Genomic DNA, 56,699 nt, shown 5'->3' with positions numbered 1-56,699 from the left:
CTCAGTCAACCTGCACCCGTTCCGCGTCGGGCAGGACGCCCGGCTGCTCGCCGCCGGCGACGGCGACGTCCGGGCCGGCCTGGCCCGGATGGTCGAGATGTCGGCCCTGCTGCCCGGGCGGGAGCTGCTGGTCATCGTCGGCCGGATCGAGGACCGCTACGACCGGCTGACCCCCTGGCCCGAGCAGCTCGACCTGACCGCGCGACTGCTGCGCCGGCTCGCACCGGTCCTGCGCGACCACGGGCTGCGCCTGGCCCTCAAGACCCACGAGGAGATCACCGGCGGCGAGGTCGCCCGGCTGGTCGACGCTGTCGGCGCGGACGTCGCCTGCGCGTCGCTGGACCCGGTGAACCTCCTGGTCAACCTGGAGGATCCGGTCGCCGCCGCCGGCCGCCTCGGCGCGGCGGTCGCCCAGCTGATCCTCGACGACGCCGTGCTCGTCCTCGACGGTGACACGGCCACCCGGCTGCTCTGCCCGGTGGGGGAGGGCCAGGTCGACTGGCCGGCCCTGATCGACACCCTCCGCCCGCACTCCCCGACCCGCTGGGTCGAACTGCACCGCGGCCAGTTCACCGCCGCCCCGTTCGACCCGGGCTGGCACGCCGACCACCCCGACCTGCCCCTGTCCGACTACGCCGAGGTCCTGCGGCAGGCGGTGCGGTGCACCGCCGCCCTCGACCCGGCCCGCCTCGCCGGCCTGCGCGCACACCAGGCCCGGCCCACCCACCGGCTGGCGGCCACCACCGCCGCCGCCCGCTCGCTGCTGACCCCCGGTTCAGGAAGGATCCACCACAGATGAGCACCTCCCCCCTCCACGCTCGTCGTTCGGGCGTCGATCGTCGCCACCTCCTGCGGGGCGTGGCCGGTGTCGCCGGCCTCACCGCCCTCGGTGCCTCGCTGACGGCCTGCGGCTCCGACACCGGCTCCGCCGCGACCGGGGCGAGCGCCGCCCCCGTCGCGACGGGCCCCGGCCCCGGCGGCTACAAGATCGACCTCGGCGGCTACCAGGGCCCCGAGCTGACCGCCAAGCCGGTGACCCTGCGCTTCATGCGGCAGAGCTACTCCCCCGAGGTCAACGACTTCTTCACCGGCCTGTACGCGAAGTTCACCGCGGCGTACCCGAACATCACGATCAAGGAGGAGCTGGTCCCCTACGGTGACCTGCCCACCAAGCTCAAGGTCTACGTGGCCTCGGGCGACGCGCCGGACGTCATGATGGGCCGCAACGACTTCACCCCCGCCTACGCCGCCGGCAAGATCGCGCTGCCCCTGACCGGCTACTTCACCGACACCTACCTCACCGACATCTACGCCCCGCTGCGCGAGGCTGCCTCCGCCGACGGCAACCTCTACTGCCTGCCCTGGGACAACAACGTCGAGGTCCTGCTGTTCAACCGGGACCTGTTCGCCAAGGCGAAGGTGGCCCCGCCGCCGGAGACCACCAGCATCGACGGTGGCTGGACGATCGAGCAGATGATCGACGCGATGCGGGCCCTCACCAAGAACCTGAAGGCCACGGACAGCTCGCTGTGGGCGATGGCGGCGTCGACGGCCGGCAACGGCGGCCCCGGCTCCAACTACACCCAGCACGAGAGCTTCTGGATCCGGATGATGGGCGACCCGGCGGCGGCCAGGGACTCCGACGAGTACAAGACCTGGGCCGGGGTGAGCGACGACGGGTTCAGCGTCACCGGGTACGTCGACAGCGCGGGCGCGATCCAGGGCATGAAGAACTACCAGACCTTCTTCAGCGAGGACCTGACCCCCAAGGGCGCGGTGCCCGACCAGCTGACCGCCGGCACCGCCGCGCTGTCGATGGACTCGTTCAGCATGGCGAACCTCTACGAGTCGGCCGGCGGCAAGCCGAAGTTCGACTGGGGCGTGTCGCCGATGCCGAAGGGCCGGACCCTGTTCGGCTGCAACGCCTCCGACTCCCCGATCGTCTGGGCCGGGTCGAAGAACCCGAACGAGGCCGTCGCCCTGGTCGCGTACCTGTGCAACGACGCCAACCGGATCGGCTTCGCCCGGATGTGGGGGTCGGTGCCGGCGCGCACCTCGCTGATCACCCAGATGCAGGAATACCAGGGCGAGAAGCAGCAGCTCGCGGTGGCCCTGGCCAAGGCCAGTTCGGGCGTGCCCCGCACGGTCGGCTACTTCGACTACTTCAACGCGATGAACCCGGCGGTGAAGAACATCGCGCTCGGCGCCGACCCCGCGGCGACGCTGCACACCACGGCCAAGCAGATCGACGACCTGCTCGCGAAGTACCGGTAGACCCATGACGATCGGGGTCCGGCACCGCGTGCGACCCGTGGCTCGCCGCCCGGCCTGGGAGGGTTCCTCCCGGGCCGGGTGGCTGCTGGTCACGCCACTGCTGGTCGGCCTGGGGCTGTTCCAGTTCTATCCGATCGTGGTGGCCGGCTGGCAGAGCCTCCAGTCGTTCAATCCCTTCACCGGGGCCAGCCGGGGCTACGTGGGCCTGGCCAACTACTCGGCGCTCCTCGACGACCCGCAGTTCGTCGCGGCGCTGCGCAACACGGTTCTCTACATCGTCCTGACGCTGGTGGTGGAGATCCCGCTGGCGCTCGGCCTGGCCCAGCTGATCAACTCGCGGCTGCCGGCCCGTGGGCTGCTGCGGATCATGGTGATCGCCGGTCTGGCGGCCTCGGAGACGGTCGCCGTGCTGGTGTGGAACCAGCTGTACGACCCGACGCACGGCCTGTTCAACTCCGCGCTGCGGATGGTGGGCCTAGACGCGCAGCCGTTCCTCACCTCGCCGTCGCAGGCGCTGCTGGCGATCGTGGTGATGTCGGCGTGGAAGAACGTCGGGCTGGCCGTGCTGATCTTCCTGGCCGGGCTGCAGAACGTGCCGCCGGAGCTGCACGAGGCGGCCAGCCTGGACGGGGCCGGCCCGGTGCGCCGGTTCCGCGCCATCACCCTGCCGCTGCTGCGCCGCTACGTGCTGGTCGCGCTCTTCGTCTCCACGATCTCGGGGACCCGGATCTTCACCCCGGTCAACCTGATGACCCAGGGCGGCCCGGACGACGCCACCACCAACCTCACCTACTACGCCTACCAACAGGCGTTCCAGTACTCGTCCCACGGCGTCGCGGCGGCCACCACGGTCTGCATGCTCGTGCTGGTCTGCGTCGTCGCCCTCATCCAGGGCGTCGCCCTGCGGGAGAAGACATGACCGTTCGCACCGCCGGGACGGCGGCCGCCCCGGCCGTCGCGCTGTCCCGCCCCGAGACGCCGCCGGCCACCGCGCGGCGTCGCTCCGCTTCCGCGCCGCTGTGGCGCGGGGTACGCCGGCTGCCCGCCGCGCTCGGCATGGTGCTGGTGGCGGTCCTGTTCGGCTTCCCGTTGCTGTGGATGGCGCTGTCGGCGTTCAAGACCACCGCGAGCGTCGTCGCGGACGCGTACCCGCTGACCTGGCGCAGTGTGCTGCCGAGCGATCCGACGCTGGGCAACCTCGGCCGGCTCTTCGGTGAGCTCGGTTTCGGCCGGACGATGTGGAACACGCTCGTCGCCTCGGCGGGGCAGGTCCTCGGGTCGCTGGTCGTCTGCACCCTGGCCGGCTACGCCTTCGCCCGCATCCGGTTCCGGTTCCGGGAGCCGCTGTTCGCGCTCTGCATGGTGGGGGCGTTCATCCCGATCGAGGCGACCGTCGTCCCGTTGTACGACGTGGTCAAGGGCCTGGGGCTGCTGTCGACGTACCCCGTGCTGTTCCTGCCGTTCGTCTGCAACCCGTTCGGGGTCTTCCTCATGCGGCAGGGGTTCCGGGACATCCCGGAGGAGCTGTTCGAGGCCGCCGCCGTCGACGGGGCCGGCGTCGGGACGCTGTTCTGGCGCATCGCGCTGCCCAACGTGCGGCCGACGCTGGCCTCGCTGGCCCTGATCCAGTTCATCTGGTCGTGGAGCAACTACTTCTGGCCGCTGGTGGCGATGCAGGACCCGAAACGCCAGGTCGCCCAGGTCGCGATGGCCGCGCTCCAGACCAACGCCAACAACCAGCCGATGTACGGCGAGATGTTCGCGGCGGCCACGGTGATCACGATCCCGCTGGTGCTGCTCTCGATCAGCCTGCAACGCCACTACGTGCGCGGGATGCTGACGGCCGGGCTGAAGTAGCGGCCCGGCCGTCCAGCGGCAGCACGTCGGCGAGCAGGACCAGCGACGGCTTGCGCCCGCTGGCGATGTGTTCGAAGGCCAGCTCGCCGGCCCGCTCGACCTCGCCGCGCAGGATCGCCCGCAGCAGCTTCTCGTGGGCGCGGCAGGCCGCCCTGGGGTCCCGGGCGGCTGTCAGCCGGAACAGCCACTGCACCCGGCCGCTGATCGGCCGCATCATGGTGCGCAGCAGGGCGTTGCCGGAGAGCTCGACGACGAGCCGGTGGAACTCGGCGCTGGTCGCGGCGATGGCGGGATCGTCGCCGTCCTGCACGGCACGCTTGGCGCGCTGGAGGTTGTCCTGCAACGCGGCGACGGTCTCCTTCGCCTCGGGCTGGCCGCTGCGCTGGGCGGCGAGCCGGGCGGCGAGGGTCTCCAGGCTCTCCCGCACGTCGAAGAGGTCGTCCACGTCCCGCAGGGTCAACTGGGTGACGAAGGTGCCGCGCCGGGGCGCGGTGTAGACCAGCCCCTCGGCCTCCAGCAGCGGGATGGCCTCCCGCAGTGGCACCCGGGAGACGCTGAGCTGGTCGGCGAGCCACTGCTCGCGCATCTTGGTGCCGGGTGCGATCTCGCCCTCGATGATCGCCGTGCGCAGGTGCTCGTAGATCTGGGCGGACAGCGAGCGGTCCGCCGTTCCGATCGGCTCGGCCACGCCTACGGGCTCCATCCTCGCGGTGTCGACAGCGGTCGGAGTCACGGCGCCGTCATCAGCAATAGCTGCACAAAGTATACATTATTGCAGCGCAGCGAGCGCTCGTGGTGCCCGGCGCAGGCCGGACACGATGCGGCGGGCCCGGCCTGCGCCGGACCCGCCGCTCGATCGAACTCACGCCGGCCGCTGACTCACGCCGTCAGCGTCGGCTCGCGCTGTCAGCGCTGCAGGGTCAGCAGACCCGGCCGGTACGGCAGGAGGCCGTAGTCGACGCCGTTGGAGCTGGGGGAACGACCCTGGTAGAGCAGCTGCAGGTTGCAGGGGTCGACGGTGAACGTCTGGTCGGCGCTGGTGCGGATCAGCTCACCGTGGCTGATGTCGTTGGTCCAGGTCGCACCGCTGTTGGCCTTGCCGGCGAACGGGTTGCTCTCCGTCGCCGCCTGCGGCGTCCAGTTGCCGTCCAGGCTGGTGGCCGTGAACGAGCGGAAGTAGCGGCCCTGCGCGCCCATCGCCTCGACGATCATCAGGTACCGGGTCTGGCCCTGGAGCTTGTAGACCTGCACCGCCTCGAACAGGTTCGCCTGGGTGTCGCTCATGATCGTCGTGTACGACGAGCCGAAGCTGCCCGGGAAGTTCCCGAGCGGCATGCTCGACCGGTAGATCTTGCCGTTGTCCCCGGCGAAGAACAGGTACATGTTCCGGTCGTCGGCGATCAGGGTCTGGTCGATCGGCCCGGTGCCGGAGCCGGTGATGCTGCCCGTGAACAGCGTCTGCGGCGCGGACCACCCGTTGGCGTTGGTCGGGTCGGTCGACGTGCGGTAGTTGAACGCCGCCCCGCCCCACTGGTAGGCCAGCACCCAGATGTTCTTCGGCGCGAAGTAGAACAGGGTCGGCGCGACCGTCCCCGAGGACATGGTGTTCTGGCTCGCGGTGGCCATCTCCGACCAGTTGGTGAACAGCCCGAAGTTCATCGAGCCCCACCTGGTGCCGAAGTCGTGGGTCGTCGCGTAGACGAGCTGCTTGCCGTTGTAGGGGGCGACGGTGAAGTCCTTCAGCGAGACCCAGCCGGACTTCGGCTGCGCCAGCGCGCCCGTCGACGACCACCGGTACGTCGACGGCAGGTTGCAGGTGCCGGTGGGCGGGGGCGTCGTCGGCGGGGGCGTCGTGGGGGGCGGCGTCGTCGGCGGGGTGGTCGGGGACCCCGTCGGCGGGGTCGTCGGCGTCGTGCCACCGTTGCACGCCACGCCGTTCAGGGCGAAGCTCGTCGGCACCGGGTTGCTGCCCGACCAGGACCCGTTGAAGCCGAACGACACCGAGGCGTTGGTCGCGATCGATCCGTTGTAGCTCACGTTCTTCGCGGTGACCGCGGCGCCACTCTGGGTGACCGTCGCGTTCCACGCCTGCGTGACCGTCTGCCCCGCGCCGTAGGACCACGTCAGCGTCCAACTGCTCACCGGGTCGCCCAGGTTCGTGATCGACACGTTGGCGCCGAAGCCCTCCCCCCACTGCGACGACACGGCATAGTTCACCGAGCAGCCGGCGGCTGCGGCGTTGGCCGGCAATGCCACGGCGACCGTCGCCGAAGCCAGCAACGCGACGCCAGCGGACACCACACCCACATTGGTCGCTTTGGATCTTGCCATAAGGCATCCTCCTGATGGGACGGCGGCCTGCAATTGGTGGTGGCCTCTACATGTGACCGTTAACAGCCGCGTCAGGTATGTTACGGGAGCGCTCCCATCGCCTCAAGACATTGATGACCGACCAACTCTTACGGCGCAATGAAGCTGAGCCTTGGCTCAGGACTGCGCGGGCCGCGTCCGCGCGGGGGCCCGGCCACGCAGCAGCGGGCACTGCTCCGGGCCGGAACGGCGTTCCGGCCCGGAGCAGTGCCAGTGCGGTCGGTCTTGCCGATCAGGAGAAGTTCACGTCGCTGCACCACATGTAGGCCTGGTCGAGGTGCGACGCCTGCCAGATGACGAAGACGATGTGGTGGCCGGTGTATCCGGAGGTCGAGACGTTGAACGTGATGTTCTGCGCCGGCGCGTAGCGCCCGGTCTGCGTGATGAAGTCGAGGTTCCCCCAGCCGAGACTCTGGGTGGCGGGATTGAACCCCTGCTTGCTGACGTAGACCTTGAAGTAGTCAGCGCCGTGGCTGGCCTGGTCGTAGAGCTGGATCGAGAAGTTGCTACCGATATTGGTCTTCTTCCACGCGCCGGGCCTGTTCAGGCTGTCGTTCCGGCTGAGGGCGTTGCTGCACAGCTGCCCGTCGGGGGTCTTGGCCTGGAACTGGCCGCCGAGGCCGTCCCGGAGCGCGCTCATCCAGTTCCACATGGTGTCCGGGTTGGCCTGGAATGCCTGGTAGCACATGGGGTCCTGCTGCTGCATGGCCGGATCCGTGTGATGGCTGCCCCATGCCTGCCAGCACTGGTAGGCGCGGGTTGCCGGACTGACGATGGTGCCGTGGGCCTGAGCCGCGCCGGCCCAGGTCAGCGTGCCGGCCAGCATGGCGAACACCACGACGAGCGCCTGCACGGACCGGCGGACGGCCGAGGGGGACCGACGACCGGATTGATCGGACTGGGGTGGAAGCACAGCACATCCTCCTTCTCCGGCGCTCAATATAGGGTTAAGAGCGCTTTCCACCAGCATCGCACCAATAGGTCACTATATCAATGATCATCTATAGATACCTGGCCGAGCAGGACATTCGGCGTGCTTCCCGCGCTTTCGATCCGGGCCCTCGCCCAAGGTAGGTAGCCGGGTCAGGGCCGGGTTGAGTAGTCGTTGCTCAGGATGCGGCCGGGCGTCGCCCCGAGACTGGTTCCAGCGAGCCGGGCTCCCGGTTCACCGGTCCAGGAGCGACGAAGCCATGCCGTACACCACCTTTGCCCGTGCCGAGAGACACCGCCGACGCCGCCGCCGACGCCTCGCCGCGGCTGCCCTCGCCGCCGTCACGGCCGCGACCGTCTCCCCCGTCGCCGCCGCCCCGCCCGCCGCCGGCCGAACCTGCCCGTGCCGGACGCCCTCGTGGTGATGCTCCGCCCGCAGGTCCGCTCCGCCCCGTTGACCTGGTGATCCGTACGGAACAACGGGCGGCCGGAACCACCGGCCGCCCGAGCCGTGCTGTGCCTTCGGACGATCACCGGCCGTCGCCACGGGTGCGAGGATTGGCCCCGCCGGGCCGGCTGGCGGGCCGTGCTGCCGGCAACCGGGGAGACCGGGCAGGACAGGGGGCGACGGTGGCGACTGCGACCGCGATCGGTTGGCCGTTCGTCGGCCGGCACGCCGAGGTGGAACAGGTGACCGACGCGCTCGTCGCCGGGCACCTCGACGCGGTGCTGCTGACCGGCGCGTCCGGGGTCGGCAAGAGCCGACTGGCGCGGGAGTGCCTGGCCGAGGCGGAGTCCCGGGGCCACCCGGTCGCGCACGTGGCCGCCACCGCCAGCGCCTCCGCCGTACCGCTGTCCGCGCTGGCCCCGCTGCTGCCGGCCCAGGTCCAACTGGCCGATCCGCACCAACTCTTCGAGGCGGTGCGCCACCGGCTGCGCGAGCAGACCGGCGGCCGGCGTTTCGTCCTCGCGGTGGACGACGTCGACCTGCTCGACACGGTCTCCCTGGCGTTGTTGCAGTTCCTGCTGGCCGACGGAAGCCTCTTCGTGATCGCCACCCAACGCACCGAGAGCCAGGTGCCGGACGCGCTGGACAGCCGGTGGCGGGACGGGCGGGCGCTGCGGCTGCGGCTCGACTCGCTGGAACGGCGCAGCGTCGAGACCCTGCTCCACTTCGCCCTCGGCGGCCCGGTCAGCGCCGCGGCCAGCGAGGCGCTCTGGCAGGCGAGCCAGGGCAACGTGCTCTACCTGCGGGAACTCGTGAGCTGCGGGCAGCGGGACGGCACCCTCGTCTGCACCGACGGGACGTGGCGGCTGACCGGCCCGTTGACCGGCAGCGCCGGCGTGGTGGAGATGGTCAGCCGACGGCTGCACGCCCTGACCCCCGGGCACCGCGCCGTGCTCGAACTGCTGGCCCTGTGCGAGCCGCTGGGCGTGGACGACCTGCTGGCGCACGCACCGATGGACGTCCTGGCCGATCTGGAGGAGCAGGGCCTGGTCCAGGTCCGGGAGGACGGCCGCCGACAGGACCTCACCCTGGTCCATCCGCTGCACGCCCAGGCGCTGCAACGGGCCATGCCCCGGCTGCGCGCCCGGTCGCTGTTGCTCACCCAGGCCGACCGGATCGAGGCGTACGGGGCCCGGCGCAGTGGGGACCCGCTGCGGCTGGCCTCGTGGCGGCTCGACGCGACCGGCACCGCCGACCCGGACCTGCTGGCCCGGGCCGCCCACCTGGCCCGGTTCGCACACGACCTGCCCCGCACCGCGCGCCTGGCGGAGGCCGCGCTGCGGCACGGCCCCGATCCGGCGGTCGGCCTGCTGCTCGGCGCGGCCCTGCACGAGCAGGCCCGCTACGTCGAGGCGGAGCGGGCGTTCGCCGCGGCGGCGGGGGTGGCCGGCGGTCCCCCGTTGCTGCGGCTCGCGGTGACCCGGGCACTCAACCTGCTGCACGGCCTGCGCGACGTGGCCGGGGCGGACGCCTGCCTGGCGGACGTACGCGCCCAGGTGCCGCCCGACCATCCGGCGCTCGCCGCGGTGGAGGCGCTGCTGCTCAACGAGACGGACACCGACTCGGCGCTGCGGCGGCTGGGCGACGAGCCCGCCGACGAGCACCACGACCTCAGCCGGGTGCTGTGGCTGCGGACGCAGGCCACCCTGCTGGTCGACGCCGGGCGGATGGTCGACGCGGTGGCCGGCGCGGAACGGGGCGTCGACCTGCACCAGCGGCTCGACCACCGGATGGTGGTGTCGCACCCGGCCACCCAGCTCACCGTGCTCGGCGAGGCGCTGCTGCGGCAGGGCCGCCTCGACGAGGCGACGCAGGCCGTCCGGCGGGGCCTGCGCCTGGCGGTCGGCGACGGCGTCGATTCGCTGATCGGGGTCTTCTCGGCCCAGCTCGGCGCGCTCGCGCTGCTGCGCGGCCGGGTCGCCACCGCCGAACGGCACTTCCGGGAGGCGCTCGCCCAGCTGCGCGGGACCGGCCGCCCGGCGGCCCTCGGCGGGGCGCTGTCCGGGCTGGTCGTCTCGCTGGCCTGGCAGGGCGCGCCGGCCCCGGACGACCCGCTCGACGATTCGGAGCGCGACCTCGTCACGCCGGCCGCCCGGGCCTGGGCGCTGGCCGGCGCGGGGCAGCAGCGGGAGGCCCGCCAGGAGCTGCTGGCCGGGGCCGCGACCGCGCTGGGCCGGGGCCGGCGGGGGCTGGCCGTGGAGCTGCTGCACGACGCGGTGCGGCTCGGCGACCAGGACGCCGCCCGGCAGTTGCTCACGGTGTCGGGCGTGCAGGGCCAGCTCGCCGCCGCGCGGGTCGGGCACGCTCGGGCGGTGCTCGACCGTGACCCGGAGGCGCTCGCGGCGGAAGCCCGCGCGTTCGAGGCGTGCGGTGCGGACCTGTTCGCGGCGGAGGCGCTGGTCACCGCCGCCGACCTGCACCGGTCGGCGGGCCGCCCCCGGCAGGCGGCGCTGTGCGCCAACCAGGCGGCGGCGCTCGCCGCGCGCTGCGAGGGGGCGCGCACTCCGGGCCTGCTCACCTCGTCGGCGCAGCAGCCGCTGACCGCCCGGGAACGCGAGATCGCGCTGCTGGTCGCCGGGGGCCAGAGCAGCCGCAGCATCGCCGAGACCCTGGTCATCTCGGTGCGCACCGTGGACAACCACCTGCAGAGCATCTACGCCAAGTGCGGGGTGAACAGCCGGAGCGGGCTGGCCGAGATGATCGGCCCGGTGGGTCGGGCCCGCGCCGGAGAGGACGGTGGGGCGTGAGCCCGGAGCAGGTGGAGCTGGTGCGGGACAGCCTGCGGGCGATGGGCCCCCGGTTGGACGCGGTGGCCGACGACTTCTACGGGCGGGTGTTCGCCCACCACCCGGAACTGCGGGCGATGTTCCCCGCGGAGCTGGCCGGCCAGCGGGAGAAGTTCGCCGAGGAGTTACAGACCATCGTGGCGGCGATCCCGGACCTCGACGGGTTCCTGGCCCGGGCCCGGCTGCTCGGGGCCCGGCACGGCGGGTACGGGGTCCGCGCCGCCCACTACCGGCTCTTCCGCGACCTGCTGCTGGAGTCGTTCGCGGCCGAGCTGGGCGAGGCGTGGACCGAGGCGCGCGCGAGCGCCTGGCGGGGCGCGTACGACATGGTGTCCGAGGCGATGATGATGGGCACCACCCGGGCCCGTCAGCCGTCGTTGTTCCGCCGCTGACGCCTCCCGTCCTGGGCCCCGGCGGCGGGGCGGCCGTCAGTTCCGGCCGAAGACGCCGCTCAGGGCCACCTGCGCCGAACAGCTCAGCTCGCCCGGCGCGAGCTGGGTGTGCGACGGCCGCCAGAGCCGGGCACCGTCGGCGGTGACCCGGGCCATGACGCAGTCGTACTGCGCCGCCCGCAGGGCCACGCCGACCTGGCCGCCCTGGCTGAGGACCTCCTGGCGTACGGCGGGATCGATCCCGAGCCCGGCGAGCGCGGCCCGGACGGACGCCTCCGTGGGCTCGGCCTTCTCCAGCGCCTTCGCCAGCCGGTCGTCGACGCCCCGCAGCGACGGGTCCCTGCTGACCGGCACGGGCTCGCCGTCCGGGCAGTCGATGTCGTCGTCGCGGCTGTCCTCGTCGGGACCCAGTTCGAGGCGGAAGCAGATCGGCACGTCCCGCTCGTCGATCACCGACCGGTCCGCGCCGAGTTCGACGCCGTGCCCGACGACCCGCAGCACCAGGGTCACGCCGGTCTGCCAGTGGGTCTCGCCCCGCACCGAGAGCACCGTGACGTCGGGGTGCTGGCCGGCGGAGTGCACGAAGTCGTCGGCCTTGTAGATGTGGTCGTAGTCGAAGCGCTGCTCCACGGCGTCCACCTTCGTGGCGGCGTCGGCGACCGCGCTGTCGTGCAGCGGATCCGAGGGGCGGAGGAAGAACCAGTACGCGCCGGCCGCCAGCAGGGCCACCACGGCGCACAGCGCCACCGAGCCGTACACCAACCACCGGGAGACCGCCCTCACCGGGCCTATTCTGCCGGCCGCGGGTCCCTCCCCGCTGCCCCGGGATCCGGACCGTCCTGCACCGACGGGCCCGTCGGTGCAGGACGGGTCACCGGTCCTGGAGCAGCCCGCGCGCGGTCATGAAGGTGCGCAGCGTCTCGGCGTCCTCGGCGGACATCAGGCCGCGTGGGATCACGGTCGCCGGCGTCCGGCCGACGTACACGATCCAGAACTCCGGGGTGACCCGCACCTGGTCGACCCCGTCCCACGCGATGCCGCCGGACTCCGAGCCGCTGCGCATCATGATGTTGTCGTCGGTGATGTCGTAGCCACCCTCGACGGCATAGCTGCCGGACCGCCGCCGGGCCCGCCACCGCACCCACGGCGCGTACAGCATCGACAGCAGGCCGCCCACGAGCAGCGACAGCCACAGCGACGAGAACTGCTCGCCCCGCGCGGACCCCCGCGAGACGACGAACCCGATCGCCCCGACCACGGTCAGCACCGCGCCGACCAGGCCGTACCTCCGCAGCCGGACGCTGCTGAGCGCCGCAGCCACGCGGCCCGGGTAGGCAGGGTCGGCGGGTACATCGAAGCGAATGTGCACGCCAGAACGATAGTGCTCCCGCCCGGCCTCAGCAGCCGAGCCGCTTGGTGGAGAGCGCGATGTCGTCGATCCAGAGGTCGAACTCGCCCGGCGTGGTGCCGCCCTGGTAGAGCTGCCAGCCGATCTTGACCGTGTCGACCGCCGGCAGGACGAAGGGAACGTCGTTGCCGCCGTGTTCGGTCGTGGAGGCGGTCAGCTCCGGGTTCGCCACGCCGTCGATCCACACCGCGACACGGTTGTCCGCCGGGTCGAGTTCCCACTCGAAGCACTGCCAGGTGTCCTCGGTGACCGGGGCGGACTCCCGCCAGTTGGTCCAGTCGCCGGTCGGGCCGCCGTCGGCGCCCACGCCCCAGAAGGTGCCGGGGACCGTCGGCGCGTACTGGCCGCCGACCGGGCGCACGACCTCCGAGCTGCCCGTGCCGGTCGCCTCCACCAGGGTGAAGTGCGCCCAGTCGGGGGCGGTGGGGAACGCGTCGACGCGCAGGCGCATCCGGCCGAAGAAGCGGTTACCCGGTGCGGCGAAGTCGTCGACGCGCAGGAAGGCGCGTCCGTTGTCGACGGTGTGGACGTGCAGCACCTGGTTGCCGTGGCGGGCCCGCTCGACGGCGAGCGTGCCGTTGCGCGTGTCGACGCCCCACTTCAACGTGCTGGGGCCACCGATCGGCAGCCGCTCGAAGTCTTCGCAGAAGAGCAGGTCACGGTCGCAGGACCGCGGGGAGCCGCCCGACGCGCCGGCCGGGACGCTGCCGGCCGCGCTGCCGATGATCAGGGCGGCGGTGAGCACCGCGAGGAAACTGCGCATGGTCATCCTCCATGACGTCCGGAGCCTCGGCCGTTTACGGCGGGTCGGAGGTCGCACGTCTCGGTTGTGGCGGGACGGGAAACGGACGACGGGGCACCTGCCCGTCGTCGCGGAACTGCCCGGCGATGCGGCACGCGCCCGCCGAAGCGGCGCGGTGCCGGCGCTGCGATGCTCCCGTGCTCACCGTTCCCAGCGCGGTTGCCCCCGTGCTGCGGCGATGTGATCCATTCCAGCACGCCGCACCCGTTCCGGCAATATCGACGACCGTGAGCGCCGTTTCGGCGGGCACGCGCACCGCGCACCCCCGGAGGCGGTGGGGCCGGCGAGGCTGTCGGCCGACCCCACCGGGCTCACCCGGCGGTCAGCCGTGCGCCGGCTGGGCGGAGGCGACCGCGATCCGGGCCCGGGAATCGGCCCGCCGGTACAGGTGCATCTGCAGCAGCACCCAGCCCAGCGAGACGAGACCGACGACCACGTACGCGATCTGGCTGGCGAAGGTGTCCCAGCAGGCGTGCAACGCCACGGCGGCGACGAACGTCGCCCCGAACACGATCACCCGGCGCGCGCTGGGCGCGGCGGCGAGCGCGAACAGCGCGCCTGCGGTCAGCCCGGTCCAGGACAGGTGGGCGGCGGGGGCGGTCAGCCCGCGCACGAGCAGCGTCTGCTCGACGTCGCCGAGGTTGCCCTGGGACTGGACGAGGGCGGTGAACGCGTACCCCATGGTCTCCAGGGCGGCGAACCCGGCGCCGCTGGCGACGCCGATGACCAGGCCGTTGCTGGCCGAGCGGTGTCGCCACCAGAACAGCAGGATCAGCACGGGGGCGACCAGCTTGGCGGTCTCCTCGATCAGCCCCACGAACAGCATCGGCAGGGCGCCGAGGCTGCGCAGGGTGTCGTACTCCAGCCAGCCGGCGGCGACCACGCCGATGATGCCGCCGAAGAACGCCGCCGCCGCGATCACGGACCCGGGCACCTGCCAGTGGCCCGAGCGACCCTGCGCGAACGTCAGGAACGTCGCGGGGGCGATGGAGGAGCCGAGCATGATGAGCGCCGGAACGAAGTTGATGTTCCGGGTGTCGACGAGCGTCGCCAGCACCAGCATGTACAGGGCTACGCCGAGCACGAGGACGGCTACCCACGCCCACCGGCGTCCGAACTTGGCCATGCCGGGAGTATTCCAAGGTCAGGTCGGGGCCGGAAGGTGCGCCGAGCCATCACTTCCGCGCCGCCGACGGACACGACCGGCCGGTCGTCAGACGGCCGTACGCGACCACTGCTGGTTGGTGCCGGTGTTGCACGCGTACTGCTTGAGGACCACGCCGTCCGCGGTCGACGCGGCGGGCACGTCCACGCACCTGCCGCTGTGCCGCGCCCGGAGCTGGAAGTAGCTGCCGTTGGCGACCATCTGGAACTGCTGGTTCGTGCCGCTGCCGCAGGTGTACTGGATCAGCTCGGCACCGTCGGCGGTGGATGCGCCCACCACGTCGAGGCACTTCCCGCTGTGCCGGCTGACGATGCGCCAGTAGCCGCCACCGGCGTCCTGGAACTGCCACTGCTGCCACGCGTTGCCGCCGTACGTGTACTGGCCGACGCGCGCGCCGTTGTCGGTGTTCGGCTGCTGGACGTCCATGGCCTTGCCGCTGTGGCGCACGGTGACCCGGTAGTACGTCCCCGTGGCCGGCGGAGGCGTCGTGGGTTCGCTGCCGATGGTGTCGCCCCACCCGTAGCGGATCCGGTCGGCGCCGGAGGGGTTGCGGACGGTGAGGTTGAGGTCGGTGCCGCTGCCGCCGAGCGAGTACATCGAGTACCAGTCGTAGCCGATGCTGCCGGGCTTGCCGCCGAGGGCGGGCCAGTAGGTGCCGCCCATCTGGTTGTCGCGCATGACCTGCGCCATGGCGCGGATGTAGCGGACGAAGTTGTCGGTGCTGTTGGCGTCGGCGTAGTTGCGGCCGTCGTTCATGGGCGCGCCGAACTCGGTGGCGACCGCCCGGGAGGCGCAGTTGCCGAGCCGCGCCTGGATGTGGCTCCGGAAGGCGTCGTAGGTCATCTCGCCGTAGAAGAAGGCGTAGTAGTGGAACGACAGCAGCGTCGCGTTGAAGCGGCTGTCGTTGCAGATGTCCCGCAGGTCCTGGCTGAAGCCGGTGCCGCCGATGAGCACGCGGCCGGGCACCGCCGAGTAGTGGTAGCTGAGCCAGTTGGCGGCGACGTTGCGCCACTCCGTCGAGCTGTAGCCGTGCGGCTCGTTCATCGGCTCGAAGTAGACGTTGGGGTTCGAGCCGTACGCGTTGGTCACGGTGGACCACATCGCGTTCCACGCGGTGAGGTTCGTGATCCTGCCGCCGGAGGCGGCGCCGTCCTCCCAGTAGGCAAGGATGACTTTGAAGCCGCGGGCGGTGGCGGCGTCGATGGCGCCTCGGTATGCCTCCCACCACGCCGTTCCCACCGTGTGGGTGTTGATGGGCAGCCGGATGGTGTTGACCCCCATGGTGGCGGCCATGTCGTCGTAGAGGGCGTTCGCCTTGGCCCGTACCGTCGCATTGCTGTCGGACGAACTCAGGCCCTGAACGACGAGGGGGCCGGTGCTGAAGTTGTCACCCAGCACGGCCCAGTTCATGCCCCGGAACTGACTGGTGGCGGCAACGGCCGGTGTCGACATGACGGCGACGCCGCCGACCATCGCTGCCAGCGCGGTCACCAGCGCGATCAGCAACCGACGTGCCGGCCGGCCGCTCCGCGATGGAGCCGATGCATATCCACCGGGTGGCGTGATCCTGGTCGAGAATGGGCCGGCCACGCGTGCCACTCGCCGTGGAACCACGGTCACGACGCCTCCCGGAACGCTGCAGGCAGCATGTTTTCTGGCTGTTAACTCCACGTTGCAGCCCAGTGTTAGCGATCTCATCCGGGGTGTCAAGGCATCGAGACTCCTCGCTCGATCCGGCTCCCGCCACCGCCACCGACGAGCACGAAGGCCCGCCTCGCGCGAGGCGGCCGGCCCGCGCCGCCGCAACGCAGGCCCCGCTGCCGCCGACCCAAAAAGTGATCGTTCTCAATTGCTTCACCCGCCGACCGCGACCGCGTCGGCGACCCTTGACATTGATCTTCAAAGATGCAATTCCGGGTTTCCGAAAATCGCTTGACCCCTAGGCGCGACTTTCCGAAATGTGTAAAGTGAGCGCACCGCCGGCCAGCCGACGTGTCGGGCCAGCGGCGCGTGTCCCGGAACAGGTCGGGGGAGGGCCACCGCGCACCGGGGCAACTTTTCCGATGACTGCGCGCCAGAGACCGGCTGCGACCACCCGACCGGGCAAGCACCCTCGGGTGCGGGTCGCCTGCGCCCAGAGAGGGCAGCACGCCTCTCGGCCGCCTCCGGCGTGCAGCGGCGAGGCAGAGGAGGCGACAGGCCATGGAGGACTACCCGTTACGCACCCGACGCGGCTTTCTGGGCATGGGGGTGGGACTGCTCGGCGCGGCCGGCCTGGCCGCGTGCGGGGACACCTCGTCGGCGCCCCGCGTGCAGGCCGAGGTCCCGAAGGAACTGATCGACGCTGCGGCAGCGCTGCGGGGCTCCTCGATGGGGATGCTGTCGCAGAAGCTGTACTCGGAGGCGGCGAACGCGGCGCTCGACAGCTCGATCAAGAACTTCGCCGACGCCACCGGCACGAAGATCGGCAACAGCCTGGTGCAGGCCGACGCCGGTGACGCGGTCGCCAAGATCCACGCCGAGGTCGAGGGCGGCGTGGCACGTGACCTCGCGTTCATGACCGACTCGCGGTTCGTCGCACAGTTCCAGGCGCTGGGCGACCTGGAGGACGTGACGGACGTCGTCCAGGCGCTGACGGCGAAGTACGGCGAACCCACCGCCGAGTCCAAGAACTACTGCGTCTTCGACGGCAGATGGTTCGCCATCCCCTACCACTTCATCGGGATCGGGTCGTTCCTGCGCAAGGACTGGATGCAGGACAAGGGCATCTCCCCCAAGGACGTCTACACCTGGGAGGAGCTGCGGGACGTGTGCCTGGCGATCTCCGATCCGGGCAAGCGCAGGTTCGGCTGGGGCATGACCGTGAACCGGTCCGGCGACGCCAACGGCATGATCGAGGCGTTGATCAACTCGTACGGCGGGGCGATCGCCTCCAACGACGGCAGGAAGGTCACGTTCGACTCGCCCGAGACGGTGCAGGCGGTGACCTTCCTCGCCGACATCTACACCAACCCCCGGTTCAAGCCGATGCTGCCGCCGGGCGTGGCCGCCTGGACCGACTCCAGCAACAACGAGAACTGGCTCGCCGGGATCCTCGGCTACACCCGCAACCAGTTCAGCGTCTACGCGGACTCCAAGACGAAGAAGAACCCCGTCTACGCCAACACCCACGTCTTCGCCGACTGCACCGGGCCGGCCACCGACACGTCCCTGCTGCTCGGCCAGTCCCAGAGCTTCGTCGTCTTCAAGGGCGCCAAGAACGCCGCACTCGCCAAGCTCCTGGCGCAGTACCTGATCACCGCGCCCGCGCTGCTCGGGGTGGCGAAGGAGGCACCCGGCCTGGCGCTGCCCGCCTGGGACAAGGTCTGGGACGCCGACCCTTTCTTCACCAGCGGCGACCCGGCGTTCCCCGTCATGCGCAAGATCACCCAGCAGACGCTGCCGCTGTCCACGAAGAACGGTCTGGACTTCCCGCAGAAGGCCAGCGCGGGCCAGCAGGCCGCCGTCGGGGCCTACGTCCTCACCGACATGATGCAGCAGGTCATCCAGGGCACGCCGCCGGCGCAGGCCGTGCAGGCCGCCCACGCCAAGATGGTGCAGATCTTCACCCAGCAGGGGCTGCCGCAGTGACGTCCACCCGGTCGGCATCGGCCCCGGCGGCGGCAGCGCCCCCGCCGCCGGGGTCCGGCTCCCTCACCGCCACCCAGCGACGGCTGGGCCGCGACTGGCGGCTCGCGGCGCTGTTCCTGGCGCCCACGGCCGTGCTGGTCGGCGGCCTCGTGCTCGTGCCGATCGCCTGGTCCATCGTCACCAGCGCCACGGAACGGCACGGGCAGCACAGCGTGTTCGTCGGCCTGGCCAATTACGCCGCCCTGGCCGACGACGAGCAGTTCCGCACGGGCGTGGTGAACTCGTTCGTCTTCACCGCCTACGCCGAGGTGTTCAAGGTGGTGCTGGGGCTGTCGGCCGCCCTGCTGCTGCACCAGCTGCGCCGTGGTCGGGCCGTGCTGGCCGGGCTGCTCCTGCTGCCGTGGGTGGTGCCGACGGTGGTCACCGCGTTCAGTTGGCGCGCGCTGCTCGACCCGATCTTCGGCAGCGTCAACATCCTGCTCACCGACTCGGGGATCGGGCCGCTGCTGGCCAGGGCGCACCTGGTCGAAGCCTGGCCGGCGGGCTGGCTGTCCGAGGCGTCGCTGGCCATGCCGTCGGTGATCGGAGTCAACGTGTGGAAGGGCGTGCCGTTCTTCACCGTCGCGTTCCTCGCGGGGTTGAAGGCCATCCCGGCGGACCTCTACGAGGCGGCGACCGTCGACGGTGCCTCGCCGTGGCAGCGGTTCGCCCACGTGACGCTGCCCGGGCTGCGCCACGTGATCACCGTGACGGTGACCCTGTCGTCGATCTGGACGTTCAACAACTTCGACCTCATCTGGTTGCTGACGCAGGGCGGCCCCGGAAACGCGACGGCACCGTACGTGCTGGTCGCGTACTCGAAGGCGATCCTGCAACTGCAGTACGGCGCGGGGGCGGCGGTCACGCTCGTGATGCTGCCGGTCATCGGCGGCCTGGTGTACGTGCTGGTCCGGCTGTTGCGCCGGGACGCCGGCACGGAGCCGCCCCGCCGGGCCCGCGCGGCGCGGAAGGCCCGTAGCGCGTCGACGGCCCGTACCGCGCGGAAGGCCCTGCCGTGGGCGGTCACCGCGGTGGTCGCCGGCCTGCTGGTCTGGGCGTCGCCACACATCGCCTGGAAGGCGGCGCTGCTCCTCGGCGTGCTCCTACTGGTCGCGGCGGCGGTCGGCCGGGTGGTCTCGGCGCTCGGTGCACGGGGAAGCCGCCGGTCGTCGTCGCTGGTGTCGGGGCTGGCGTCCGGTGCCGCCCTGGCCCTGTTGCTGCTCTTCGTCCTGGCCCCGCTGTACTGGATCGCCGTCACGGCCTTCAAGTCCGAGGGGCAGATCGTCATGCGCGTCCACGACCTGTGGCCGACCCCGTGGACCCTGCAGCAGTTCACCGACCTCTTCGCCACCAAGCCCTTCGGCCGCTGGTATCTCAACACGGTTCTGGTGTCCGTGGCGTCCACCGTGGTGGCGCTGGTCTGCGCCGCCCTCGCCGGCTACGCGCTGGCCCGGCTGCGGTTCCGCGGGGCGCAGGGCTTCACCGTCACGGTGCTGATCACCTACGTCATGCCGGGCGCGCTGCTGTTCATCCCGCTCTACCAGCTGCTCATCGGGGCGCGGCTCACCGACTCGTTGTGGTCCCTGGTGGTGACGTACCCGACGTTCACGCTTCCGTTCGCCACCTGGCTGCTGACCGGATACTTCGCGTCGATCCCCGTCGAGTTGGAGGAGGCCGCGCTGGTCGACGGCTGCACCCGCCTCCAGGCGTTCGGCCGGGTGGTGCTGCCCCTGGCTAAACCAGGGCTGCTGGCGGTCGCGCTGTTCACCCTGACCAACGCGTGGAACGAGTTCCTCTTCGCCTTCGTGTTCATCACGAAGGACGAGTACAAGACCCTCCCCGTCGGCATGCAGTCGATGATCACCGGGGACGTGGTGCCGCAGGGGCAGCTCGCGGCGGCGTCGCTGCTCGTCAGCATCCCCGTGGTGATCATGTACGCCTTCGGGCAGCGCTTCCTGACCGAGGGGCTCACGGCGGGCGCGGTGAAGGGCTGACCCGGCATGTCAGCACACCGCCACCGGCTATGGCGCGGGCTCCAGGACGACGACCGGGATCCGGCGGTCGGTCTTCCGCTCGTAGTCGGCGAAGCCCGGATACGCGGCCTTCTGCGCGCTCCAGATCCGCTCCCGCTCCTCCCCGGCGGCGACCCTGGCGACCAGCTCGACCGTCTCCGTGCCGATCTCGGCCCGCACCCGGGGATGGGCGAGCACGTTGTGGTACCAGTCGGGATTCGTGGGCGCGCCGGCCTTGGACGCGAACACGGCGTAGCCGCCGTCCACCTCCTGGTACATCATCGGATTCACGCGGGCCTGGCCGCTCCTGGCGCCGACGGTGTGCAACAGCAGCAGCGGCGCACCGGCGAACTGGCCGCCCACCCGTCCACCGTTGGCGCGGAACTCGGCGATGACCTTTTCGTTCCAGTCGCTCATGACCACTCCTCGCCCCGCCCGCCCCGGTCTCCTGCGCACCATCCTGCCAGCTCCGGCCGGGCACGACAGCCCAACCGGTGCGGGGCGGGGCGGGGTTCAGATCCTGCTCAGCCGACCACGGCCACCCCGGACTGGGACTCGCCGAACTCCCAGCCCGCCACCAGCTTGCGTCGACCGTCGAGGGCCGAGGTGCCGGTCGGCCACTCGTTCGCGCCCAGATAGCAGGCACCCGCGGCCCGCGACCAGAACGGCTCCAGGCAGTGCAGGCGCAGGTGGTCGCGCAGCTCCGGCGGCTCGACCCCGGCCAGCGCCTGCTCCCAGTCCTGCTCGACCCGCCGCTGGCCGTCCGGGCCGAGCTCGGCCAGCACCGGCAGGCGGTGCGTGAACGTCGCCATGCGCATGGCGTCGTGGAGGGTGCCGTCCGTGGCCAGGCGCAGCAGCGCCGAGATGCGGTAGCTCAGCCGCTGCGCCGACTCGTCCGCCAGGTCGATGCCGTGGCGGGCCAGCAGCACGCCCAGGTCGGCGCCGCGTACGAGCATGTCGGGGTCGGCCGCCCGCACGTCGGCGAGGAACGCCGCCGGCAGCACGTCGTCGGCCCACTCGACCGCGAACAGGGAGTTGGCCAGGTCGAACTCCCAGGCGAGTGCCTCATGGTCGTCGTCGAGATAGCAGGCGTCCACGTCCGGCAACGCGACCGGGGCGGACGACGCGAGGGCGGCCGGGGTGAGCCAGGGCGCCGGGAGCAGGAACTCGTCGAGGGTGTCGCCGCCGTAGTAGGCGTCGTAGGAGCCGGCGGGAAGATCGGACCGCCCGAGCAGGGCGGCGAACGCATGCGTCAGGTCCACGCCACGCAGTCTGGACCAGGGGTACGACTCCGGCGGGCCGGGCCGGCCGTCGGTGGAGTTGGCGACCGGCGCGTCGCCGTCCGGCCCGAACCGGCAATGCGCCGTCCCGCAATCACGGATTCACATTAATCCGGTAACTGCCGTCAGCCGCCCCGGTTCGACGAGCACCGCTGCGGAGGAAGCGGCAGCTCACCACCGTCCATCCTGGACGCCGGCCGATCGGGCGCGACTTAACAATCGTTAGACATCGACCCATGTGGCCTTTCCGTGAACAGGAAGAGAAGAGTATGAGCAGTGTTGACATCGACCATCGCTACTGTTTGAATTACCCCCGTCACAGGGAGAGACGCCCCTGGATTCTCGCGGACCCCGGTCAACCGATCCGCTTCAACGCATTCTCATCCGCGATGGAGGGGCGATGCCCATGCGCGCGTTCACCGAGCCGGTCGACGCATTCTTCAATGCCGGGCTCGGCGGGTCCGACCCCGGCGTGCAGGAGGCGATCAGCCGGGAGGAGGGCCGCCAGCAGCGCCAACTGGAGCTGCTCGCCCCCAAGAACTACGCCAGCATGGCCACTCGGGAAGCGTTTCGATCGATCGTTTCCTTCACCACCATCGAGGGCTACCCGGGCAAGCGGTTCCATGCCGGAATGGACAATCTCGACGTCATCGAGAACCTCGCCCGGGACCGGGCGAAAGAACTGTTCAAATGCCGGTACGCGAATGTCCAGCCACATTCCGGCACCCAGGCCAACCAGGCGGTTTTCTTCGCCCTGCTCCAGCCGGGCGACACCGTCCTCAGCATGTCGCTGGATGCGGGCGGCCACCTCAGCCACGGCCTGCGCTCGAACTTCTCCGGCCGGTATTTCCACGTGGTCAGCTATGGCATCGACCCGCAGAGCGGCCTGATCGACTACGACCAGCTCACCGCACTCGCCCGGGAGCACCGCCCGAAGCTGGTGGTCGTCGGCGGCTCGTCGTACCCGAGGGCCGTCGACTTCGCCCGGATCCGGGCCGTCTGCGACGAGATCGGGGCGTACCTGCTGGCGGACATCGCCCACTTCGCGGGCCTGGTGGCGGCGGGGGTGCACCCCTCACCCTTCCCCCACACGCACGTGGTGACCAGCACGACCAACAAGAACCTGCGCGGGCCCCGGGGCGGCCTGATCCTCACCGACGACCCCGACCTGGGCCGGCGACTGGACGCGGCGATCTTCCCGGGCGTGCAGGGCGGCCCGCTGCCCGAGTTCATCGCCGCGAAGGCGGTCGCCTTCGGCGAGGCCCTCCGACCGGACTTCCGGGAGTACGCCGAGGCGGTGCTCGCCAACGCCCGCCGGCTCGGCGCGGTCCTCGCCGACCGTGGCTACGACATCGTCACCGGCGGCACGGACACGCCGATCGTCATGGTGGACCTGCGCCGGCACGGCCTCACCGGCAACGTCGCCGAACGCAGCCTGGAGAACGCCGGCATCCCCTGCAACAAGAACCTCGTCCCCGGTGACCCGCACAAGCCGTCGGTCACCTCCGGGCTGCGCTTCGGCACCTCGGCGGTGACCACCCGGGGGCTGCGCGACGCGGAGCTGCGCGTCCTCGCCGGGCTCGTCGCCGACGTCCTCGACGGCCTGGTCAACCAGCCCGAGCACATCGCCAAGATCGAGACCGAGGTCCGGGCCCAGGTCGAGGAGCTGGCCGGCCGGTTCCCCATCCACCAGCACTGACCCACCGGAGAGTGGACCGATGGCACACATTCTCTTCGTCGACTCGAACGTGCCGGGCATCGACGCCATGCGGCGGGCCCTGTCCGCCGGGCACCGGGTCACGTTGATCACCTCGACCGACTACCGGATGTACCCGGACAACGCCGAGACCGCGGCGGTCCTGGCCGCCGTGCACCGCAGCCGCCGGATCGAGATGGCGAGCGACGTCGCGGCGCTCACCGCGACGGTCCGTGCCGTGCTGGCCGAGGAGCCGGTCGACGCGGTCATCACGCAGAACGAGTTCTGCGTGGAGGCCACCGCGCTGATGGCCCGGGAACTCGGCCTGCCGTTCACCGACACCGACGCCGTGGTCACCGCGCGGCACAAGGGACGCACCCGGGAGCGGCTCGCGGCCGCCGGGCTCGCCTCCGCCCGCTACGCGGTCTCGTCCACCGTCTCCGAAGCCGTCGAGGCGGCCGAGGCGATCGGCCTGCCGGTCATCGTGAAGCCGCCGAGCGGCGCCGACAGCATCCTCGCGTTCCGCGCCGACACGCCCGCCGAGGTGGCGGACGCGGCCCGCCGGGTGCTCGACGAGGTCGAGCGGCTCCCCCGGCTGATGCACGACCAGTTCACCCGGGGCGTGCTGGTCGAGCAGTACCTGATCGGGGACCTCGTCTCCGCCGAGCTGGGGGCCGGGAACGGGCGCTTCTACCGGTTCATGCTCTCCGGCCGCCCCCGGGCGATCACCAACGAGTGCGTGGAGATGGGCGCGTTCATGCCCGCGGACGTCACGCCCGCGACCGCCGACCGGTGTTTCGCGTACGCCGAGGAGGTCTGCCGGGCCCTCGGCCTTGACCTGGGGATCTTCCACATCGAGCTGATGGTCACCGCCGACGGGCCGGTCCTGGTCGAGGCGAACCCCCGGCTGATGGGCGGGGTGATGCCCAGCCTCTACCAGCACGTGACCGGGGTGAACATCCACGACAGCCTGCTCCGGATCCACCTGGGCCAGCCGGTCGAGGAGCCGCTGCCGGTGGCGACCTCGTGCGTGACGACCCGGAAGCTGATGCCGTTGCGGGCGGGCCGGCTCGCCGACGAGATCCCGCTGGAGTGGCTCGACCAGTACGACGACCGGGTCATCGCCTTCGACCCGTACCGGTTGACGCCCGGGGCGCAGGTCGCCGAGCTGGAGATCCTGGCGCGCTACCAGGTGCGGGGCGCGGACCTGGCCGAGGCGAGCCGGGAGGCGGACAACCTGCTGGGCCTCTTCGAGAAGAGCGTCGGCGTACCGCTGATCCGGTGACCGGCACGCCCGAGTGAGGGAAGGCGGCACGATGGAAACCCGCGACAGCCTCCGCACGCTGGCCCGGTCCCGGCCGTTCGTCGCGCTGTGGAGCAGCATGTTCGTCAGCACGATCGGGACCGGCCTGCTGCTCGTCGCGCTCTCGGTGGCGTACTACCAGCGCAGCGGGGAGGCCCTCGCCGCCGGGCTGGTCTTCGCCGCGCAGTTCCTGCCGCTGATCGTGCTGATGCCGATCGCCACCCGCCTCTGTGACCGGCTGCCGACCCGGACCCTCATGGTGCGGCTCGACCTGGTCTCGGTGGTGGTGTCGCTCGGCATCGGGGTCGTCTTCGGGGCCGCCTTCCTCCCGGTCTTCCTGCTCCTCGTCGCCCGGGGCTTCCTGGAGATGACGACGAAGTCCGCCCGGGGGGTGGCCATCAAGACATACCTCCCGGACGAACTGGTGGAGCGGGGCAACACCCTGCTGAACAGCGCGTACTTCCTGGGGTCGACGGCCGGGGGCCTGGTCGGCGGGATGGTGATCGGCCGGGTGCCGGTCGTCGTCGTGGCCGCGCTCGCCTCGGTGGGCTTCGCGGTCTCGGCGGCCTGCTGCCGGGCCCTGCCGCCCGCGCCCGCCCCGGGCAGCGGAGCCGGCGTGGCGGCCGGGGTGTGGCGTCGCTCGCTGGGGGTGCTGCGGCGGGACACGGAGCTGACCCGGGCGTTCAGCTACCTGGTCGCGACCGTGGTGCTCTTCCAGGGGGTCAACCAGATCGCCCGGGTCTGGCTCCCCCTGACCTGGCTCGGCACGCCGGCCAGTGGCGCGGCCTGGCTGGAGGCGGTGAGCGTCTCCGGGATCGTCGCCGGGATGGTCCTGGTGATGGTCGGCCTGCCGGCGCGCTGGCGGCTGCCGGTCCGACTGCTCTTCGCGCTGACCGCCGGACTGATGCTGGTGCCGTTCGCCACGCACCGGACGGCGCCGGCCTTCGCCAGCTACTTCGTCTACACGATGGTCTTCGAGATCGTGTACCTGGTCTCCTTCGGCGTCGTGCTGGCCCGCACCGACCAGGGCGACCTGCCCGCCGTGATGGTCCTCTTCTACGGGGTCGCGTTCTCGGGGATGACCGTCACCGTGATCGCCGTGGGGGCGCTCACCGACCGGTACGGGCTCCCCGCCGTGCTCCTGGCGGTGGCGGTGGCCGCGCTGGCCACCGTGGTCGGGACCGAACACCGGGCCCGTCGCGCCGCAGACCAGGCGGCGGTGGTCGCGCCGCCGGCCATCCCGCAGGGCGCCCGCCCCTCCTGAAGACGCCCGCCTCTCCCGGACAGGTAGAACGCGATGAACATCCGCTTCGTGAAGCTCCAGAGCGGCACCTCCGACCACCTCGTCGTCAACGCGGTAGACGTACCGGCCCGGCACTGGGCCGGCCTGGCCCGCAACCTGTGCCAGCCCACCCGGGGTGCCGGGGCGGACGTCCTGGTCGGCATGGTCCACACCGGTCAGGGCCGGTTCGACCTCAGCTGCCTGGGCGGCGACGGGGTCACCGTGCCGGCGACCGTCTGGACCGCTGCCGCGGCGGCGGTCGCGATCCGCCGCCGGTACGGCTACCAGGCGGTCCGGCTCCGCGCCGATCACCTGGCCTTCGAGGTCTCGGTGGCGGGGCAGGACGTCCGGGTGCACCCGGGTGGGCACCAGTCGGCCCCGGACCACCCGGACGGCTGGCAGATCAGCGTCCGGTACGTGTTCGACGGGGAGATCGCGCACCACGCCCCCGCCAGCGACCTCTTCGCGGACTGACGCCTCCCCGCCGCCCGGAGCGGCCGGCGCCGGCCTGCCCGGGGAGGGCGGGTCGGCGCCGGCGGCCGATCAGAAGTCGCTGTCGGTGTCGTTCCGGCCCCCGCTGGGGATGTCGTCGATGGTCTTCGACGAACCCCCGGCGTCCCGCCTCGGCAGGCCACCCAGCATCCGGGCGAGCTGCTCGTCGGCCAGTTCCACGCCGTCGGCCGGGATGGTGTCGATCCGCACGGTCTTGCGCCTCATGTCGTACCCCTCTTCACCCTGATGGAGCGTCCGGCTGCTCAGCCGGACGGTTAGCAGTGTGTGCCGCCGGCGCGGCGTACGGACCGGGGTTCTCCCTGGTCTGGGCCCCAGTCCTGGCTGGCGGCCAGCGCCCCGACGACGAATTCCTGCGGAGCACGCATATTTGCGTCTCACGCAACTAGTGCTAGTGTGGCGGCATGACGGGGCTGCGGGAGCGCAAGAAGGCCGAGACGCGGGCGGCGCTCAGCTGGGCGGCGATCCACCTCACCGCCGAACGCGGCTACGACAACGTCCGCGTCGAGGACATCGCCGAGGCTGCCGGCGTTTCCCCGCGCACCTTCAACAACTACTTCTCCAGCAAGGCGGAGGCGATCGCCTGCCGCCACCTCGACCGCAGCCTGCGCACCGCGGCGGCGCTGCGCGAACGCCCCGCCGACGAGCCGCTCTGGGTGGCGCTCACCGCGGCCGCACTGGAACAGTTCACGCCCGGCCCCGAGGTCGAGGCGATGCCGTCCCCCGCCCATGCCCAGTGGGTGGCCGGCGTGCGGACCATGCTCGCCGAGCCCGCGCTGCAGGGCGAGCGGCTGCGCGCCGCCGCGATCGCCGAGGCCGGGCTGGCCGCCGCGGTCGCCGAGCGCACCGGCACCGACCTCGCCACCGACATGTATCCGAGGCTCGTCGCGGCCGCCGCCAGCGCCGCCGTCGGCGTCGCCATGCAGCACTACCTCGACGGCGGCGACCCGCCCACCCCGATCGAGCGCCTCATCACCGACGCCTTCGCCCAGGTCGCCGCCGGCCTCCCGGCGCCGCCCCGCTGAAGCCCGGCCCCCGCCCGGGCCACCGTCCCACCCACGCCTCAGTCGCGTCACACCTGCGCGGCGGGCCGGCAGCGCGCCGCGCCCGTCGTGGCGATGACGCACACCCTGAAGGGACCACGATCATGATCGACGTCCTCATCGCCGGGGCCGGCCCCAACGGCCTCATGCTCGCCTGCGAACTGGCCCTCGCCGGCGTCCGTCCCGTCGTCCTCGAGCGCCGTCCCACGCCCGGGGGTGAGCCCCGCGCCAACGGCCTCGTCGGTCAGGTCGTCCGCCTGCTCGACCGGCGTGGCCTCTACGCGCGGCTCAGCGGCGAGAGCCGCCCGCCGTCCCCGCAGCCGGCCTTCACCTTCGGTGCGTTCCCGTTGGATCTCACGGTCCTCGCGGACAACCCGCACTACGTGCTCGGCGTGCCGCAGGCCCAGCTGGAGGCCGCCCTCGTCGCCCGGGCCGCCGAGCTCGATGTCGACCTGCGCCGCGGCCACGAGGTCGTCGACCTCCACCAACGGCCCGACGCGGTCGAGGTCTGCCTTGCCGACGGTACGCAGCTCACCGCCCGGTTCCTCGTGGGCGCCGACGGTGGTCGCAGCACGGTGCGCCGCCTCGTCGGCATCGACTTTCCCGGCGTCACCGACGACCGGTCGGTCTCCCGTACCGCCACCGTGACCGTCCCCGCGTCCTTCCTCGACCCCGCGACCGGCGGCCTGCAGGTCCCCGGGTACGGCGTCGTGCCGCCGTTCCAGCACACCCGTACCCCGCGCGGCCTGGTCGCCTGGGCCCCCTTCCCCGGCCGCCCGGCGCTCCTGACCACGACGGAGTGGCCCGACGCGCCGACGAGCGACGACGCTCCGATGGAGCTGGCGGAGCTACGCGCCAGCGTCGCCCGGGTGCTCGGCGCGGACCTCCCCGTCGGCGCTCCCGACGGCCCCGGTCTGCTCCGGCGGCTGACCGGCCGCAACACCCGGATCGCCGCCAGCTACCGCGCCGGTCGGGTGCTCCTGGTCGGCGACGCCGCGCACGTGCACCCCGCCATCGGCGGTCCCGGCCTCAACCTGGGCCTGCAGGATGCCGTCAACCTGGGTTGGAAGCTCGCCGCCACGGTGCGCGGCTGGGCACCGCCGGGCCTGCTCGACACCTACGAGACCGAGCGCCGACCCGTCGCCGAACGGGTCGTCATGTCCACCCAGGCGCAGTCGGCGCTCATCGGCCCCGGCGACGAGATCACCGGCCTGCGGCAGCTCTTCGCCGAACTGCTCCGCCTGCCGGAGGTGACCGGGCACATCGCGGGGTTGATGTCCGGCGCGGACGTCCGCTACCCCGCCGACCCCGCCGACCCGTTGGCCGGCCGCAGCGCCCCCGACGTGGTCGTGCACGGCGACCACGGGCCGACGCGGCTCGCCGAGCTGACCCGCACCGCCCGGCCGCTGCTGCTGGACTCCACGGGGACCTACGCGGAGACCGCCGCCGGGTGGCGCGACCGGGTCGACGTGGTCACCGGCCCGCTGGAGGGCACGACCGCCACCGCCCTGCTCGTACGCCCCGACTGCTTCGTCGCCTGGTCCGCCGGCGACGCCGACACGCTGCGCGCCTCGCTCACCCGGCACTTCGGCCCTCCCTCAGCATGACGGCGCAGGAGTCAGCCGGCGGCTCCGGACGACGACGTCACGACCGCTCCCGCTGCGTCAGTTCCCGCCTGCGACGCAGCAGCGCGGCACGTCGGCGGTGCGCCCGCACGGCCAGCACCAGCGCCACCGCGACGAACAGGCCCCCGGACGCCAGCGCAAACCCCAGGCCGGCACCGCTGCGGGCCGCCGCGACGGCCGCGATCGCGGTGGTGACGACGGAGGCGGCCAGGGCGATCCAGGCGGCGACCACCTGTTCGGTGGCGAACAGCGGCACCCTGCGGGTCAGCAGCCAGCCCCCGTAGCAGGCCCAGGCCAGGCAGAACACGGTGAACAGCGCGAACGACAGGTGGGTGCGGCCCGGTAGCGGACCCGGCTCGCTCCCCCACAGCGAGGTCACGAACACCGCGCCGGCCAGTCCGGCCAGCAACGCCGTCACCGCGCGGACGCGCGTTCTCCGTGCCAGCGTCGTGTCGAGATGGTCGAGCATCTCCCGCGCCGACAGGCGTGGCTCGTCGGTCATGACCGGTACCCCTTCCCGTCCAGGTGTTCCCGCAACAGGCGACGCGCCCGGTTCAGCCTCGACTTGACCGTGCCGACCGGAACCTGGCAGATCTGCGCGCAGTCCTGCACCGACAGGTCCTCCAGGTAGTGCAGGACGAGGATCTCCCGCTCCACCACCGGCAGGCTCGTGAGCGCGTCGACGAGTTCCGCGCGGGCCGCCACAGCCTCGCCCGGATCCTCGGCGACGCTGTCGTGGTGAAGCAGCGTCGCCTGCTCTCTGGCGTACTCCGTGCGCAGGCGGTCGACCACCGAGCGTCGGGCGATGGCGAACAGCCAGGGCGTGAACCGGGCGGGTTCCCGCAGTCGTGGCAAACCACGGACGACGGCCAGCCAGATCTCCTGGCTGACGTCGTCGGCCCGGTCGGCGCCCAGCATGCGCTGGACGTATCGCCACACCGGCAAGCGCCATCGGGCCACCACCTCGGCCAACGCCGCCCGCTCGCCAAGCTGGGCGCGCACCACCAGCAGCTCATCGGTCATCTCGTCCTCCTGTCACCAGGAACAGTCGGGCGAACGGCCGATCAGGTTCACGGCCCACCCACCCGCAGCGGCAGGGCCGTGGCGGGTGCCGGCCCCCGTCGGTCGACCGCGGTGCCGGGCGGTGGGCCTCGGAAAGGACGGAGTGCTAGACGTACGCCTGCTGGAACGCGCGGCAGAAGTCCTCCTCGGTCACCATTCCCTTGCCGCCTCCGCCGACGGAATAGCCCTGCCGCGACAGGGTCTGGATCGGATCGAGCACCTCTCTGATGAAGTGCCGGGTCCACTCGCTGACGTCCTGCCTGTCGTGCAGGGAGAGTGGGGCCAGGATGGCCAGGCTTCCGCCGGGCCACCTGAGGGCGCCCCAGAGGACGCGGTAGAGACCCACGCGGCTCATGATCAGGCCATCGGTTCTGACCTCGTGGTCCTCGGCGAGGCGCGGGGCCACCGTCACCACGTCGCCGACGATCCGGTCGAGATCGCCGGAGCCCTGCACGGTGATCACGAGGCCCACCGCCTCGACGATCCTGTACAGGGTCTCCACGGGCGTGCCTTTGGCCTGGTGCGCCAGCTCGAGTGGGAACATGGGGTGAGCCACCTCCGTGGTCTGGTCGGATTGCGTACCCGTGCTGTCTCGGTCGTGGGTCATTCCTGTTGCGGGTGGCGGTTCAGCAGCGCAACCAGCGACACCGCCCCCCTGCGCAGGGGCAGCGTCGCCGACCCGGCGACGGCGATGATCTCCTCGGCGCGCGCGACGGCGTCGGCCAGAGTGGGGGGCCAGCCGCAGTCGATCCACGGCGGCGCGTCGCAGGGAGCCTCGTCGGCGGCCGACGACGGCGCCCAGGGCATGATCGGTCCGGCGGAGAGGGTCATCGACGGCAGCGGCTCCACGAACGGGGCGTCCCGGTCGGCCTCTGCCGGAAGCGCCGGAGACAGTGGGGTCGGCCCGACGCGGCGCAGCGTGCCGGCTATGCGCAGCGACTCGAGCAACTCGGCGAACTGGCGGGCGCGGCCACTGAGGCGAGCGGACTCCAGGACCTCGTAGTTGGCGTGGTCGAGGGCGGCGCGCCAGGCCGCCCGCTCGCTGACGTGCGCGAGCCGCCACGACATCGACTGCATCGCCGCCCACGCGCCGGCCAGCAGATCGAACCTCTGGCCGCTGTCACCCGGATGGGTCAGCCCTTCGTTGAACACGGCCTGGGCGTAGGCCAGCCACTGCCCCGTCCTGCGGTAGTGCTCCTGTGCCTGCCGAAAGTTCGACCGGGCTCCGCTCACGTCGCCCCGGTGCCGGGCGACGGTCCCCAGGCCGAGCCTGGCGTCGGCCGCCTCGTGCTCGTTGCCCACCGTGTGGAAGTGCTCCAGCGCGAGGCCGTACCTGAGCTGCGCCTCCGGCAGGTCGCCCGCGCGGAACGCGACGAGACCCAGGTTGTGGTTGGCGCGGGCGGCCCGCTCCGCCGACGGTTCGCCGGTCTGCCAGTGCCGCAGTGCGGAGAGCAGGTGGGCGCGGGCACGTTCGAAGGACTTGACCCCGGCCAGCGCCAGCCCGGTGTTCTGGTCGAGTTCGGCGAGCTTGCCGCCCAGTTCGCTCTCGTCGCACGTCTCCCGGTACAGGGCACCTGCCTGGTCCAGGTGTTCGAGGGCGAGGTGCGGGCGGCCGAGTTCGATCAGAACGGCACCCAGGTTCACCAGCGTGTCCGCCGCGTGGCGGCGGAAGCCACCCCTGAGCAGGGCTTCGGCGGCCGCCCGGTACTGCTCCGCGGCTACGTCGAGCTCACCGCGCTGGAAGGACACGTTGCCCAGGTTCTGCCCGACGACGGCCGTCTGCCGATCGAGGCCGAGGTCCCGGTACAGAGGCAGTGCCGTCCGGTACCGGTCGGCGGCCTCCTCCAGGTCTCCCAGGAAGTAGGCGGTGTTCCCGACGTTGGTCGTGGCGTCGGCGACGCCCTTCGGGTCGCCGCAGGCGGTGAAGGCGGCGAGGGCGACAAGATAGTGCTCGCGCGCCTCCTGCCAGTCGGCGCGGCCGAACGCCGCCACGCCCGCCGCCAGGCTGCTCTTCGCCACCTCGGCGGGGTCGCCGGCCGGCGGCTCCGGGGGGACGTCGCGACGTGGTGCCTCGGGCACCGGCCGCCGCACGACGGGCTGGTCGAGTCCTGGGATCGTGCTGACCGCGGCGTCAGGAACGTCGTAGGCCACCAGGGCCGACCACACCAACGGTGCGTGCAGGCGGCGGGCGGCGTCGCTGCTCGCGGAGCGCCAGCAGTCGAGCCGGTCACGTTGCCACGCGCCGACGGCCCCGACGGGATCGGTCGCGCCCAGTGCCGCGTCGACGGCCAGCGCGAGCGCGGTCGTGGCCGAGCCGATCGGCGCCCCGCCGGCCACCAGGCGCTCCGAACCGTCGCTCGGCAGGCTCCACCGCGTGGCGATCACGGTACGCGCGCCCGCGTTCAACGCCGCGAGGGTGAGGCCGATCTGCTCGGCGTAACCGGCGTCGTCGGACTGGCAGGCGACGAAGCCCACCCGGCGAGGGGCGGGCCACCGAGTGGGTTCCCTGAGCCACCGCCCGGCGGTGAGCCGCGAGTCCCCAATCTCCACGTCGACGGCCAGCTCCAGGCCCGCCGAGGTCGGCATCGCCGGGTCCGTGGCGGAGGCGTGGCCGACGAACACCAGGCGGGCCCACTCCTCCGCTTGGAGGGTCGCGGCCAGTTCCGTGGGCGAGCAGCCCATGGTCGCACCCGCGCCGAGCAGCGCGTCGTCGTCGCCACTGCGGCTGCGCCACGCCTCGGGCACCCCGTCGGGGTAGATGCGTCCGCCCCCGGCTCGGCTCCCGGCCGCCGTGGGATCGACGACTCGCACGGCCCGGCCGCCGCCGGCCCAGGGCGGTGCCGGCCTGGCCAGGTTGACCAGCAGGGCCGGGCTCACTCCACCGAGGACGCTGGCGCGCTCGACGAGCCGGACGTCGTGGTCGTCGTCGATGACGAGAAGCTCCCACGGCACGCTCGACAGGCCGGGGCCAGGAGCTACGACGAGCGTCGTGTCGTCCGCGTGCGACGTCCTGAGCCGATCTCGCAGCTCCTGTGGCAGCAGGATGCCACCCAGCTCGCGGCACAACGCGAGGTTGCCGGCCGGATCGACCATCGCACCGGTCCAGGCGCGTCGGGCAGCGGCGTTGAAGAGGGCGACCTTTTCACGGGAGAGTTCGATACGGCTCGCGATGGCGGACGCCACCGATGCGTCGTCGTCGCCCCGGGGAACCGCGTCCCTGATGCGGCGGTCGAGGTCGGCGAGCATCGCCCGTTCCGTTGCGACGAGGTCCGGAAGCGAAGCCGCCAGGGCGGCCAGGGGCTCGGTCAGCCGGTCGAGGTCGATCGAGCCCACGGCCAGGGGATCGGCACTGCCGGACGGGCGCACGTCCGCGCTGAGCCACCAGTGGGCGTGCTTGGCGGTCTGCCAGAAACCGAGCCACCACACGCGTCCGGATCCGGGGTAACCCTCCACACGGTCCTCCTACGATCACGGTGCGCGGGTCTGCCAGCATGTCCGCATGACGCAACTGATCGTTCCGCTGGACGACGGTTCCTCCCTGGTGCTGAATGGAGTTGCCGGAGACGAACTGTCGGACGCGGCCCACACCCTCGGCGTCGCCGACTTTCTCCGCGACGCCGTTCTGGCTGGTGTGGCCGGGAACTTCACCTACGACGTGCTGAAGGCCGTGGCGCTTGAGCTGCGCGCACGCGGAATCCTGGTGAAGCAACCCCCGGTGAGCGCTGCCAGCATCGCCTCGGCGATAACGGCCCACCTCACCTCGGTCGGATATCGGACGATCGAGATCCTGCAGGTCGTACAACTGGTGGACAGGTCGTGGTCCGCGGAGGGAACTGCCGATCAGCGGCCGTTCGCGGTTCGCACCGACCCCGAGGGGCAGGTCATGCAGATGCAGGTGCGGTAACGGCCTGTCAGCCGTTGCCGCAATGCGGGCACTTGCGCACTCGATCCGACTTGGGCTGCCCGCAGTAGGCGCATTCCACCGTTTCCGAGATCATGGTGTTCCTCCCGACGCCGCATGAACCGAGGTCACCGCTTCGACACCGAACGCTACACGCCTGCGGCGCGGCGACCATCGATCGAAGGGACAGCCAGACGGTCCGCCTACTGTATGGCGCGCGGCAGATCTGGAAGGCGCCCTCCGGCCACCCTGCGCCAGCCCGGGCCGACGACGTCCGACCACACCCCTGGCGAGGCACCCGCGGCCTCCCACTGACAACAGCCGCAGTCGAGGCCCGGAAGAACCCTGATACATCAGACCAGCACTCTTCTCACCCCACGCTCAAAAAGACTGATCTCGATGGGATCGGCGAATTCGCCCGTGGAATCAGATCGAATATCCGTTGTACGCTCCCCCAAAATCTTCCGGGCCATTCGATCGGCACGTCGCGCGGCCGCCGGAATGGCCGGAACAAGGGAGGCTGGGAGATGGGAATCCACCGTCACGCGATCTTCGCCCGAGGGCGTCGCGCCGGAACCGCCGTCACGGCCACGCTCGCCACCGCGACCATGCTCCTCACCATGGCTGCCGGACCGGCCACCGCGGCACCCATCGCCGAAGCGCCGTCCGGGACGGCCGGCGAGATCCTCGGCGTCGGCGCCGCCGCCCGCGTGCCCGGCAGCTACGTGGTCTCCCTGAAGGAAGGTGGGGGCTCCGTCGACGATCGACACGCGGGCGTGGCCCGCCTCGCCGACCGGTACGGCTTCCGCCCGGACCAGGTCTGGCGCGACGCGCTGAACGGCTTCTCCGTGCGGACCTCGGAGCTGGTGGCCCGCCAGCTGGCCGCCGACCCGGCGGTGGCGGCCGTGGAGCAGGACCGGTTGACCAGCCTGGCCACCACCCAGACGAACGCGCCGTGGAACCTCGACCGGGTCGACGCATCGCTGGGGCTCAGCGGCACCTACAACTTCACCAGCGTCGGGACCGGCGTCCGGGCGTACATCGTGGACAGCGGGATCCAGATCAGCCATGCCGACTTCGGCGGCCAGGCGGTATACGGCTACGACGCCGTCGACGGCACGCTTCCGGCGAACGACTGCAGCGGGCACGGCACCCACGCCGCCGGCACCGTCGGCGGGACGACCTTCGGGGCGGCCAAGAACGTCGTGCTGGTCGCGGTCAAGGTGTTCGACTGCGCCCTGCCGAGCACGCTGTCGATGCTGATCAACGGGATCAACTGGATGATCGCCAACCACCCCGCCGGGCAGCCGGCCGTGGCGAACATCGGCGTGTTGACCAGCCCCACCGTCGCGCTCGACGCCGCCGTGACGAACGCGGTCGCCGACGGCATCACGGTGACGGTCCCCGCCGGCAACTCGAACGTGAGCGCCTGCACCGTCTCACCCGCGTCGGTGCCGACCGCGCTGACCGTGGGCGCGACGCTGATGAACGACAACCGGGCAAGCTGGTCGAACTTCGGCCCCTGCCTGGACATCTTCGCTCCCGGCGAGCGCATCACGTCGGCCTGGTGGAGCTCGACGACCGCGACCCAGACGATCAGCGGCACCTCGCACGCCGCGCCGCTCGTTGCCGGCGTTGCCGCCCGGGTGCTCAGCAACAACCCGACCTGGACGCCGGCCCAGGTGGCCAGCTACCTGTTCGGCGTCGCCAGCCCGGTCGTGATCAACCCGGGGGCCGGCTCGCCCAACCGCCTCCTGTACCTGTCCCCGGCGCTCTGACCCGCACGGCTGCCGCGCCGACCAGGTCGATGGCGGGTGGCAGGGGCACGCGAGCGACCGCTCCGGGCCTCAGCGCCGCGACCGCGCGGGCCGGGCGTCGACGACGCCCGGCCCGTCGGCTCACGGCCTGCTCAGCTCGCCGCGCAGGACAAGGACGGTACGCCGTTGGTGCCGCTCGACGACCCCAGGAAGCCGAAGGTCGTGCTGCCGCCGGCACTGAGCGAACCGTTGTAGCTGACGTTGCGGGCGGTGACCGTCGAGCCGCTGGTGGTCAGCGTCGCGCTCCACGCCTGCGACACCTGCTGCCCGTTCGCGAACGTCCAGGTCACCGTCCAACCGCTGATCGCTGAGCTACCCGCGGTCACCCGCACCTCGGCCTGGAAGCCACCCTGCCACTCACCGGTCAGGGTGTACGACGCCGAGCAGGACCGCCCGCCCGACGGCGGCGGGGTCGTCGGGGGCGGGGTGGTCGGCGGCGGGGTGGTCGGCGGGGCGGTGGTCGGCGGCGTGGTCGGGGTGGTGCTGCCGACGGCGCTCATGATGGCGTCGATGATGCCCTGCTGCGTGACCGTGGCGCTGCTGCGGTTGAACAGCCCGAACCCGTACGCCCCGTTGTAGCCGTTGTCCCAGTAGGCGGTGGCCGCACCGTACTTCTTGGCGCTGGACACCAGGGTGCGCGCGTAGTCCGCGCGGTACCTGTTGTTCGTCGAGTCGGCCGACGTCTTGTCGACCGAACCGTACTCACCGACGAACACGGGGTAGCCACGCGAGACGAAGGTGTCACGCACCTTCTTCAGTTGCCCGTCCATGAAGTCCTGCTGTCCCCAGGTCGACTTCCGTGCCGGGTTGGTGGCGGCCGGCCCCCACTGCGTGATGGTGCCGTTCTCCTCACCGGCGAAGTCCCAGGGGTCGTAGTAGTGCACGGAGATCATGAGCCGCTGCTCGTTGGCCGGGATGGACGACGAGCGGTTCTGGTCCGTCGGCAGCACGAAGCCGTAGTTGCCCACGGTGTAGTCGATGTTGGTGTTCCAGCCGGGGACGAGCAGCCAGCGCGAGGTGTTGTTCCCGCCGGTCCGCCGGACCGTGTCCACGAAGATCTGGTTGTAGGCGTTGATGTTCGAGTAGCACGGCTGGGTGGGATTGCCGTACTGTCCGTCGAACTCCTCGTTCATGGATTCGAGGATGAGGCGTTCGCTGTAGCTCTGGAACCTGGTCGCGACCTGCTGCCAGACCTTCTGGTACTTGTCCCTGATCGTCGTCTGGTTCGACGAGTCGCAGATCAACCAGGAGCCGGTGACGGTCTTGTAGCCGTCGCCGTGCATGTTGATCAGCACGTACAGACCGCGACCGTAGGCGTAGTCGACGATTTCCTGGATCCGATTCAGCCAGGCGGCGTTGATCGTGTAGTTCGGGGCGGACCCGATGTTTCCCAGATAGGAGACCGGGATGCGGATCGTCTTGAATCCCGCCGCCTTCACCCGGTCGATGAAGGCCTGCGTCACTACCGGGTTGCCCCATGCCGTCTCGCTGGGGATCCCGTTGACGTTGGCCTCCAGGGCGTTCCCCAGATTCCAGCCCGCCCCCATGTTCGCGACGAGCTGGGTGGCGTTCAGCTGGGCCATGCTGTCGGCCGACGCGGCACTCGGCAGCACGGCTGTGGTTCCGGCCAGCGCCAGTACGCCGGACAGTAAGGCGAACTGAACCTTCCTGAGTGTGGGTTTCACAAGCATCTCCCGTCTTCGAACCAACCGTCACGCTGGGTTGTCGAAGCGATTCGACGATATTTCGACTGCCTGCGTTGGCAGTCGATGGCCGCCAAAGAATAGATGCACATGCATGAATGGGGCAAGGTTGCGGCCGGCGCGTCCGGTCGAGGACCACCCGCGTGCCACCCCCGCCCAGCGTCGGGCCACGGGATGGACCGCCACCGAGCGCGACGCACGCAGCGCGTCGCCGCCAACGCGAACACGGTGCGGAGCCGCAGGATCGCCGTCCGGGCACGCCACTCGGGCCCCACTACCGGCGAGACGGAAACTTTCCCGGTTCTGCTCCGATAGTTTCCGGCCCGCAGCGACCCACTCATTGACGAACGTCGACGTCAGGGCGTAGCGTCTGCGTAGAAAGTTTCTGGATGACGCCGCTCCTCCGCTCCCGATCCCCCTGGCAAGGAAAACCGAGCGATGAACAGAGCGATACGGAAAGGTCACCTCCGGCCCGCCGCCGTCGCCGTCGCGGGCGGTGGTCGGGCGACTCCGCCGCAGCTGGCAGCGTGACGGTTCTCGGCGACCGGAGCTCTTCACCACCACGAGAAGCGGCGCCCCGGTGACGGGCATCCCGGGCTGGCCTGTTCCGCCGTCGTGACAAGCAATCGGCTGTGCGGCCGTACGGAAATCTCCGTCAATCCCGAGAAAGGTCCCCATGAAGAACAAACGCCTCGCGATCTGGGCAACGATCGCTCTCCTCGCCATCGGTGGCGTCGGGACCGGTGCCCTGGTGGCCCCGGTCTACGGTGCGACCACCGAAGCCGGGAACAGCTCACCCGGCTTGGCCGCCGGCGGCTGCGTCGCGGATCCCGCCCTGCGCGGCGCAACGAAGAGTCCGCTCTACACCGTCACGGCGGACACTGCGCCGCTGTTCGTCGAGAAGATGACCAAGTACGCGCCTGAGATGCAGGTGCACTACGCGCACTGCTCCATGGCGGGAGCGGGCACGGCCGAGTTCTCGGTCACTGTCGCCGAGGGCTTCAGCTCCTACACCGTCAGCCCCAAGAGCCGGAAACTCGCCGTCGCCCGCAGCGGCAACACCATCACCTTCAACAGCGGCCCGAACTACCTGATCGTCCAGTTCGACTCCAAGGAACTGCTGTTCATCCTGATCGACGCGCCCGAGACGAACGCGCCCCAGTTGGGGGACGCCAACGTCAAGAACCTCGCCGACTACGGCGTCGACAACACCGGGGCGACGCTCGTCACGACCAAGATCCAGAGCGCCATCGACGCCGCGTCCGGGGCGACCCGCAACATCCTGTACGTGCCGCCGGGCCGGTACCAGGTCGGTGAGCTGTGGATGAAGAGCAACATGACCCTCTACCTGGCGACCGGTGCGGTCCTCTACGGCTCGAACCAGAAGGCGGACTTCAACACCGGCAGCGGTGGGGTGAACATCGAGGGCATGCAGCACGCCTCCCTCCGGATATACCAGGTGAGAAACGCCAAGCTGCTGGGTCGCGGCGTCATCGACGGCAACGGGAAGTACCTGCGGGCCCAGGGCATCAATCTGGCCCTGCTGAAGATCGAGGAGAGTTCCGACATCCTGGTCGACGGTGTCACCGTCCGCGACTCCAGCTACTGGAACACGCTCGTCTACCGCAGCGACAGGGTCACCATCAAGAACTACAAACTGATCAACTGCCGGCCTACGACGGGATACAACAACACCGACGGCGTGGACTTCGACGAGTCGACCAACAGCCTGCTGTCGAACGCGTTTCTCTACACGGGCGACGACAACATGGCGACCAAGAACGAGTTCGCCAACAGCGGCACGATCAACACCAGGAACGTCATCCACGAGCACATCGTCTGCTACAGCAACTCCGCCTGCGCGAAGATCGGCACCAAGACCGAAGGCACCTCCATGGACGGGATCGTCTTCCGCGACATCGACGTGGTGAAGGCCGGGCGTTCGATGGTGATCGACGCAGTCGACACCGCCGTCGTCTCGAACACCCGGTGGGAGGACGTCAGGGTCGAACAGACCGACAGCCTGATCGACCTTCAGGAGGATCGCCCGCCGTCCTGGCGGACGGTGAAGAACACCTCGACCATCCGGAACGCCTACTTCACGAACGTTTCCTCCGACGTGAAGAAGGTCGTCAACCTGCACGGAAAGTCGTCGACCGTCAACATCAGCGGCGTGCACTTCAGCAACTTCACCGTCCAGGACAAGCCGGTCACCAGCCAGACCGACTCGGACGCGACCTGGAACATCAACGCCTACGTCTCGAACATCACCTTCTCCACCGCGCCGCCCACCACCCCGCCGCCGACCACCCCGCCGCCCACCACGCCTCCGCCGACCACCCCGCCGCCGGGCCAGTCCGGTGCCTGCGAGGTGGGCTACACGATGAACTCCTGGAACGACGGATTCACCGCCAGCATCCACATCACCAATCGCGGCACAACGACGATCGATGGTTGGACCCTGGCGTTCACCCTGCCCAGCGGGCAGACCGTGACCGGCGGCTGGAACGCCACCTTCACGGGCTCCAGCGGTCAGATCTCCGCACGCAACGTCTCGTACAACGGCACGTTGGCAGCAGGCGGATCCACCGACATCGGCTTCCAGGCCACCCACACCGGCAACACCGCCAAGCCCGGGTCCTTCACCCTCAACGGCGTCAGCTGCGCCGTCTCCTGACGGGAACGTCCGGTCGCCGGTGTGGGCCGCACCCCGCTTCGGGGCGCGGCCCACACCGGCCGCTACCGCGATCTGCGGCGAAGCTGGGGATCGATCTTCTCTGCGTCGACCACGGTGAAGGAGGCGTACGGGTCGACGCAGCCGCTGATGACCGCCTCGGCCTGCTGATCGCCGAGCAGCGCCGAACGGAAGAACGCGGTGACGTAACCGGCGCTGACCTGGCGTTGTTCGGTCTCGGTCAGTTTGCGGGTCACGTGCGACCACTCGATCGGCGGCTCCGGCATGCCGCTGTCCGGGTCCCAGTCCGGGAACGTCGGGGTGCCGCACCAGCCGGGCTCCGGGCTGAAGCCCTGGTCGTCGGTTGCTCCGACCTGCCCACTCTCGGGAGACCACTGGGTGTTGAGGAAGTTGTGGTTGGCGCCGCGCACGTGCCAGGTGTAGATCGGCTTTCGGGTGTGACCGGTTGCCAATCTCGCGTAGTCGAGGCCCTGCTCGCTGTCGCAGCCGCCCACCCAGACCGCGAGCGGCGCCGAGGTCACCCGGTAGAGCTTGGCGTCCGGGGAACCCGGGTTGGTGGCGGTGCCCGAGCCAGCGGCGGCGAGGGCGAGGACGCCGGCCAGTCGTACGCCTGCCGGAAGATCGGTGCGGTGGACGTCCGCGGCGTGCCAGGCCACCGCACGGCCGCCACGTGAGTGCCCGAGTGTTCCCGTACGGGAAAAATCGATCTTGCCCCTGAAGTCCGGCTCCGGGCCGCTGAAGTGGCCGGCCAGGGCGCCACGGCCGGTGCGGGCCAGTTCGGTCCAGAGCGCGAGGTGCTTGTTGATGAGTTTCGAGCGGGCGTTGTCGGCCTCGGTGCCGATCTGGCCGGCATTGATTCCGTTCGCGCTGATCGAGATGACGATCATGCCCTGGGCGGCGAGCTGTTGCGCGAGGTAGTCGTAGCCGCGATAGCTGGGCAGCGCCGCGACACCGGGCGCGCAGGGCCACTGCCAGAGCCGGTGTAAGGCCTCCAACCAGCGCGGATCGTCGTAGTAGTCGTCCGGCGACTCCTTCTCGATGCGAGCCGCCTCGGCGTCGGCGGCGCGGTCGGCGCACGTGCCCCAGTAGCCGTGCGAGAGCACCACCAGCGGAAACGGCCCGTTGCCGGTGGCCGGGTAATGCACGTTGCCGGTCAGCTCGATCGGTGCCAGGGTCGGCGAGTCCGGGCCGTCGGTATGGAAGCCGGCGACCGTGAAAGCGCTGTCGCCGAGGGTGTAGTCGAGCGACCGGACCGGATAGGCGCGGCCCTTCGCCTGGGCGGGCGACGTGGGCACCAGACCGGCTGCGACCAGGACCATTGCGGCCAGGCCTTTCAACAGTGACAACTTCTTCTCCTTCGCAGGGACAGGGTCTCCGTTGGAGCGAGTCGGACGGCCCGGACGGCGGGACGACCGTCTGTGATCACACCGAGGGCGAGGGCGCCACCCCTTCCGGCGGCAGGGAGATCCTGGTGGCCACTTGTCAGAGACCTGTTGTGATCCGGTAGTGGTCCCGTTTTCGACCTGTTTCGATGCCCTGACGCCTCATAGACTCGCCGCCGTGAACGCGCACGTGCTCGTCGCCGAGGACGACCCCAAGCAGGCCGAGCTGCTCCGGCGATACCTGGAGCACGAGGGCCACCGGGTGTCGGTGGTCCACGACGGCCGGGCCGCCCTGGACGAGATCCGCCACTGCCCGCCGGATCTGCTGGTGTTGGACGTCATGATGCCGCGCGTCGACGGACTCGACGTGTGCCGCATCCTGCGTCGGGACTCGGAGGTGCCGGTGCTGATGGTCACCGCCCGCAGCACCGAGGACGACCTGCTGCTGGGCCTGGACCTGGGCGCCGACGACTATCTGACGAAGCCCTACAGCCCGCGGGAACTGGCGGCGCGGGTCCGCACCCTGCTCCGCCGGACCCGGTCCACGGCTGCGCGGCCCGTCGCGCCGTCACTGCGGGTGGGCGACCTTCTGCTTGATCCGGTACGCCACGAGGTCACCGTCGCGGGCGCCCCGGTGGTGTGCACCCCGGGGGAGTTCGCCCTGTTGAGCGCGTTCGCGGCGGAGCCGGGGCGGGTGTTCAGCCGCGATCAGCTGCTCCGCCGGCTGCACGGGCTCGATTCGTACATCACCGGCCGCACGGTCGACGTGCACGTGATGAACCTGCGCCGCAAGATCGAGGCGGATCCCCGCCGCCCGGTACGGCTGCTCACCGTGTACGGCATCGGATACAAACTCGCCGATGACTAAGCGGCACAGGCGCGGCAGCCTCCTGGTCCGGCTGCTCGGCCTCAGCGTGGTGATCTCCGTACTCTCGATCTCGGCGACCGCCTGGCTCGCCGTACGCGACACGACCAGGGCGCTCCAGCAGGAGCGCGGTCGGGCGCTCGCCGACGACGCGAGAATCTACGACGCCCTGCTCGGGCACGCCGCGACCCACCGGGACTGGACGGGCGTGCTGCCACTGGTGCGGTCCCTCGCGGCGACCACCGAGCGACGAGTCGTCCTGACCGACCGCAACCGCGCCCCGATCGCCGCGTCCGGCGAGGGAGCCCTGCCGCAGCGGGCCTCCGCCACCGTCGACCCGCTCGACGTCGACACCAGCCTGGCCGCGACAGCGGGACGCGGCGGCATCGACGCGCGGGCGACCGGCCCGTACCAGCTACCGGACGCCGAACGCGCCGCGCTACGCAAGAAGGCGGAAAGAGCGCGGGACTGTCTGCGCAGCCCCGCGGATGTCGCCACCGCAGTCCCGATGATCGCGGCGGAAGGGCTACTTCCGGCGTACACCGACGCGGAGATCGTCGTCGCCCCCGGCGGGCGGCCCCGCATCGAGTCCCCAGGCACCGCCGTCACCGGCGACATCCGGTGTGCGAAGGAGTTCGACTCGTTGGCTGAGCCGACCCCCACCGAGCGGAGAGCGCTGGGTCAGCTCGACGACCTGGTCAACACATGCCTGGGCCGCCAGCGGATGCCAGCGGTGCGAGCCGACCTCGACGGACAGTGGACCCCGACCAGGGCCGGCCCGATCACCGCCGAACAGCGCGACGACGTCAACGGTTGCGTCTCCGAGGCACGGCGCACCCAGATGGCCGACTACGTCGCGCCGCCTGTACTGCTGTTCGTCACCGAACCGGGCACCCCGACGCCGGTCGGCGCCTTCGACCTCACCCCGGCCAACCGGCTACGGATCTTCGGGGTCGCCGGGCTGGTGCTGCTCGTCGCGGTCGGTGTCACGGTCCTGGTGGGGGTACGCCTGGTCCGGCCGCTACACGCGTTGACCGCTGCGGCCGGGCGGATGCGCAACGGCGACACCGCGGCGCGGGTCCGGGTCTCCGGGCGCGATGAGATCGCCCGACTCGGCAACGCGTTCAACGAGATGGCCGAGCAGCGGTGCCGAGTCGAGCAGTTACGCCGCGACATGGTCGGCGACATCGCGCACGAGATGCGTACGCCGGTGACGAACATCCGTGGCTGGTTGGAGGCGGCCGAGGACGGCGTGGTCGAACTGGACGTGGACCTGGTCAGCTCGCTGCTGGACGAGGCGCTGCTGCTCCAGCACGTCATCGAGGACCTCCAGGACCTCGCCGCAGCCGACGCGGGCGAGCTGAAGCTGCACCGGCGGCAGGTCGAGGTGCCCGAACTGCTGCAGGAGGTGGCGGACGCCTTCGCCCCCGCCGCCGAGTCCGCCGGCGTCGCGCTGGTCGTCGATGCCGCACCCGGCACTCTCAGCGCCGATCCGATCCGGCTCCGGCAGGCCATCGGCAACCTGATCACCAACGCGATCCGGCACACGCCCGCCAACGGCCGGGTCACCATCTCCTCGCAGACCGGGGGTGTGCACGCCGAGATCGTCGTGGCCGATACCGGGCCGGGAATTCCGGAGGAACAGCGTGGCCTGGTCTTCGAACGGTTCTGGCGGGCCGAGAAATCCCGCAACCGGCAAATGGGCGGCAGCGGTCTGGGGCTCGCCATCGTCCGTAAGATCGCCGAATCACACGGCGGTACCGCGGAGGTCTCCGGCACCGCCGGGGCGGGAGCCGTGTTCACGCTCCGCCTTCCGAACCCGCCCGGTCAGACAGATCGACGTCGCGGCTCTGTCCATACTCTTCACACGGTGGCTGCCGTGGTCACCGGCGATGCGACGCGGCGGGGCCAGGTCCAGGCGGAGCGCAGGATGAAGGCCAGGAGCAGCACCTCGATTCCGATGGAGAGGCCGTAGAAGGAGGCCCAGTCCCAGGACTCCCCCACCGCGTTGAACACCGTGACGGGGACGTACAGCGATGCCACGACGAGGTTCGTGGTGCGGTTCGCCCGGGCGGTCAGCGTCATGGAGAGCATCACCATCAGGGCCGGGATCGCGATGAGCGCGAGGAACACGGTCATCAACGCCGGGCTGATGTCGAACTCGAAGACGACGCCGACCAGGATGCCGTCAATGGTCCCGGGCTTGTAGAGGTGGAAGTAGTCGACGTAGACGTAGAGGAACATGAAGCTGGTCCATGCGGCGGCGAGCTTGGCCTGCACGGGGATCGGCGGGCTGTCGAGCAGGTCCGGGGTTGTCGTTCGGATGGTCATCGGTTCTTCTTTCGAGAGGAGCGGTCCGTCCGCCCGAGTGGCGGCAGGTCTGGGTCGTACGCGCGGGGTGAGTCGTGCTCGTCGTCTGGTCGTCAGATGGTGACGACGACCTTCCCTCGGGTGTGGCCGGCCGCGACATGCCGGAGGGCATCGGCTGCTTCGTCGAGGGGGTAGGTGCGGTCGATGACGGGTGTGACCTGCCCGGTCGTGAGCAGGTCGGCCAGGGTGAGCAGGTCCTTGCGCTTCCCGACGGACGTGAAGGGCTTCAACCGCTGACGGGTGAACCCGGACAGCAGGCGCGCCTTGGCGATCCGACCGAGGGGGCCGAGCCAGCGGCCGCCGTGTCCGCTGTTGGGGATGAGGGTGCCGGTGGGCGTCAGCGCGCGGCGGACAGCCGCCAGGGGCTGCGCCTCCACGTTGTCGAGGATGACGTCGTAGCGCTTCTCGGTGCGGGTGAAGTCGGTCCTCGTGTAGTCGACGACGTGGTCGGCGCCGAGCGACCGGACCAGGTCGACGTTGCGGGGGCTGCACACACCCGTCACCTCGGCGCCGAACGCCTTGGCGATCTGCACGGCGAAGGAGCCCACGCCGCCCGACGCGCCCGTGACAAGCACCGTCTGGCCCGGTCGAACGTTCGCGATGTCGCGCAACGCCTGCAACGCCGTCATGGCCGACGTGGGCACCGCCGCCGCATCCACGGCCGACAGGTTGGCGGGCACGGGCACGAGGTGGTCCGTCGGGACGCAGGCGTACTCCGCGAGCGCTCCGGCCGTGCTCCAGCCGAACACCTCGTCGCCGGGGCGGAGAGCGGTGACGTCCTTTCCGACCGCTGCCACGACGCCGGCGAGGTCCCTGCCGGGGATCCCGTGACGCGGCCGGCGGAAGCCGAACACCAGGCGCACCACGTACGGCTTTCCGGTCATGACGAAGTAGTCGCCAGGATGTACCGAGGCCGCGCCCACCTGGACGAGCACCTCGTTTCGACCGGGCAGCGGACGCCCGACCTCGGACGACGTGAGCACCGAGGGCGGGCCGTAGCGGTGCTGGACGGCGGCCCGCATCGTCACCGCCTCGGCCGGACCGGCCCCTGGCACCAGGCGTGCTGATGCGTTCGATCGCTGTTCGTTCCCCACAGGGCCTCCTCGCGTCCAAGCTGCGACCCGCACTGACTCGTACACCGTACGTCGTACACCGTACTATTCTCGTACGGTGTACGATTGTCAAGCCGTTCGAGGGAGCGAGGAGACCCGTGTCTGCCAGGAAGCAACGCCAGGTCGCGTCAGACGCGGGGCTCAGCAAGCAGCGGGTGGTGGTCGAGGCGATCCGGCTCGCCGACCGCGAGGGGGTCAACGGGCTGAGCATGCGCCGGCTGGCTGGCGTGCTCGGCGCGGGAGCGATGTCGCTCTACCACTACGTGGCGAACAAGGAGGAGCTGCTGGACGCGATGATCGACGTCGTGTTCGAGGAGATCGAGCTCCCGCCCGAGGGGACCGACTGGCAGTCGGCGATGCGACGGCGGACGCTATCGGCCCGACAGGTCCTCGCACGCCATCCGTGGGCGATCGGCCTGATGGAGTCCCGGACATCGCCGGGGCCCGCGCACCTCCGCCACCGCGAAGCGGTCACCGCCTGCCTGCGGAGGGCCGGCTTCTCGGTTCTGATGGCGACGCACGCCAACTGGTTGCTCGACGTCTACGTCTACGGGTTCGCCCTGCAGGAAGCCAGCCTGCCGTTCGACACCGCCGATGAATTCACGGACATGGCCAAGGACGTCTTCCTGCCCCAGCTTCCTCCCGACGAGTTCCCCTACCTCAACGAGTCCGCTGCGGCGCTCGTCGCTGCCGGCTACGACCCGGCAGAGGAGTTCATGTTCGGGCTCGACCTCGTCCTGGCCGCCCTCGAGCCCCTGAGAGCCGCCGCATAGCGACGCTCACGGGCCGTCGCGCGTCAACGTGACGACCGTGCCCGGCACCATCCGGAAAGTCCCTCGCCATGCCACGCGGGCTACGGCCACAATGCCCGCACAGACCGGCGGACCGACGGCAGGTCGAGAGGATACGGCTGGAGTGACGCAACGGTTGGGCGGGCGCAGGTGGCCGGTGACGATCAGCACGGTGCAGCTCGGACACCACCAGTACCGGGTCCTGCAGCCGGCGAGGTCACCGAGGTTCGCCGGTCTCTACGAGGGCCGTCTCGGCGCGCAGTTCTGCCTCGACAAGGAAACCGCGGTGATGTTCGCCCAGGCGTGGGGCCTGGCCGCCCGGTCGCCACGAACGATCATCTACCTCCCGCTGCGTCGCGCGGAACTGCCGACCGACCATGCCTGGGGCCGCCCGCTCGACCTGGTGCTGCTGCACCACCGTCTCGCGTTCCCGCCGTCACGCTGGAAACAGGTCCGCTCCCGGCTCGGGGCCGGCAGACCGCACACCGTCGTACTGCCCGGCCGAGCATGGCCGGCACGGCCTGCCGCCGACCACCTGAAAGCCTGGCACCAGGAGTTCCGCGACCATCTGCGGTGGGACATCGCCGCCGAGACGCTGGTGCTCACCGGCAGCCGCGAGGCGTTCGAGCTGCAAGCCGACCAGGTCCGCGCCCTGGCCGAGGAGTGCCCGGCACACCGCGCCCACAACCCCACGACGCACTGCTGCGCCGAGATCGGCATGGGCAGAATCCGACGCCACCCCGACCGCCGCCGCCCCTACGCCGAACTACACGCCGAGTACACACGGTAGGACCACGGCGACGTCGACGGTCCGCAGCAGATCCTGGAGGCTCAGCGCCGCCAGGTCATGGTCAAGCAGACCTTGTCGCAGATGACACGGCGGTGTGGACGGACGCCAACTGCCGACGTCAATGCGACATAGGAGAATCTCTATGCATTGATAGACTCGTCCGGCGTGGAGGGCTCGGACGGGTGAGCGAAGTGGGCGGAAATGCGCAACAGGCGTCGGCCTGGTTCGCCGGCGAACTCCGACGCCTCCGGCAGCTCTCCGGGTCCCCGTCATTGAACACCCTGGTCGCCATCTCGACAGCGCAGGGGCAGCCCTTGGCCCGCTCGACGATCAGCGACAAGCTGAACGCCAAGTCGTTGCCTGACTGGCCTTTCGTCGTCGCCTTCGTCAAGGCATGTGTGGCGCATGCCGGCCGGACCGGTGTCCGCCTCCCCGCCGAGCTGACCGAGATGAGGCACTGGGATGCGAGACACTGGCGGCTGCTGCGGATCGCCGACGCCGCCCACACCGAGAATCGGCTGCGGGCCGCCGCCCACGCCCAGATCGGCCGCCGGTCCGGCGGTGCCGCGCCGGCCAGCCGACCCGAGCCGCCGGTTCCCGGACCGTCACCGACCGGACAAGGGGCGGGCGCCCTCGACAGTGTGACGCCCCGGCAACTGCCGGCGGCCGTACCCCATTTCGTGGGTCGCAGGGCGGCGCTCGCCGCACTGGACGCCCTGCTGGAACACCGGCGGCACCGCGCCCCGGGCACCACGATGGTCTGCCTGATCAGCGGTACGGCCGGGGTCGGCAAGACGAGCCTGGCGGTCGGCTGGGCGCACCAGGTTGCCGACCGTTTCCCCGACGGACAGCTCTACGTCAACCTCCGTGGGTTCGACGCGACCGGGCCGGCGGCGAGCCCCGCGGAGGTGCTCCGCGAGTTCCTCGAAGCTCTCGGAGTGCCGGCGCAGCGCGTCCCGGCGGGACAGGATGCCCGCTCCGGGCTGTACCGCAGCGTGCTGACCGGCAGACGGGTGCTCGTGCTGCTCGACAACGCCGGTGACGTTGACCAGGTCCGCCCCCTGCTGCCCGGCTCGCCGGAATGTCTGGTGGTGGTCACCAGCCGTGGGCACCTGGCGGGGCTGGTGACCATCGAGGGGGCGATTCCGCTCCTCCTCGACCCGCTGCCGCGCCGGGAGGCGCACGAGTTGTTGTCCCGGCGACTCGGCACGGATCGGCTGGAGAACGAGCCGGAGGCGACGAACCGGATCGTCGACGCGGCGGCGGGGCTGCCGCTCGCGTTGGCCATCGTGGCAGGGCGTGCCGCCGTCCAGCCGGCTCTCGGCCTCGGTCGGCTCGCGGACGAGCTGACCGGGTCGGACGGCCTCGACCGGTTCAGCCACGAAGATGCGGCCACCGACGTCCGGACGGTCTTCTCCTGGTCGTACCGCAATCTGGACGCGACCTCGGCGCGGGCGTTCCGGCTGCTAGGACTGCACCCCGGGCCGGATGTCTCGGTGCCGGCGCTCGCGAGCCTGGTCGGCGCACCGGTGGCGGAGGCGGGTCGGACCCTGGCGGCGCTCGTCCGCGCGAACCTGCTCTCCGAGCATCTCCCACAGCGGTACGTCCTGCACGATCTGCTGCGCGCCTACGCGGCCGAGCTGGTCGCCGAACACGAGCCCGAGCAGGCCCGACGGCAGGCGCTCGGCCGGCTCGTCGACTCCTACCTGCACACCGGGTACGCCGCAGACCTGCTCCTCTACGACCAGCGGGACCCGATCAGCCCCGCCCCGGCCCGGCCCGGCACGGCGGTCACCGCGCTCATCGACCGGGCGGCGGCCTGGCGCTGGTTCACCGGCGAGCACCGAGTCCTCCTGACCGTCATCGGCCTCGCCACGGACGCCAGGTTCGACACACCCGCCTGGCAGCTCGCCTGGGTCGTCAACACGTACCTCGATCGGCTCGGGGCCTGGCAGGAGCAGCTCATGGTCCAGGAGTGGGCGTTGCTCGCCGCGTCGAGGGTGGCCGACCGGGACGGGCAGGCCCGCGCCCACCGGAACCGGGCCGTAGCCTGCCTGCGGCTGGGGGACCACCATCAGGCCCGGGTGCACCTGCGCCGGTCACTGCGGCTCTACGCCGGCCTCGGCGATGCGATCGGCAGCGCTCGGGCTCATCTCAACCTCGGCATCCTGGCCGAGCGGCTGGGCCGGTACGAGCAGGCGCTCCAGCACGCGGAGCAGGCCCTCGACCTGTTCACCGCGGCGGAGAACCCCAACGGGAGGGCGAACGCGCTGAACAACATCGGCTGGTACCACAGCCAGCTCGGCAACCACCGTCAGGCGATCGACTACTGCACGCGGGCGCTGGTGCTGCAACGGCAGGTCGGCAACCGGTACTGGCAGGCGCACACCTGGGACAGCCTCGGTTACGCGCACCACCGGTTGGAGCAGCAGGCGGAGGCGATCCGCTGCTACCGCAACGCGCTCGCGCTGTGGCGGGAAGCGGCCGAGCGCTACTACGAGGCGACGACGCTGACCCATCTCGGCGACAGCCACCGTGCCGCCGGTGCGCCGGGCCCCGCTCGGCGGGCCTGGCGGCGAGCGCTGAAGATCCTGGAGCCGCTCGGCCACCCGGATGCCGAGCAACTCCGGGACCGGCTGCGCGGCGGAGCCCGCCCGGTTTAGTGACCAGCGGGCCGAAGCGCTGTCGGGGCGGGCGACGGAATCTCGCCGCGCGCCCCGACAGCGCCGGTCGGAGGGGTCAACGCCACTGCATGAAGTTGTTGATGATCGGTAGCGTCATCCGGACGGCGACGTTGTTGGTGGCGCTGGGCCCGCTGCCGAAGGGTCCCCGGGAGAGGATCCCCAGCACCGTCGGGCTCGGGCACACGCAGGGCGGCGGCGGGCACGGACACGGGACCACCAGCGGCGGCCGCACCGGGCACCAGTCATCCGGGTCGGGCGTGAAGAAGACAGGGCTTCCGTCCAGCCCGCTGACCAAGGGATGCCGGACGTAGAGAGCGGCAGCGTCCTCGGCCCGGACGGCGTCGTCGCTCGCCCACTGTCCGGGCCGGTCGGCCGGATATCCCTGGGTCCTGGTGCAGGATCCGGTCACCGGTTGGGTCGGATAGCCGAGGTTGAGCCAGCCGGTCCTGGTGCCGATCGCGCAGTTGAGCTGCGCCGCTCCGTAGTCGAAGGCCGGGTCGCCACCGCCAGGGGCATTGTTCGCGCCCGTCCAGTTCGAAGGGACGAAGAGCCGGAGTGCCGCGCACCCGCCGAAGGGTGCCGTCGTGCCGTCGTGCCCGGGGTACGCGACAACGTTGGTACGCCAGGTGCCGTTGGAGCCGCCGGAGTGCAGGCAGTGGGCGGCAGTCGCCACGGTACGTTCGCTGATCATGAAGCCGGTGCACTGGCCGCCGGTGAAGACCAGCCGAACGACGGCGCTGGCGGGAAACGTGGTGGTCGGGCCGACCGGCACCCGGGTGTCGGGGCCGAGGATCGCCTCGATCCCGACGGCGGGAGTCACGCCGACGGCCGTGCCGTCCACCGGTGCCGCCGTGCTCACGGGCCGGTGACCGGAGGACTGGGCCGCATCGGCGCTGGCGGGTCGGTCGGTAGTCGTGGCGGCAGCCGCTGGCCCGGCCGGAGGGGCTACGGCGGCAACGGCGGCTAGGGCTACTACCGCCCATCTCTTTCCAAGCATGGCTCTCCTCTGGTCGAACGGGGATCCCCCCGCAGTCACGCCTGTCTCGACCAGGCTGCACAGAGGCCGGGCTGTCCGGCTGGTTCCCGGACACCGGAGCACCGCCGGTCGGCGAGACCTGACCAGCCGGATCGCGACAGAGCCGGAATCTCGACACACTCCCGAGCCGGAGGAACCGGGTGGCATGCGGTCGCGTGCCACCCGGCGGTGGCCTTACCGAGGCACCCAGGCACTTTCGGGCGTGAAGCCTCCGAAGTCCGGCAGGGAGCTGTTGCCAGGGACCTCGAAGGCCCCTCCGGCGCAGTCGTCGTTCATGAACATCGCAGCACTCCGACTGTTGGTGTTGATCGCGGAACGCGCACGGTCTCCCCACCCGGCGTCCACCAGACTCACGCACGTACCGGGCGACACCAGGGAGCTCAGGGTGAGCCGCTCCCCGGTGAAGTTGGCGCCCTCGAACAGGCAGAGCGTGTTGATGAACGGGCAGTCACCAACGGCCGCCGTGCCACGTGCGACGGGGCCCGGACTCGCCGCGGCAGGGGCCGAGACGGCACCCAGAAGCGCTGCCAGGAGGCCGGCCGCCACCAAGGCGCGTGGCAGCCGCCGAACGGTCGGTGGAACGGGTTGCATCATCATCCCAACACCTTTCTCTGCTCCGATTGGTCTCGATGCCGCGCCTTCGGTTGCGATGGCGCGGACGGGTGCCGAGTCGTCCACTGACGATTGCTGAGGGTGGGAATGCGCGCCGGGTCACGCGGTTGCGGTGTCGAAAAACATGACTTGCGCCAATTGCTCCACAAAAATCGACAGTAGTCGATGTGCGCCGGTCTGCGAAAGACCTAAATGGTTTGCCGGTGGTCGGCGGGCGCTGGGATGCTGCGGCCGACCGGGATCGGGGAGGGGCCACCATGCAGTCGGAGTCCGAGCCGGAAGTGCGAACCGTGGTCGGTGTTCTGCGTGGCTGCCGGGAGGCGGGCCTGGCGGTGTTTCGCGGCATCCCGTACGCCGAGCCTCCGGTTGGCGGCCTCCGGTTCGCCGCGCCGCAGCCGGGGCGCCGATGGGAGGGCGTGCGTCCGGCGGTCGCCTACGGTCCGCCGCCCCCGCAGCCCGGCGCGTTCGGGATGTCCCCGCAGAGCGTCGGCGACGACTGGCTGACGCTCAACGTCTGGACGCCGGCCCCGGACCCGGCGGCGCGGTTGCCGGTCATGGTGTGGATCCCCGGTGGTGGTTACCTCGTCGGCTGTTCCGGCCTTCCGGAGTACGACGGCGGGCATCTCGCCCGCAGCGGAACCGTGGTGGTGACGCTCAACTACCGCCTCGGTTTCGAGGGCTTCGGGGAGATCGACGGGGCCCCGGCCAACCGGGGGCTACTCGACCAGGTCGCGGCCCTGGAGTGGGTACGGGACAACATCCGCGCCTTCGGTGGCGACCCGGACCGGGTGACGGTCTTCGGGCAGTCGGCCGGCGGCGGCTCGGTCGCCGCGCTGCTGGCCATGCCGCGCGCCGCCGGGCTGTTCCGGCGCGTGGTCGCGCAGAGCATTCCGGGTACGTTCTTCTCGCCCGACCTGGCCGCCGACATCGCCGCCGCCTGCGCCGCCGAGTTGGGGGTGCGACCGACCCTGGCCGACCTGTCGACGGTGGCTCCGGCCCGGCTGCCGGCCGTGGGCCAGGCGATCTCGGCCAGGATCGTCCAGTGGCGGGAGCGTTGGGGGCGGATCACCCACCGGCCGATCCCGTTCGCGCCGGTCGTCGATGGTGACGTGCTGCCGGCGACCCCCTGGCGGGCGCTTGCCGATGGCGTCGCGCGGGACGTCGAACTGCTCGTCGGACACACCCGGGACGAGCACCGGCTGTTCAGCCTGCTCGACGGCGTGCTCGGCCAGGTCACGCCGGAGCAGGCCGAGACCGCGCTGCGGATGCTGGCCCCGGGCACGGACGGCTCCAGCCGATATCGGGAGGCGTTCCCTGATGCGACCGATGAGCAACTGTACGAGCTGGTCAACGCGGACTGGCTGTTCCGGATGCCGAGCCTGCACCTGGCCGACGCGCAACTCGCCGGTGGCGGCCGGGCCTACCTCTACGAGCTGACCTGGCCGGCGCCGGGCCTGGGCGGCAGCCTGGGTGCCTGTCACGGCCTGGACGTGCCGCTGGTCTTCGGCAACCTGACCAGCGGGCAACCCGCGATGCTGATCGGTGATCCGCCCACCCCGGCGGCGCAGGAGCTGTCCGGGCAGATTCGCGGGGCGTGGACGGCGTTCGCCGCGAACGGCGACCCTGGGTGGCCGTCGTACGACGCCGGTCGCAGCACGCGGGTCTTCGACGAGCGGCCGGCGGTCGTCGCGTACCCGGAGGAAACCTCACGGCGGCTGTGGCGGGACCACACCTTCGCCGCGCTCCCGCTGCTGGTCGGGTAGCGCAGTCGGCGCGTTTCGGCAGACGTCCAGCCCGCCGAACAAGATCCACAAGACCGACCACAGTGGCCAGCAGCCGCACCCCTACGCACTGGCACGCCAACCATGATCCAGACCAGCCGACACGCAAACGCACTGGTCGGCACCAACCGGCACGGACCACCGCCGGAACGGCACATCGACAACGGAGCACCAGATTCCAAACCCTGGGAAGATCCGTCCCAACCCGCGAAAGCGATCAAGGCCATGACCGGCGTTTCCGCTGGTCACGGCCTTGATCGTGAAGTGCGCCCGAAGGGACTCGAACCCCTAACCTTCTGATCCGTAGTCAGATGCTCTATCCGTTGAGCTACGGGCGCTTGCTGCTGGGCCAGTCTACACACCGGCTTTCGCGCGGAGACTCCGGGATTCGAACCCGGGAGGGGCTTTAAGACCCCAACCGCATTAGCAGTGCGGCGCCATAGACCAGACTAGGCGAAGTCTCCCAGGTGGCCCGTAGACCACCGCGCCCGAGGATACAGGCCCGCACCCTTCCGGGGCAAAGCGACTATCGCAGCGCTGCCGGCCGGGCGGAAAAGATCGTCCGGTGCCGGGCGGACGGGTGCCTCCCACGCAGGCGTTTCCCCGCTGTGCGGCTCCCGGATCGGGGCTAGGCTCCATCGACATGGAGGAGCAGTCGCCGCGCGACCCGTCCCGCCGCGAGCCTGGTGAGGGTGCGCGACGACGCCGTTCACCGAAGGCGGCCTTCATACCGCCGGTCGTCCCCGATCCCGCGCCACCGCCGACGGAGGATCAGACACCCGAGGGCCCCGAGGCCCCCGAAGCTCCGATTGCCCCGCGCCCCCGGTCGCGCCGGCCGCGAGCGGCCCCCGGGGTGATCTTCCAGCCGCCCGCACCCGGCCAGCCGGCATCGTCGCCGCCGGGCCCGGGGCGGGCTGCGGCCCGGCCGGCCCCGGCTTCTTCTGCGGCCTCGGAGCCGTCGTCCGCGCCGGCCGAGGGGACGGCTGGGCGACGTGATCAGCCACACACTGACGCCGGGGAGGTGCCGACCGGGCCCGCCGAGGTGGAGCCGGCCGGGCAGGCTGAGCAGGCTGCGACGGAGGACACCGCCACCCGCCCGGCCCCTCGGCCACGGGCTGCCCGGAAGGCACCTGCCCGGAAGGCACCTGCCCGAAAGGCGACGCCGGGCAGGGCGGCCACGCCGGGCGGAACAGCCGCGAAGGCGAGCGGGCCGCGACGGGCCACGCCGGCAGGAAAGCGATCGGAGGGGGCCACCACCACCCCGGCCGGGCCGGTGCCCCCGGTCGTGCCCGGGTCCGTGTCCGAGCAGCCGACCCGCCCGGGCCCTGCCCCGGAGGCCGACGCCGGGGCGGGTGGACGGGCACCGGGGACGGCGTCGGCGCGTATCTCCGAGGATGGCCCGTGGGCGACGGCCGGGTGGGCGCTCGACCACCCGGACCTCGCTCCGGAGCTGCTCGCCCTCGCCGCCGTGCGGTCGCTCGGACCGCGCGCGGCCGACTGGGCCGCGTGGCATCGCGCCGCCTACCCGGCGGCTACGCCGGACGGGTTGGCCCGGCTCGCGACCCGGCGATTCGTCAGGCTGGCCGGGGCGGGTGGGGCCGTGGCGACGCTGGCCGGCCTGTTCGCCCCGGTCGTGGAGCTGACGGCGGTGTTGTGGGCGCAGGCCAACCTGGTGCTGCACCTGGCGGCGGCGTACGGACGGGATCCGGCCGATTCCGAGCGGGCGGTGGAGCTGCTGGTGTTGACCCGGGTGCGTCCGGATGCGCAGAAGGCCCGGGCGGCACTGGACGCGGCAGAGCGGACGAGGGCGGGGCGGACGGCGACGGGACGGGGGTCGGCGGGGCAGGCGGGGGCGCCGCAGGCGGCGAGAGCGGTCTGGCAGCTGGCCGCGCCGCTGACCGGGCGGCCCGGCGGGTGGCTGGGGGTGCGGGTGGCGTCCCGGCTGCTGCCGGGGGCGGCGGTGCTGACCGCCGCGGCGGGCGACTCGGCCGCCGCCGAGCGGCTGGCGGCGCGGGCGGTCGCCGCCTACCGCCCGCGCCCGGCCTCGACCCAGGCTCCGGAGGTGCCGCCCCCGGGGCCGGTCAGAGCCAGCTGAACCAGGCCTTCGGCAGGAGCGCGTAGCCGACGAAGGCGACCACGTCGAGCAGGGTGTGCGCGACGATCAGCGGCATCACCCGCTTGGTGCGCAGGTAGAACAGGCCGAACACGACGCCCATCACGGCGTTGCCGACGAACGCGCCGAAGCCCTGGTAGAGGTGGTAGGAGCCGCGCAGCACGGCGCTGGCCGCGAGCACCGCGCCGAGCCGCCACTGGAGCTGGCGCAGCCGGGTGACCAGGTAGCCGACGACGATCACCTCCTCCAGCACGGCGTTCTGCGCGGCGGCGAGGATCAGCACCGGGACGGCCCACCAGACGTCCGGCAGGCCGGCGGGCACGAGGGTGGCGTTGACGCCGAGCTGGGCGGCGGCCCAGAACAGGGCGAGGCCGGGCAGGCCGATGAGCGCCGCGAGGCCGGCGCCGCGGGCCAGGTCGGAGCCGGGCCGACGCAGGTCCACCCCGAGGGTACGGCCGGGGTCGCCGGGGTCGCGGGCCAGCAGGTGTACGGCGAGCAGCACCGGCAGCAGCGCGAAGACGATGCCGAGCAGCTGGTAGGTCAGGTCGAGCCAGGGGCGGGCCGAGTGCGAGGTGTTCAGCGCGGCGGTCTGCTTGGACAGCGGGCCGTCGGCGGTCAGCTTCGCGATGATCGACACGAGCGCGTAGACGGCCGACTGCCCGAGCGACAGCCCGAGCACCAGCAGCGTCTCCGTGCCGAGGACCCGGCGGGACACCGGGCGGGTGAGCTCCTCAACGGTCACCGCACCACTGTGCCCGACCACCCGGCCCGGCGGACACGGGTCAACCGGGCGGTGTGAGGCGATCGCACATTCTGTGCGACCGACGGGCACGCTCCGTGGACATTCTATGGGTGCCCGATCGCCGTCAGCCCGATCCGCCGTCAGGAGGAGCGCCCCCGTGGACCATGTCGCGCGGTTGCTGAAGGAGAGCTGGACCCTGGTCGAGGAGGACCGGGACCGGCTGAGCGGTCACTTCTACGCCCGGCTCTTCCTCCTCGACCCCGCGCTGCGTCCGCTCTTCCCGGTCGAGATGACCGGCCAGGGTGACCGCATCCTCGACGCGATCGTCACC

The 56,699-nt window shown here is 71.3% G+C and carries 49 protein-coding genes and 2 tRNA genes (2 of these 51 only partly in view); 26 read left to right on the top strand and 25 right to left on the bottom strand.

Annotation, left to right across the window (positions count from 1 at the left end):
* The 4 genes in view from ACVMYR_RS05605 to ACVMYR_RS05590 are tightly spaced (at most 4 nt apart) and all read left to right on the top strand, a layout consistent with a single transcriptional unit that may run on beyond the window.
* A protein-coding gene (locus ACVMYR_RS05605) for a sugar phosphate isomerase/epimerase family protein (RefSeq protein ID WP_457121237.1) crosses the window boundary here: on the top strand, positions 1-799 show its 3' portion. The gene continues 209 nt to the left of window position 1, outside the view; 799 of the gene's 1,008 nt are visible here — the last part of the coding sequence; the start codon falls outside the window, past its left edge; it ends in the stop codon at positions 797-799.
* Positions 796-2,274: an ABC transporter substrate-binding protein gene (locus tag ACVMYR_RS05600; protein WP_396791986.1), complete on the top strand. Its 1,479-nt coding sequence runs from the start codon at positions 796-798 to the stop codon at positions 2,272-2,274. Before ACVMYR_RS05605 ends, ACVMYR_RS05600 begins: the two co-directional genes overlap by 4 nt.
* Positions 2,275-2,278: 4 nt before the next feature.
* Entirely contained in the window at positions 2,279-3,193 is a 915-nt protein-coding gene (locus tag ACVMYR_RS05595; protein WP_353900244.1) for a carbohydrate ABC transporter permease, read from the top strand.
* Positions 3,190-4,131, top strand: a complete 942-nt coding sequence (locus ACVMYR_RS05590; protein ID WP_077935140.1) for a carbohydrate ABC transporter permease — start codon at positions 3,190-3,192, stop codon at positions 4,129-4,131. The genes ACVMYR_RS05595 and ACVMYR_RS05590 overlap by 4 nt, the downstream gene beginning before the upstream one ends.
* Here ACVMYR_RS05590 and ACVMYR_RS05585 read toward each other — a convergent pair.
* The 3 genes from ACVMYR_RS05585 to ACVMYR_RS05575 all read right to left on the bottom strand — a co-directional run bounded on the left by ACVMYR_RS05585 (position 4,079) and on the right by ACVMYR_RS05575 (position 7,414).
* Positions 4,079-4,819, bottom strand: coding sequence for a GntR family transcriptional regulator (locus ACVMYR_RS05585; RefSeq protein WP_198956376.1), 741 nt, complete (start codon positions 4,817-4,819; stop codon positions 4,079-4,081). The two genes, ACVMYR_RS05590 and ACVMYR_RS05585, sit on opposite strands and share 53 nt — an antisense overlap.
* Before the next feature lie 218 nt (positions 4,820-5,037).
* The gene (locus tag ACVMYR_RS05580) at positions 5,038-6,462 is read right to left on the bottom strand and encodes a non-reducing end alpha-L-arabinofuranosidase family hydrolase (protein ID WP_457121236.1); all 1,425 of its coding nucleotides are present in this window, start codon (positions 6,460-6,462) and stop codon (positions 5,038-5,040) included.
* 271 nt (positions 6,463-6,733) lie between these two features.
* Positions 6,734-7,414, bottom strand: coding sequence for a lytic polysaccharide monooxygenase auxiliary activity family 9 protein (locus ACVMYR_RS05575; protein ID WP_198956379.1), 681 nt, complete (start codon positions 7,412-7,414; stop codon positions 6,734-6,736).
* 647 nt (positions 7,415-8,061) lie between these two features.
* On the opposite strand from ACVMYR_RS05575, the gene ACVMYR_RS05570 reads away from it, so the two are divergent.
* Together ACVMYR_RS05570 and ACVMYR_RS05565 are read left to right on the top strand one after the other, a co-directional pair.
* Complete coding sequence (locus tag ACVMYR_RS05570; protein WP_457121235.1) at positions 8,062-10,686, top strand: AAA family ATPase; 2,625 nt, start codon at positions 8,062-8,064, stop codon at positions 10,684-10,686.
* The gene (locus ACVMYR_RS05565; RefSeq protein ID WP_077935149.1) at positions 10,683-11,117 is read left to right on the top strand and encodes a globin domain-containing protein; all 435 of its coding nucleotides are present in this window, start codon (positions 10,683-10,685) and stop codon (positions 11,115-11,117) included. The genes ACVMYR_RS05570 and ACVMYR_RS05565 overlap by 4 nt, the downstream gene beginning before the upstream one ends.
* A 36-nt stretch (positions 11,118-11,153) precedes the next feature.
* On the opposite strand, the gene ACVMYR_RS05560 is transcribed toward ACVMYR_RS05565, so the two are convergent.
* The 5 genes from ACVMYR_RS05560 to ACVMYR_RS05540 all read right to left on the bottom strand — a co-directional run bounded on the left by ACVMYR_RS05560 (position 11,154) and on the right by ACVMYR_RS05540 (position 15,983).
* Complete coding sequence (locus tag ACVMYR_RS05560) at positions 11,154-11,900, bottom strand: hypothetical protein (RefSeq protein ID WP_457121234.1); 747 nt, start codon at positions 11,898-11,900, stop codon at positions 11,154-11,156.
* Between the two features lie 88 nt (positions 11,901-11,988).
* On the bottom strand, positions 11,989-12,486 hold the full coding sequence (locus tag ACVMYR_RS05555) for a YcxB family protein (protein WP_077935151.1): 498 nt from the start codon (positions 12,484-12,486) through the stop codon (positions 11,989-11,991).
* 28 nt (positions 12,487-12,514) lie between these two features.
* Positions 12,515-13,288 carry a hypothetical protein gene (locus tag ACVMYR_RS05550; protein WP_198956380.1) on the bottom strand — a complete coding sequence of 258 codons (774 nt, stop codon included), beginning with the start codon at positions 13,286-13,288 and terminating at the stop codon, positions 12,515-12,517.
* A gap of 361 nt (positions 13,289-13,649) precedes the next feature.
* Complete coding sequence (locus ACVMYR_RS05545) at positions 13,650-14,453, bottom strand: PrsW family intramembrane metalloprotease (protein ID WP_077935153.1); 804 nt, start codon at positions 14,451-14,453, stop codon at positions 13,650-13,652.
* An 87-nt stretch (positions 14,454-14,540) separates the two neighbouring features.
* Entirely contained in the window at positions 14,541-15,983 is a 1,443-nt protein-coding gene (locus tag ACVMYR_RS05540) for an RICIN domain-containing protein (protein ID WP_457121233.1), read from the bottom strand.
* A gap of 711 nt (positions 15,984-16,694) precedes the next feature.
* Here ACVMYR_RS05540 and ACVMYR_RS05535 point away from each other — a divergent pair.
* On the top strand, positions 16,695-18,122 hold the full coding sequence (locus ACVMYR_RS05535) for an extracellular solute-binding protein (RefSeq protein WP_396792000.1): 1,428 nt from the start codon (positions 16,695-16,697) through the stop codon (positions 18,120-18,122).
* Positions 18,119-20,155 (top strand): ABC transporter permease, encoded by a 2,037-nt coding sequence (locus ACVMYR_RS05530; RefSeq protein ID WP_457121232.1) that lies wholly within the window; start codon positions 18,119-18,121, stop codon positions 20,153-20,155. The genes ACVMYR_RS05535 and ACVMYR_RS05530 overlap by 4 nt, the downstream gene beginning before the upstream one ends.
* Before the next feature lie 27 nt (positions 20,156-20,182).
* Here the strand turns inward: ACVMYR_RS05530 and ACVMYR_RS05525 are convergent, their stop codons facing one another.
* Both ACVMYR_RS05525 and ACVMYR_RS05520 read right to left on the bottom strand, forming a co-directional pair.
* A complete protein-coding gene (locus tag ACVMYR_RS05525) occupies positions 20,183-20,590 on the bottom strand; it encodes a nitroreductase family deazaflavin-dependent oxidoreductase (RefSeq protein WP_077935156.1) in 408 nt (135 codons plus the stop codon).
* A 107-nt stretch (positions 20,591-20,697) separates the two neighbouring features.
* Entirely contained in the window at positions 20,698-21,435 is a 738-nt protein-coding gene (locus tag ACVMYR_RS05520) for a hypothetical protein (RefSeq protein ID WP_457121231.1), read from the bottom strand.
* A 418-nt stretch (positions 21,436-21,853) separates the two neighbouring features.
* Here ACVMYR_RS05520 and ACVMYR_RS05515 point away from each other — a divergent pair, with 418 nt between their 5' ends.
* The 4 genes from ACVMYR_RS05515 to ACVMYR_RS05500 are packed head-to-tail and all read left to right on the top strand — an operon-like array spanning position 21,854 to position 26,208.
* A complete protein-coding gene (locus ACVMYR_RS05515; RefSeq protein WP_457121230.1) occupies positions 21,854-23,152 on the top strand; it encodes a serine hydroxymethyltransferase in 1,299 nt (432 codons plus the stop codon).
* 19 nt (positions 23,153-23,171) lie between these two features.
* Positions 23,172-24,434 carry an ATP-grasp domain-containing protein gene (locus ACVMYR_RS05510; protein ID WP_077935158.1) on the top strand — a complete coding sequence of 421 codons (1,263 nt, stop codon included), beginning with the start codon at positions 23,172-23,174 and terminating at the stop codon, positions 24,432-24,434.
* 31 nt (positions 24,435-24,465) lie between these two features.
* On the top strand, positions 24,466-25,716 hold the full coding sequence (locus ACVMYR_RS05505; protein WP_457121229.1) for an MFS transporter: 1,251 nt from the start codon (positions 24,466-24,468) through the stop codon (positions 25,714-25,716).
* A 33-nt stretch (positions 25,717-25,749) separates the two neighbouring features.
* Complete coding sequence (locus ACVMYR_RS05500) at positions 25,750-26,208, top strand: hypothetical protein (protein WP_043960794.1); 459 nt, start codon at positions 25,750-25,752, stop codon at positions 26,206-26,208.
* A 69-nt stretch (positions 26,209-26,277) separates the two neighbouring features.
* Here the strand turns inward: ACVMYR_RS05500 and ACVMYR_RS05495 are convergent, their stop codons facing one another.
* Complete coding sequence (locus ACVMYR_RS05495) at positions 26,278-26,451, bottom strand: putative ATP-grasp target RiPP (RefSeq protein WP_077935160.1); 174 nt, start codon at positions 26,449-26,451, stop codon at positions 26,278-26,280.
* A 197-nt stretch (positions 26,452-26,648) separates the two neighbouring features.
* Between ACVMYR_RS05495 and ACVMYR_RS05490 the strand changes: the two genes are divergently transcribed.
* Together ACVMYR_RS05490 and ACVMYR_RS05485 are read left to right on the top strand one after the other, a co-directional pair.
* Positions 26,649-27,269, top strand: a complete 621-nt coding sequence (locus ACVMYR_RS05490; protein WP_396792008.1) for an acyl-CoA-like ligand-binding transcription factor — start codon at positions 26,649-26,651, stop codon at positions 27,267-27,269.
* Positions 27,270-27,391: 122 nt separating this feature from the next.
* On the top strand, positions 27,392-28,894 hold the full coding sequence (locus ACVMYR_RS05485) for an FAD-dependent monooxygenase (RefSeq protein ID WP_457121228.1): 1,503 nt from the start codon (positions 27,392-27,394) through the stop codon (positions 28,892-28,894).
* Between the two features lie 37 nt (positions 28,895-28,931).
* Here ACVMYR_RS05485 and ACVMYR_RS05480 read toward each other — a convergent pair whose 3' ends face one another.
* The 4 genes from ACVMYR_RS05480 to ACVMYR_RS05465 all read right to left on the bottom strand — a co-directional run bounded on the left by ACVMYR_RS05480 (position 28,932) and on the right by ACVMYR_RS05465 (position 33,400).
* Positions 28,932-29,414 (bottom strand): hypothetical protein, encoded by a 483-nt coding sequence (locus ACVMYR_RS05480; protein ID WP_077935163.1) that lies wholly within the window; start codon positions 29,412-29,414, stop codon positions 28,932-28,934.
* The gene (locus ACVMYR_RS05475; RefSeq protein ID WP_396792012.1) at positions 29,411-29,935 is read right to left on the bottom strand and encodes an RNA polymerase sigma factor; all 525 of its coding nucleotides are present in this window, start codon (positions 29,933-29,935) and stop codon (positions 29,411-29,413) included. Before ACVMYR_RS05475 ends, ACVMYR_RS05480 begins: the two co-directional genes overlap by 4 nt.
* Before the next feature lie 145 nt (positions 29,936-30,080).
* Positions 30,081-30,518, bottom strand: a complete 438-nt coding sequence (locus ACVMYR_RS05470) for a hypothetical protein (protein ID WP_077935168.1) — start codon at positions 30,516-30,518, stop codon at positions 30,081-30,083.
* A gap of 59 nt (positions 30,519-30,577) precedes the next feature.
* The gene (locus ACVMYR_RS05465; RefSeq protein ID WP_457121227.1) at positions 30,578-33,400 is read right to left on the bottom strand and encodes a CHAT domain-containing tetratricopeptide repeat protein; all 2,823 of its coding nucleotides are present in this window, start codon (positions 33,398-33,400) and stop codon (positions 30,578-30,580) included.
* A 73-nt stretch (positions 33,401-33,473) separates the two neighbouring features.
* Between ACVMYR_RS05465 and ACVMYR_RS05460 the strand changes: the two genes are divergently transcribed.
* Entirely contained in the window at positions 33,474-33,878 is a 405-nt protein-coding gene (locus ACVMYR_RS05460) for a hypothetical protein (RefSeq protein WP_077935166.1), read from the top strand.
* A gap of 7 nt (positions 33,879-33,885) precedes the next feature.
* Here the strand turns inward: ACVMYR_RS05460 and ACVMYR_RS05455 are convergent, their stop codons facing one another.
* Positions 33,886-33,972 carry a zinc ribbon domain-containing protein gene (locus tag ACVMYR_RS05455; RefSeq protein ID WP_377536270.1) on the bottom strand — a complete coding sequence of 29 codons (87 nt, stop codon included), beginning with the start codon at positions 33,970-33,972 and terminating at the stop codon, positions 33,886-33,888.
* A gap of 430 nt (positions 33,973-34,402) precedes the next feature.
* Between ACVMYR_RS05455 and ACVMYR_RS05450 the strand changes: the two genes are divergently transcribed.
* Positions 34,403-35,653, top strand: a complete 1,251-nt coding sequence (locus ACVMYR_RS05450) for a S8 family peptidase (protein ID WP_431894377.1) — start codon at positions 34,403-34,405, stop codon at positions 35,651-35,653.
* 131 nt (positions 35,654-35,784) lie between these two features.
* Here the strand turns inward: ACVMYR_RS05450 and ACVMYR_RS05445 are convergent, their stop codons facing one another.
* On the bottom strand, positions 35,785-37,275 hold the full coding sequence (locus ACVMYR_RS05445) for a cellulase family glycosylhydrolase (RefSeq protein WP_457121226.1): 1,491 nt from the start codon (positions 37,273-37,275) through the stop codon (positions 35,785-35,787).
* 796 nt (positions 37,276-38,071) lie between these two features.
* Between ACVMYR_RS05445 and ACVMYR_RS05440 the strand changes: the two genes are divergently transcribed.
* Positions 38,072-40,072, top strand: a complete 2,001-nt coding sequence (locus tag ACVMYR_RS05440) for a cellulose binding domain-containing protein (RefSeq protein ID WP_457121225.1) — start codon at positions 38,072-38,074, stop codon at positions 40,070-40,072.
* Between the two features lie 62 nt (positions 40,073-40,134).
* Here ACVMYR_RS05440 and ACVMYR_RS05435 read toward each other — a convergent pair whose 3' ends face one another.
* A complete protein-coding gene (locus tag ACVMYR_RS05435) occupies positions 40,135-41,436 on the bottom strand; it encodes a hypothetical protein (RefSeq protein ID WP_457121224.1) in 1,302 nt (433 codons plus the stop codon).
* Between the two features lie 214 nt (positions 41,437-41,650).
* Here ACVMYR_RS05435 and ACVMYR_RS05430 point away from each other — a divergent pair, with 214 nt between their 5' ends.
* Together ACVMYR_RS05430 and ACVMYR_RS05425 are read left to right on the top strand one after the other, a co-directional pair.
* Complete coding sequence (locus ACVMYR_RS05430) at positions 41,651-42,340, top strand: response regulator transcription factor (RefSeq protein WP_077935172.1); 690 nt, start codon at positions 41,651-41,653, stop codon at positions 42,338-42,340.
* Entirely contained in the window at positions 42,333-44,312 is a 1,980-nt protein-coding gene (locus tag ACVMYR_RS05425) for a sensor histidine kinase (RefSeq protein WP_457121223.1), read from the top strand. Before ACVMYR_RS05430 ends, ACVMYR_RS05425 begins: the two co-directional genes overlap by 8 nt.
* Here the strand turns inward: ACVMYR_RS05425 and ACVMYR_RS05420 are convergent.
* Together ACVMYR_RS05420 and ACVMYR_RS05415 are read right to left on the bottom strand one after the other, a co-directional pair.
* Positions 44,201-44,668, bottom strand: a complete 468-nt coding sequence (locus ACVMYR_RS05420) for a DUF6326 family protein (RefSeq protein ID WP_457121222.1) — start codon at positions 44,666-44,668, stop codon at positions 44,201-44,203. The genes ACVMYR_RS05425 and ACVMYR_RS05420 overlap by 112 nt on opposite strands.
* A gap of 92 nt (positions 44,669-44,760) precedes the next feature.
* Positions 44,761-45,729 carry an NAD(P)-dependent alcohol dehydrogenase gene (locus tag ACVMYR_RS05415; protein WP_457121303.1) on the bottom strand — a complete coding sequence of 323 codons (969 nt, stop codon included), beginning with the start codon at positions 45,727-45,729 and terminating at the stop codon, positions 44,761-44,763.
* A gap of 188 nt (positions 45,730-45,917) precedes the next feature.
* Here ACVMYR_RS05415 and ACVMYR_RS05410 point away from each other — a divergent pair, with 188 nt between their 5' ends.
* From ACVMYR_RS05410 to ACVMYR_RS05400, 3 genes are all read left to right on the top strand, one after another.
* Entirely contained in the window at positions 45,918-46,592 is a 675-nt protein-coding gene (locus tag ACVMYR_RS05410; RefSeq protein WP_077935175.1) for a TetR/AcrR family transcriptional regulator, read from the top strand.
* A gap of 175 nt (positions 46,593-46,767) precedes the next feature.
* Positions 46,768-47,400: a hypothetical protein gene (locus ACVMYR_RS05405; RefSeq protein ID WP_457121221.1), complete on the top strand. Its 633-nt coding sequence runs from the start codon at positions 46,768-46,770 to the stop codon at positions 47,398-47,400.
* 182 nt (positions 47,401-47,582) lie between these two features.
* On the top strand, positions 47,583-50,063 hold the full coding sequence (locus tag ACVMYR_RS05400; RefSeq protein ID WP_457121220.1) for an ATP-binding protein: 2,481 nt from the start codon (positions 47,583-47,585) through the stop codon (positions 50,061-50,063).
* A 76-nt stretch (positions 50,064-50,139) separates the two neighbouring features.
* Here ACVMYR_RS05400 and ACVMYR_RS05395 read toward each other — a convergent pair whose 3' ends face one another.
* Entirely contained in the window at positions 50,140-50,943 is an 804-nt protein-coding gene (locus tag ACVMYR_RS05395) for a trypsin-like serine peptidase (RefSeq protein WP_457121219.1), read from the bottom strand.
* Positions 50,944-51,294: 351 nt separating this feature from the next.
* Positions 51,295-51,711: a peptidase inhibitor family I36 protein gene (locus ACVMYR_RS05390; protein ID WP_457121302.1), complete on the bottom strand. Its 417-nt coding sequence runs from the start codon at positions 51,709-51,711 to the stop codon at positions 51,295-51,297.
* A gap of 278 nt (positions 51,712-51,989) precedes the next feature.
* Between ACVMYR_RS05390 and ACVMYR_RS05385 the strand changes: the two genes are divergently transcribed.
* A complete protein-coding gene (locus ACVMYR_RS05385; protein WP_457121218.1) occupies positions 51,990-53,495 on the top strand; it encodes a carboxylesterase/lipase family protein in 1,506 nt (501 codons plus the stop codon).
* A gap of 102 nt (positions 53,496-53,597) precedes the next feature.
* Complete coding sequence (locus ACVMYR_RS05380) at positions 53,598-53,813, top strand: hypothetical protein (protein ID WP_457121217.1); 216 nt, start codon at positions 53,598-53,600, stop codon at positions 53,811-53,813.
* Here ACVMYR_RS05380 and ACVMYR_RS05375 read toward each other — a convergent pair.
* Together ACVMYR_RS05375 and ACVMYR_RS05370 are read right to left on the bottom strand one after the other, a co-directional pair.
* Positions 53,779-53,851 (bottom strand) — tRNA-Arg (locus ACVMYR_RS05375). The two genes, ACVMYR_RS05380 and ACVMYR_RS05375, sit on opposite strands and share 35 nt — an antisense overlap.
* Positions 53,852-53,886: 35 nt before the next feature.
* Positions 53,887-53,977 (bottom strand) — tRNA-Ser (locus ACVMYR_RS05370).
* An 821-nt stretch (positions 53,978-54,798) separates the two neighbouring features.
* Here ACVMYR_RS05370 and ACVMYR_RS05365 point away from each other — a divergent pair.
* Entirely contained in the window at positions 54,799-55,608 is an 810-nt protein-coding gene (locus ACVMYR_RS05365; protein ID WP_457121216.1) for a hypothetical protein, read from the top strand.
* On the opposite strand, the gene ACVMYR_RS05360 is transcribed toward ACVMYR_RS05365, so the two are convergent.
* A complete protein-coding gene (locus ACVMYR_RS05360) occupies positions 55,595-56,368 on the bottom strand; it encodes a CPBP family intramembrane glutamic endopeptidase (protein WP_043960816.1) in 774 nt (257 codons plus the stop codon). The genes ACVMYR_RS05365 and ACVMYR_RS05360 overlap by 14 nt on opposite strands.
* Positions 56,369-56,525: 157 nt before the next feature.
* Between ACVMYR_RS05360 and ACVMYR_RS05355 the strand changes: the two genes are divergently transcribed.
* Positions 56,526-56,699 carry the start of a globin domain-containing protein gene (locus ACVMYR_RS05355; protein ID WP_077935194.1) on the top strand. It continues 945 nt past the right edge of the window, so 174 of the gene's 1,119 nt are visible here — the first part of the coding sequence; its start codon is at positions 56,526-56,528; its stop codon lies beyond the right edge, outside the window.

The organism is Micromonospora sp. PTRAS2 (assembly GCF_054052245.1).
This window is presented reverse-complemented; position numbering and strand designations above follow the sequence as displayed.

What these genes read in the sequence shown, in the direction of transcription:
- ACVMYR_RS05580 (WP_457121236.1), bottom strand. Translation starts at nt 6,462, where the DNA reads ATGGCAAGATCCAAAGCGACCAATGTGGGTGTGGTGTCCGCTGGCGTC.
- ACVMYR_RS05420 (WP_457121222.1), bottom strand. Translation starts at nt 44,668, where the DNA reads ATGACCATCCGAACGACAACCCCGGACCTGCTCGACAGCCCGCCGATC.
- ACVMYR_RS05460 (WP_077935166.1), top strand. Translation starts at nt 33,474, where the DNA reads ATGACGCAACTGATCGTTCCGCTGGACGACGGTTCCTCCCTGGTGCTG.
- ACVMYR_RS05385 (WP_457121218.1), top strand. Translation starts at nt 51,990, where the DNA reads ATGCAGTCGGAGTCCGAGCCGGAAGTGCGAACCGTGGTCGGTGTTCTG.
- ACVMYR_RS05425 (WP_457121223.1), top strand. Translation starts at nt 42,333, where the DNA reads ATGACTAAGCGGCACAGGCGCGGCAGCCTCCTGGTCCGGCTGCTCGGC.
- ACVMYR_RS05510 (WP_077935158.1), top strand. Translation starts at nt 23,172, where the DNA reads ATGGCACACATTCTCTTCGTCGACTCGAACGTGCCGGGCATCGACGCC.
- ACVMYR_RS05525 (WP_077935156.1), bottom strand. Translation starts at nt 20,590, where the DNA reads ATGAGCGACTGGAACGAAAAGGTCATCGCCGAGTTCCGCGCCAACGGT.
- ACVMYR_RS05495 (WP_077935160.1), bottom strand. Translation starts at nt 26,451, where the DNA reads ATGAGGCGCAAGACCGTGCGGATCGACACCATCCCGGCCGACGGCGTG.
- ACVMYR_RS05545 (WP_077935153.1), bottom strand. Translation starts at nt 14,453, where the DNA reads ATGGCCAAGTTCGGACGCCGGTGGGCGTGGGTAGCCGTCCTCGTGCTC.
- ACVMYR_RS05515 (WP_457121230.1), top strand. Translation starts at nt 21,854, where the DNA reads ATGCCCATGCGCGCGTTCACCGAGCCGGTCGACGCATTCTTCAATGCC.
- ACVMYR_RS05550 (WP_198956380.1), bottom strand. Translation starts at nt 13,288, where the DNA reads ATGCGCAGTTTCCTCGCGGTGCTCACCGCCGCCCTGATCATCGGCAGC.
- ACVMYR_RS05595 (WP_353900244.1), top strand. Translation starts at nt 2,279, where the DNA reads ATGACGATCGGGGTCCGGCACCGCGTGCGACCCGTGGCTCGCCGCCCG.
- ACVMYR_RS05505 (WP_457121229.1), top strand. Translation starts at nt 24,466, where the DNA reads ATGGAAACCCGCGACAGCCTCCGCACGCTGGCCCGGTCCCGGCCGTTC.
- ACVMYR_RS05445 (WP_457121226.1), bottom strand. Translation starts at nt 37,275, where the DNA reads ATGGCCCAGCTGAACGCCACCCAGCTCGTCGCGAACATGGGGGCGGGC.
- ACVMYR_RS05415 (WP_457121303.1), bottom strand. Translation starts at nt 45,729, where the DNA reads ATGCGGGCCGCCGTCCAGCACCGCTACGGCCCGCCCTCGGTGCTCACG.
- ACVMYR_RS05470 (WP_077935168.1), bottom strand. Translation starts at nt 30,518, where the DNA reads ATGTTCCCACTCGAGCTGGCGCACCAGGCCAAAGGCACGCCCGTGGAG.
- ACVMYR_RS05485 (WP_457121228.1), top strand. Translation starts at nt 27,392, where the DNA reads ATGATCGACGTCCTCATCGCCGGGGCCGGCCCCAACGGCCTCATGCTC.
- ACVMYR_RS05390 (WP_457121302.1), bottom strand. Translation starts at nt 51,711, where the DNA reads ATGCAACCCGTTCCACCGACCGTTCGGCGGCTGCCACGCGCCTTGGTG.
- ACVMYR_RS05480 (WP_077935163.1), bottom strand. Translation starts at nt 29,414, where the DNA reads ATGACCGACGAGCCACGCCTGTCGGCGCGGGAGATGCTCGACCATCTC.
- ACVMYR_RS05490 (WP_396792008.1), top strand. Translation starts at nt 26,649, where the DNA reads ATGACGGGGCTGCGGGAGCGCAAGAAGGCCGAGACGCGGGCGGCGCTC.
- ACVMYR_RS05600 (WP_396791986.1), top strand. Translation starts at nt 796, where the DNA reads ATGAGCACCTCCCCCCTCCACGCTCGTCGTTCGGGCGTCGATCGTCGC.
- ACVMYR_RS05455 (WP_377536270.1), bottom strand. Translation starts at nt 33,972, where the DNA reads ATGATCTCGGAAACGGTGGAATGCGCCTACTGCGGGCAGCCCAAGTCG.
- ACVMYR_RS05535 (WP_396792000.1), top strand. Translation starts at nt 16,695, where the DNA reads ATGGAGGACTACCCGTTACGCACCCGACGCGGCTTTCTGGGCATGGGG.
- ACVMYR_RS05475 (WP_396792012.1), bottom strand. Translation starts at nt 29,935, where the DNA reads ATGACCGATGAGCTGCTGGTGGTGCGCGCCCAGCTTGGCGAGCGGGCG.
- ACVMYR_RS05450 (WP_431894377.1), top strand. Translation starts at nt 34,403, where the DNA reads ATGGGAATCCACCGTCACGCGATCTTCGCCCGAGGGCGTCGCGCCGGA.
- ACVMYR_RS05590 (WP_077935140.1), top strand. Translation starts at nt 3,190, where the DNA reads ATGACCGTTCGCACCGCCGGGACGGCGGCCGCCCCGGCCGTCGCGCTG.
- ACVMYR_RS05500 (WP_043960794.1), top strand. Translation starts at nt 25,750, where the DNA reads ATGAACATCCGCTTCGTGAAGCTCCAGAGCGGCACCTCCGACCACCTC.
- ACVMYR_RS05380 (WP_457121217.1), top strand. Translation starts at nt 53,598, where the DNA reads ATGATCCAGACCAGCCGACACGCAAACGCACTGGTCGGCACCAACCGG.
- ACVMYR_RS05440 (WP_457121225.1), top strand. Translation starts at nt 38,072, where the DNA reads ATGAAGAACAAACGCCTCGCGATCTGGGCAACGATCGCTCTCCTCGCC.